Origin of the sequence: Streptomyces coacervatus, from assembly GCF_029223485.1 — a bacterium.
In the GTDB taxonomy this organism is placed as follows: Bacteria; Actinomycetota; Actinomycetes; order Streptomycetales; family Streptomycetaceae; genus Streptomyces; species Streptomyces coacervatus.
This window is the reverse complement of the sequence record NZ_JARHTP010000029.1, coordinates 57,672-114,584: the sequence shown is the minus strand read 5'-3', so window position 1 is coordinate 114,584 and position 56,913 is coordinate 57,672. Positions and strand designations below refer to the sequence as shown.

Genomic DNA, 56,913 nt, shown 5'->3' with positions numbered 1-56,913 from the left:
GACCCACCGGTCCGGGCGCCCCGCCAGGCGATGGACAGGAGGGTGAGGCTACGCCCCCTCCCCGGGCCGCAGCCGGCTGCGCACCTGGACACCCCAGACCAGCAGGGCCGCCAGGGCGATGGAGACGACGGCCGTCGACATCCCGGCCCGCACGCCGACCCGCACCGTGAGGGTGCCGGCCACCAGGGCGCCGAGCGGCACACCCAGGCCCGAAGAGAGCATCCGGCGCGTGGTGTTGACCCGACCCTGGAGCTCGGACGGCGTCACCTCCTGGGAGTAGGTCATCGTGTTCACCAGGACGACGAGGTACGCCGACCCCCACAGGGTCAGGGCGACCAGCGTGACCCGCCAGTCCGAGGTGAGGACGACGACCGGGCCGAGCAGGGCCCCGACGGGAAGCACCCCCAGGAGAAGGGGGAACGCCTCGAAACGGCGCCGCAACCGGGGCAGCAGGAAGGACCCGCCGATGCCTCCGGCGCTCCACGCCATGTACAGCAGGCCGATCCGCCCGTCGGACCCGTGGATGCCCAGCACGCGGTCGGCGAAGACGACGAGTTGGCCGATGATCGCCCCGCCGGAGAATGACTGCAAGGTGCCGACCACGGTCATCAGGCGCAGCGTCCGGTGGTGGCGGAGGAAACGGAGTCCTTCCCGGACCGACTCCTTGAACCCCGGCCGCTTCGCCGCAGGCGCGGCGGGCCGGGCACTGGTGTGCGTGACCGCCCTGAGGAGCAGCGCGGAGACGGCGAAGGACAGGGCGTCCAGCGCCAGCGTGCCGGCCGGGCGGAACAGCACGATCAGACCTCCCGCCACCGCGTTCCCGGCGATGCGTACGACGGTCTGCGCTCCGTAGACGGCGCTGTTGGCTTCGGCCAGTTTGTCCTTGCCGACGATGTCGGGGACGAAGCCGTACACCCCCGCGTCGAAGAACAGGCTGAGGGCGGCAGAGGCGAGGGCCACGAAGAGAACCTGGCCGCCGGTCAGGATGCCCAGGGCGGAGGCAGCCGGGACGGAGGCGATGCAGGCGGCGTTGAGCCAGTCGGTGCGGATCATGAGGCGGCGCCGGTCCGTCCGGTCCGCGACGGTGCCCGCGATCAGCCCCAGAACCACGTAGGGCAGGGTCGCCGCGGCCGCCACCAGGGAGACCATCACAGGCGAGCCGGTCTCCTGGAAGGCCAGGACGGGCAGGGCCACCGTGGTGACGGCGGATCCCAGCCCGGAGACCGCGCGCGACAGCCAGAACCGGCGGAAACCGGGAACACGGCGCAGCGGGATGTCCGGTGCTTGGGGCGTTCGGCCGTCGACGTCTTTGCGGGGCGGGGAGGTCATCGGGGTCGGTGCGTCCTTTCGGTGAGGTGGTCCAGCGAGTTCGCCAGGGACTGGCGGAAAACGCGTGACACCCCATCAGCAGACGCTGATGGGGTGTCACATGGAGTGCCGTGCGGAGGTTGTGAAACTGGTTTCTGGAGACGGAACCGGCCGATCCGATGGCGGCCCGCCCCGTCCGCAGAAGCGGACCGTGAGCGATGGGGTTCCGGAAACCGGTGGGATTATAGCAGGTGGCGGTGGGTCAGACTTCGTGCTCGGACTGTCTCACTGCCCGTTCGACGTCCGCCTCGACCTCGTTGCGGGGCTTCCCAGACTCCTTCGCATACTCGGTCACCGAGGTCCGCGCCTCCCGGGCCAGGTCGCGCCAGGCTCGGCGGGCGGTCTCGTAGGTGTCGGACTGCTGTCCGCTCCAGCCGCCCGGCTGTGTCAGCGGGCCGTACGAGCGCTGCAGCTCTTCGACCCGGATGTGCGCGTCGTCGGCTGCGCGCTGCTTCTCGACCAGCTCCTCGAAGGTATGTGTCACGCAAATGGAGCATATGCGCACATTCACCGTTTCGCGCGCCGGGCCGATGCAGCCGGGCCGATGCAGCCGGGCCGATGCGGCCGAGCCGATGCGGCCGAGCCGACGCCGCCGAGCCGACGCCGCCGGGGCGACTGCGCCGGTGAGCAGACCACGGGCGCTCAGCCCTTCCCGGCCAGGGCCTCGCCGAGAATCTCCCGCGCGGCATCCAGCGCCGCGGCACGGTCCGCCGGCACCACACCGATCCGGGTGCGGCGGTCGAGCACATCGGCCTCGTCGAGGGCGCCCTCGTGGCGCACCGCCCACAGCAGCTCGGCGGCGGTGACGGGATGGCCCGGCAGCACCCGCTCGCCCAGCCGGGGGTCTTCGGCGCCGAGGGCGAGGACGGCCGGTGCCTCGGTGCCGTAGCGCCGTACCAGGTGGTGAGGTGCCCGCAGGGCGTCGAGCGCCTGAGGGGACGCGGCGCCGATGAGCGGGCGGGAGGCCGTGGGTGAGGGGCCGGCGGGGAGGCGGCGGGCGGTGACGGCGGCGTCCACGGCGTCCTCGGCCATGCGCCGGTACGTGGTGAGCTTGCCGCCGACCACGGTGATCACGCCCTCGGACGAGGTGAGCACCGCATGCCGGCGGGAGATGTCGGCGGTCCTGGCCGCGGTGCCGGACCCGGCCTCCGGCGTGGTGTCCAGCAGGGGGCGCAGTCCCGCGAAGGCCCCGACGACGTCCTCGCGCCGGACCGGGATGTCGAGGACCGAACCCAGGACGTCGAGCAGGAAGCCGATGTCCGTCTCGGGTGCCTCGGGTACGTCGGGGATGTCGCCCTCGACGGGTTCGTCGGTGAGTCCGACGTAGACACGGCCGTCGCCCTGGGGCAGGACGAGGACGAAGCGGTTGGTCTCCCCGGGGATGGGGATGTGCAGGCCGGCCGGGAGGGGGCCGAGGTGGTCCGAGCGCACGATCAGGTGGGTGCCGCGGGAGGGGCGGATACGGATGCCGTCCACCAGGCCGCCCGCCCAGACGCCGGAGGCGTTGATCACCGCGCGGGCCCTGATCTCGCCCTCCTCGCCGGTGAGTTCGTCGCGGACGCGGGCGCCGGAGGCGGTGAGTTCCAGCGCCCTGACCCGGGTCAGGATCCGTGCTCCGTGCGCGGCAGCGGTGCGGGCGACGGCGGTCACCAGGCGGGCGTCGTCGACGAGCCGGCCGTCCCAGGACAGCAGGCCGCCGCGGAGGCCGTCCGGGCGCAGGGCAGGGGCGAGATGGCGGGTCTCCACCGCGGAGAGCCGGCGCGGTGCGGGCAGCGTGGCCCGGGCGGTGCGGGCCGTCACACGCAGAGCGTCGCCGGCCCGGAAGCCGGCCCAGGCCAACGCCGCCTGACCGCGGGAGACAAGCGAGGTGAGAGGCAGGACGAACGGCTGCGCGCGGACCAGGTGAGGCGCCGTGCGCTCCATCAGCACGCCCCGCTCGACAGCGCTCTCGTGGGCGACGTCGAGTTGACCCGAGGCGAGATAGCGCAGCCCGCCGTGGATCAGCTTGCTGCTCCAGCGGGAGGTGCCGAAGGCCAGGTCGTGGGCGTCGACGGCGGCGACGCTCAGACCGCGCGCCGCGGCGTCCAGGGCGGCTCCGGCACCGGTGGCGCCGAGCCCGACGACGAGGACGTCCACGGCGGGTCCGCCGACGGTCCGGGCCAGTTCGCGCGAGCGCCGGGCGGCGGACAGGGACGATCCGAAGGCAGGGCTGTGACTCATGGCGTGAGGGTCCTCTCCAGGATGGAACGCAGCTCCGTGAGAAAGGCCGCGGAGGACAGGTCGGCGTCGTCCTCGTCGGTCATGGTCCGCAAGGACAGGGTGAAGGACTGCACGATCAGCAGCAGCGAGCGGGCCTGACGCTCGGGATGGCCGACGCGCACCGATCCGTCGGCGTGCCCTTCCTTCAGACCGTCGGCCAGCAGCTCCAGAAGTGCGATCTGGCTGGCGCCGCGACGGTCCAGCACATACGGGAGGAGCAGCTCGGGATCGACGTCGACGATCTTGCGGAAGAGGGGATGGGCGCGGAAGGACTCCACCCCCGCCACCAGCCCGTCCACCAGCAGGCTGCGCCCGTCCGCATCCGGTCTGCGCTCGGGTATCGCCCGGGTGGCCACGTCGACCCACTCACGGGTCATCAGATCGCCGACCAGTGTGCGCACATCGGGCCAGCGCCGGTACAGCGTCATCCGGGAGACGCCCGCGCGGCGGGCCACGTCGGTGAGGGTCGTACGGCGGACCCCGACGGCCAGGACACAGTCCCGCACCGCGTCGAGGACCGCATCGCCGTCCGAGCTGTTGTGACGAATAGGCGTCATGTGTCACAGTGTAACGCCTCGGCGCCCCGCAGGCGTCGTAGGAAGACGGATCCGAAGACGGAACCGCTCGAATCGACCGGTGAGGACGACACTCATGGACATGCTGTGGAGCGGCTGGGGCGACCCGGCCAAGGCGACGCCGCTGCCCGACACGGTGATCGGGCTGTTGCGCGATCTGCTCGGTGTCAAGCCGCGCAGCGCCGAGCCGGTCGGCCTGGCGGACATCGCCGTTGCGGACGGGCAGTTGGAGGCCGCCGCGCACCGGGCCCTCGTGGCGGCCGTGGGCGGCGAGCAGTACGTGCGCACCGACGCGGAGACCCGCATCCGGCACACCCGCGGCAAGTCCACCCCCGATCTCCTGCGCATCCGGGAGGGCGACGTCGACGACACTCCGGCGGCCGTGCTGCTCCCGGCCGGCCATGACGAGGTCGTTGCCGTGCTGGGCGCGTGTGCCGAACACGGCCTGGCCCTCGTCCCGTTCGGCGGCGGCACTTCCGTCGTCGGGGGACTCGCCCCCGGGCCGCGGGGCACGTTCGTCGCCCTGGACCTGCGGCGCATGGACGGCCTGCTCGTCCTCGACCCGGTCTCCCGCACCGCTACCCTGCAACCCGGCCTGCGCGCCCCGCAGGCCGAGGCGCTGCTCGCCGAACACGGCTTCACCCTGGGCCACTTCCCGCAGTCCTACGAGTGGGCCACCATCGGCGGTTTCGCCGCCACCCGCTCCAGCGGCCAGGCGTCCGCCGGCTACGGCCGCTTCGACGAGATGGTCCTCGGCCTCACCCTCGCCACCCCCGAGGGCACCATCGACACGGGCCGCGCCCCGCGCTCCGCGGCCGGACCCGACCTGCGCCAGCTCGTCCTCGGCTCGGAGGGGGCGTTCGGCGTCATCACGTCCGTGACGGTCCGCATCCGCCCGGTCCCGAAGATCTGTGTCTACGAAGGCTGGCGCTTCCCCTCCTTCGAGGAAGGCGCCGCCGCGCTGCGCCGCCTCGCCCAGGACGGGCCGCGCCCGACCGTGCTGCGCCTGTCCGACGAGACCGAGACCCTGATCGGCCTCGCCCAGCCCGACGCGATCGGGTCCTCCGGCACCCAGGCGGCCGCCGGATGCACGGCGATTGCGGGATACGAGGGCACGCAGGAGGACGTCTCATACCGTCGGCAAGGTGCCGCGGCCGTCCTGCGCGAGTGCGGTGGCACACCGCTCGGCGAGGAGCCGGGGGAGCGCTGGGCCCACGGCCGCTACTCGGCCCCCTATCTGCGCGACGCCCTGCTCGACGCGGGCGCCTTCGCCGAAACGCTGGAGACGGCGGCCTTCTGGTCCGGCATCCCCGGGCTCTACGCGGCCGTGCGCGACGCGCTCACCACGACACTCACCGAGGCCGGCACCCCGCCCCTGGTCATGTGCCACATCTCCCACATCTACGAGAACGGCGCCTCGCTGTACTTCACCGTGGTCTCGGCACAGGGCGACGACCCCCTCGCGCACTGGACCCGGGCCAAGCACGCCGCCAACGAGGCGATCCTCGCGGCCGGCGGCACCATCACCCACCACCACGGGGTGGGCACCGACCACCGGGACTGGTACGTCCGCGAGGCCGGCCCGCTGGCCGTCGACGCCCTGCGCGCCGTCAAGCGGCGACTGGACCCGGCCGGACTCCTCAACCCCGGGGTCCTCCTGCCTCTCGACGACTGACCGTCCCCCTGTCCGGCAGTACCGACCCGTCCGCCCTCGGAGGCACACCGATGCGACAGTTCACCGCCGTCGTCAACCCCACCGCGGGCGGATCCACCGGCGCCGCAGCCCTCCTCGCCGTGGCCCGGCTGCTGCGGGAGGCGGGCGCCGAGCTGGAGACCGAGTACAGCCACAGCCTGGCCCACGCCCAGGAACTCGCCCGGCACGCGGGCAGCCAGGGCCGGGTGGTGCTCGCCGTAGGCGGCGACGGCATGGCCGGCGGGATCGGCGGCGCCCTCAGCGGCACCGGAGCCGTACTCGGCCTCGTCCCGGCCGGCCGCGGCAACGATTTCGCCCGAGCACTGGAACTTCCCACGGAACCAACCGAGTTGGCCGAGGTACTGCTCTGCCACGAACCGCGCGCCGTCGACACCATCGAGGTCGAGTCCGCCGTCCACGACCGCACCGTCGTCCTCGGCAGCGTCTACGCAGGCGTCGACGCCCTCGCCAACCGCCACGCCAACCACGCGAAACTCCTGCGGGGCGCGGCCTCCTACTACGCCGGCGGCCTGCGGGCCGTCACCACCTGGCGGCCGGCCCACTACCGGGTCACCGTCGACGGCGAGGAACACCGCCACACCGGCTACACGGTGGTGGCCGCCAACTCCGGCTACTACGGCTCCGGCCGCCTCATCGCCCCCGACGCCCGTGTGGACGACGGCCTGCTCGACGTCGTGATGATCAGTGAGGCACCCCGGCGGCTCTTCTTCGCCATGATGAACGAACTCAGGACGGGCACCCACGTCAACCGGCCGCAGGTGCGCATCCTGCGCGGCCGGGAGATCACCATCTCCGCCGACCGCGAGGTGCCCTACGGTGCCGACGGCGAGGTCGAGGCCGTCCTGCCCGTCACGGCCAGAGTCCTGCCGGGCGCCCTGCGCGTGCTGTGCTGAGCGCGCGGGGCGATCTCGTGCCGCCTCGTGAAGAGGGCCGTACCGGGCCTGAATTAGGGTGCGGAGCGTGCCCACCTTGCTGATCGTGCATCACACGCCCTCGCCCAACTGCCAGACGATGCTGGAAGCCGTCCTCTCCGGTGCGACCGCGCCCGAGATCGAGGGCGTCGAGGTCGTACGGCGGGCGGCGCTGGCGGCCACGGCGTCCGACGTGCTGGCCGCCGACGCCTATCTGCTCGGCACCCCGGCCAATATCGGCTATATGTCCGGAGCCCTCAAGCATTTCTTCGACCAGATCTACTACCCGTGCCTCGATGCCACGCAGGGCAGGCCGTTCGGCTACTACGTGCACGGCGGGAGCGACGTCACGGGCGCGGTGCGCGGGATCGAGGCGATCACGACCGGTCTCGGCTGGCGGCGTACGGCGAAGCCCGTCACGGTGACCGGGGAGCCGGCCAAGCCGGACATCGAGGCCTGCTGGGAGCTGGGCGCAACGCTCGCCGCGGGGCTGCTGGACTGAGCCCGGACCGCCTTGCCCGGTGAGCCGGGAGACGCACGTCACATTCGCGTGTGTCACAACCTGCCGGGCCGTGCCGTCAAAGAGGTGTAACCACCGACAACGGCACAGGAGCGCACCATGGAAGCTCGTATGAACCTCTTCGAGAACGCGGTCGCGGCCAAGCTCTTCCGGCACATCAACTCGGCGGGCAAGGCCGTATCGGACTCGACGCTGCCGCACGCGACGCAGGAGCTGGTGAAGCTCCGCGCCAGCCAGATCAACGGCTGCGGTTTCTGCACCGACATGCACACCAAGGACGCATTGGCCGCGGGGGAGGACGCGCAGCGGCTCCATCTCGTCGCGGCCTGGCGGGAGGCCACGGTGTTCACCGACGCCGAGCGCGCCGCCCTGGAGCTCGCGGAGCAGGGCACCCGCATCGCCGACGCGGCCGGTGGTGTCACGGACGAGGCCTGGGCGAACGCGGCCAAGCACTTCGACGAGGACCAGCTCGCCGCCCTCGTCGCCACCATCGCCCTGATCAACATGTACAACCGCTTCAACGTCATCGTTCAGCAGCCCGCCGGCGACTACCAGCCCGGCATGTTCGGATGACGCCGAGCAGCTGACCACCACCGGCAACGGCACACGGCCCGGGCATCCTCGCCCGGGCCGTTCGGCTGTGACGAGCCGACCTCCTTGTGCGCTGCATTTGAGACAGCCTTCCCGCGGAAAAGGTATGGACTATTCTCGTGCAGCGTGCTTTTCGTGGGCTGTGCGGTGCCCATGAACGCAGGATCAGGTGCGGGAATGAGTCAGCGTCGGAAATTCACCCTTCCGTGCGGTTGATAGTTCAATGGGCACGCTGCAATACTCCGGCTCCCGGTTCCGCCCCACCCAATGGCGGGACCGAAGGAATCCGGAAAGCGGCGATTCCAGATTCACGAACCCCCCACAAAGTCCGCACGGTGGTCTACTCCGGCATTCTTTTCCGGCATGCGTGCGGCGCCAAGAAGTGGAGAAGGTGTGCCCGCGTGAATGTCGAGCAGGCGAAACGACACGAGATATCCCACCGCCCCGAATTCCAGGAGCTGCGCCGTGCGCAGCGGCGGTCCGGGGTGCGGATGACAGTAGTCGCCACCGGCGGGTTCCTGCTTTATGTCCTGTTGTCGAGTTTCGCACCCGAGCTCATGAACACTTCACTGCATGGTCACCTCACCCTCGGACTGGCCCTGGGACTGGGGCAGTTCGTGGTGATGGCCCTCATCGCGCGGCGCCACATCGTGCACATGCGTACACACGTCGACCCGATCGCCCGCGGCTTCCGCACCCAGGCCCACCGGCAGCACCCCGACCGGCAAAGCCGCCCCGGCCAGGCACCCGCCTCCCACCACACCCAGGGGTACCGCACATGGTGACGACCGCCGCCGTCGTCGTCGTGGACGGGTTCAGCCTGCAGCTGACGTTCCTGCTCTTCCTCTCCGTGGTCGTCGTCACCCTGTTCACCGCGCTGCTGACCGCTCCGCAGCGCGACGAGATCAGCGAGTTCTACCTCGGCAACCGCACCATGACCCCGCTGCGCAACGGACTGGCCATGTGCGGGGACTACCTCTCCGCCGCCACCCTCCTGGGCAGCACCGGCCTGGTCGCCCTCACCGGATACGACGGACTCCTCTACCTCGGCGGCACCGCCGTGGCCTGGATGATGGTCCTGCTGCTGATCGCCGAACCCCTGCGCAACGCGGGCAGGTTCACCCTCGGCGACACCATCGCCCTGCGCATGCCGGTCCGGCAGCGGCCGGTCCGGCTCGCCCTGTCCCTCTGCACGCTGGCCGTCACCACCCTCTACCTGGTGGCCCAACTGGTCGGCAGCGTAGCCCTGTTGACCCAGTTCACCGGCGAACCCAGCGCGGCCACCCGCACCTTGTGCGTGGTCGTCATCGGCACCGTGGTCATCGTGTACGCGGCCATCGGCGGCATGCCCGGGGCCACGTTCATCCAGATCGTCAAGGCCGTGATGCTCATCTCCGGCGTCACCGTGACCGCCGTGATGGTGCTGCACCACTACCACTGGAACATCGACGCCCTGCTCACGGCGGCCGCCGACCACAGCGGCATGGGAACACGCTTCCTGCAGCCCGGCCTTCGCTACGGCGCCAGCACCACCAGCAAACTCGACTTCTTCAGCCTGCAACTGGCCATCGTGCTGGGCCTGGCCGCGCTCCCGCACGTCATGATGCGGCTGCTCGCCCCGCGCTCGACCGGTGTCCTGCGCGTCTCGGTCGTCTGGGCGATGGGCCTGGTGAGCCTCGTCTGCCTGGCGGCCGGAGTCCTGGGCCTGGGGGCCACCGCCGTCGTGGGCCGGGAGACCATCGCACGCATGGACCACAAGGGCGACGCGGCCGTGCTGCTGCTCGCGCACGCACTGGGCGGCGGCGTGCTCACGGCCCTGCTGTCCTGTCTGGCCTTCGTCACGCTCCTCGCCGTGGCCGCCGGACTCACCCTCGCCGCGGCCTCCTCCGTCGCCCACGACCTCTACGGCGAGGTCATCCGCAAGGGAAGGGCCAAACAGACCGAGGAACTCCTCGTCGCCCGGCTCGCCGCGGCCGTCATCGGCGTCCTCGCCATGCTCCTCGCCCTGGTGTCCTGGGGCGCCAACACCGCCACCCTGGCCTTCCTCGCCTTCGCCATCGCCGCCTCCGCCCTGCTGCCCACCCTCGTCTACACCCTGTTCTGGCGGCGCTTCACCGCGACGGGCGCCCTGCTCAGCCTCTGCGGCGGCCTGCTGTGCTCGGTACTCCTCGTCGTGTTCTCACCCGTCGTCTCCTCCACCCCCGCCTCGCTCTACCCGGACGCCGATTTCGCCTGGTTCCCGCTGCAGAACCCCGGCATCGTCTCGATCCCGGCCGGGTTCCTCCTCGGCTGGCTCGGCACGGTCCTGGGCCGTCCCGAAGTCCCGGATGCATACGACGAGTTCGAGGTCCGCGCTCTGGTCGGAGCCGCCGACTGACGACAGCCCGCCGGGGTGCGGTGGAGGATTTCGCGTCCCTTATGCTCCTCGCCATGAACGACGGGGACACCGACAGACGGGTTGTCGACGGCCGCTTCGAGCTCCGGGCCCGGCTCGGTGGTGGCGGCATGGGCACCGTGTGGCGCGCCGGCGATCTGCTGCTGCACCGCAGCGTGGCCGTCAAGGAGGTCCGGCCCGTCGACCCGGACCCCAGGGCCTGCTCTGAGTTCCCCGCCTGCGCCCCGACGCCCGGCACGCACGCTCGCCGCACGGAACGCCGCTGCGCCCGCGCTCCGTGGGGACGACGGGGAACTCAGAGCAGGCCCTGGCCGAGTACGACCCGGACTCGGCACGGATGCTGCGCGAGCGAGTCCTGCGCGAGGCCCGAGCCCTGGCCCGGGTCCAGCACCCCAACGTCGTGACGATCCATCACATCGTCGACGGCGGCGAGGGCACCCACCCGTGGATCGTCATGGAGCTGGTCGAGGGCGGTTCCCTCGCCGACCGGCTGGCCCGCGGCCCGATGACACCCGCCGAAGCCGTCGGTGTCGGCCGCGGTGTGCTCGACGCGCTGCGCGCCGCCCACGCCGCGGGCGTCCAGCACCGCGATGTGAAGCCCGCCAACGTCCTGCTGCGCACCGACGGCCGGCCCGTCCTCACCGACTTCGGGATCGCCGCGATCCGTGACTCCACCGCGCTGACCGCCACCGGATCGATCATCGGCACCGCCGACTACATGGCTCCGGAACGCGTCACGGACGGCGGCGGACCCGCCGCGGACCTGTGGTCGCTCGCGATGATGCTGTACGTCGCCGTCGAGGGCCACCATCCGCTGCGGCGCGGAACGACCCTGGCCACGCTGGCCGCCGTACTGCACGAGGACGTCCCGCCGCCCGAACAGGCTGGACCGCTGGCTCCCGTACTCGCCGCAGTGCCGGTCCGCGATCCCGGGGCGCGGCCGGACGCGGAGCGGGTCGACCGCATGCCGGCCGCCGCGGAGGAGGCCGGTCACGAACCCACAGCCACCTCGTACCCCCTGGCGCCCCCGCAGAACGCCGCCCCGGCGCCGACGCCGGCCGCCTCCGACACTGTTGTGCCCCGCCCCGACAGCCGGGGTCGGCTGCGCCGGGCCGCGCTCGCGTCCGTCGCGGCCGGTGCCGTGCTGGTGGGCGGGATCACGTGGGTGGCCTGGCCGGACGGCGACGGCAACAAGGCGTCGGCGTCCACGACGACCGGCGGGCAGCACAGCACTCCCGCCTCCACGCAGCCGGCAGACACACCGCTGCCGAGTCCGACGACCAGACTCGCCACCGGCATGCTCACCCCCGCCGGCATCCGGAAGGCGCTCAAGGCCATCGAGGACAAGACCGGCAGGGACACCTTCGGTGATCTCGCCGTCTACCCCCAGTACGTGTCGGTCAAGGCCATGGTCCCCGGCAGCCGGACCCGCTACGACAGCTGCACCTACCGGCCCGGCAAGGGAGTGAAGAAGGGCGCCGACACCGGCACCCTGATGGGCCGGACGAATTCAACAAGGACCCCGCCGCCTTCGAGGCCTGCCTCGGCGACGACTGCGCCACCGGCTATGTACTGGCCAGTCCCCAGGGCAAGGTGCTGAAGGCGGTGCCGGCCGACGGATGAGCCGTTGGGCCGTATGCAGCAGCCGGAAGAGCCTCACCTCGGACACAGGGAAAGGCTTGGCCTGCAACGACGGCCCGCCATGGGAGACCTGATGCCCCTTCGCTCCGCCCCGGCCCGCCTCTTCCCGCTCCGGCCCCGCCTGCGGGCGACCTGTGTCGCCGCGGTCTGCGTGGCAGCGCTCTTCCAGGTGCCCGCGAGCACCGCCGCCGCTGCCGCAGCGCGCGGCAGCGACCTGCAGGACCAGATCGAGCAGCTCGTACACGCCCCCGGCGGACCGCCCGGCGTCATCGCCGTGCTGCGAAGGGACGGAAACACCCGCGTCGTACGGGCGGGTGTCGCGGACCTCGCCACGGGCCGCCGCCCGAGCCAGTACGACCACATGCGCATCGCCAGCACGGCGAAGGCCTTCAGCGGCGCCGTGGCCCTGAGCCTCGTGGACCGCCGCGCCCTGCGGCTTGAGGAGACACTGGGCGAACGTCTGCCGGGACTGCCCGCGGCCTGGCACCGCGTCACGCTCCGGCAACTGCTCAACCACACCAGCGGACTGCCGGACTTCAGCGCCGCCGCCGAGTTCCGGAGCATCCTCGCGGCCGACCCGCACCACCACTTCGACTCCCGCCGCCTCCTCGACTTCGTCGCCGACCAGCCCCTCAACTTCCGCCCGGGCACCCAGTACCGCTACTCCAACTCCGACAACATCGCCGTCGCCCTGATGGCGGAGGCGGCGACCCGCACCCCGTACGAGCAACTGCTGCGCGCCCTGGTCTACCGGCCGCTGGCCCTGCGCAACACGAGCCTTCCCCAGGGTTATGTGATCCCCGAGCCCTATCTGCACGGCTACGACACGACCGTGTCGCCCCCGGAGGACGTCAGCGAGGTCCTCGGCGTCTCCGGCTCATGGGCGTCGGGAGGCATCATCTCCACACCGGCCGACATGACCCGCTTCATCCGCGGCTACGCAGGCGGCGCGCTCTACGGCAGACGCGTCGTGCGCGAGCAACGGCGCTGGATCGCCGGCGCGTCCGAACCGGCGGGCCCCGGTGCCAACATGGCGGGCCTCGCCGTCTTCCGCTACACGACCCGGTGCGGCGTGGTCCTGGGGCACACCGGCAACTTCCCCGGCTACACCCAACTGATCGCCGCCACCCCGGACGGCCGCCGGTCGCTGACCTTCTCCGTCACCGCGCAGATCAACGCGGCGACGAACCCGGACCTGTTGAGCCGGTTGCGCACCGTTCAGGAGAACTTCGTCTGCGCACTGCTGACAGGTTCCGGGCACTGACCCGCTCTCGCTGGCCGTTGCCACGACGGGGGAAGATGGGGCGGCAAGCGTTTTGGCCAACCGATGTGGAGGAGCGGGCACATGCAGCACGAGCGAGCGGGCCGGCAGGCCGGCCCCGAGGACCTCGTCGACGTCGCCCGGCTGGTCACCGCGTACTACGCGCTGCACCCGGACCCGGCCGACCCGGGGCAGCGGGTGGCGTTCGGCACGTCGGGACACCGTGGGTCGTCCCTGGCGACGGCGTTCAACGACGACCACATCGCCGCGACCAGCCAGGCGATCTGCGAGTACCGCGCCGAGCAGGGCACCGACGGCCCGCTCTTCCTCGGCGCCGACACCCACGCCCTGTCCGAGCCCGCCAGGGTCACCGCCCTGGAGGTGTTCGCGGCCAACGACGTGACCGTCCTCATCGACAGCGCGGACGGCTACACGCCGACCCCCGCGGTCTCGCACGCCATCCTCACCCACAACCGCGGCCGCACCTCCGGCCTCGCCGACGGCGTGGTGGTCACCCCCTCGCACAACCCGCCCGCCGACGGAGGCTTCAAGTACAACCCGCCCAGCGGCGGACCCGCGGGCTCCGAGGCGACCTCCTGGATCCAGGACCGGGCCAACGACATCATCACGGCCGGCCTCAAGGACGTCCGGCGCATCCCCTACGCCCGCGCGCTCGCCGCCCCCACCACCGGCCGCCACGACTTCCTCGGGGCCTACGTCGCCGACTTGCCGAACGTCCTGGACCTGGACGCGGTCCGCGCCGCCGGCGTCCGCATCGGCGCCGACCCGCTCGGCGGAGCCTCGGTCGCCTACTGGGGCCGTATCGCCGAACAGCACCGCCTCGACCTGACCGTGGTCAACCCCCTTGCCGACCCCACCTGGCGCTTCATGACGCTCGACTGGGACGGCAAGATCCGTATGGACTGCTCGTCGCCGTATGCGATGGCCTCGCTCATCGAACAGCGCGACCGCTTCCAGGTCGCCACCGGCAACGACGCCGACGCCGACCGGCACGGCATCGTCACACCGGACGCGGGTCTCATGAACCCCAACCACTACCTGGCCGCTGCCATCTCCTATCTGTACGCCCACCGAAAGGAGTGGCCGGCCGGCACGGGGATCGGCAAGACCCTCGTGTCGTCCAGCATGATCGACAGGGTCGCCGCCGACCTGGGGCGCCAACTGGTCGAAGTACCGGTCGGGTTCAAGTGGTTCGTGGACGGGCTGGTCGGCGGCTCGATCGGCTTCGGCGGGGAGGAGTCGGCCGGGGCGTCCTTCCTGCGCCGGGACGGCTCGGTGTGGACCACGGACAAGGACGGCATCATCCTGGCGCTGCTCGCCTCCGAGATCATCGCCGTCACCGGGAAGACACCGTCGGAGCACTACGCCGCCCTCACCGCCCGCTTCGGCGAGCCCGCCTACGCACGCATCGACGCCCCGGCGACCCGCGAGGAGAAGGCACTGCTCGCCAAGCTCTCACCCGCCCAGGTCACCGCGGACACCCTGGCCGGAGAAGCGGTCACCGGGGTGCTCACCGAGGCCCCTGGCAACGGCGCCGCCATCGGTGGCATCAAGGTGAGCACCGAGAACGCCTGGTTCGCGGCCCGCCCCTCGGGCACCGAGGACGTGTACAAGATCTACGCCGAGTCGTTCCGCGGCCCCGACCACCTGCGCCAGGTGCAGGACGAGGCCAAGGACGTGGTCATGGCGGCCCTCGGCGGCTGACACGGCCGCCACGGCGACGGGGGTGCCGGGCCGTGACAGGACGGGCCGGCAAAGCCGCAGTGCGGACTTCGTCGGCCGCCGTGTCGCCAACATCCCGTTAAACGCATAATCTGGGGATTTGCCCCGAAGGGGCCATGGCCCACGGTCCCGCCGGAGTGATCAATGTCCCTCGAGCGCCCGACAGAGGACGGCGACGAACTGCTCGCCAGACTCGGGTCGCTGACCGCCCAGGCACGCGAACTCGCGGAGCTGCAGCGCTCCCGCGTGGAGCTGGCGCTTGCGCTGCAGCGCGGTATGCTGCCCCGGGACCTGCCCGCCGCCTGCCGCTACCACCTGGCCGTCCGCTACGCACCGGCCTGCCACGGCCTCAACGTGGGCGGCGACTGGTACGACGCCTTCACGATGCCCGACGGCCGCATCGGACTGTCCATCGGCGACGTCCAGGGCCACAACATCGAGGCGGCCGCCTTCATGGGGCAGGTCCGGGTCGGCCTGCGCGCGCTCGCCTCCGTCACCAGCGAGCCCGGCGAACTCCTCTCCCGGACCAATGACCTGCTGCTGTCCCTCGGCACCGACCTCTTCGCCACCTGCACCTTCATGCGACTCGACCCGTCCACCGGCGTTCTGGAGAGCGCCCGGGCCGGACACATCCCGCACATCTGGGCCACGGCGGAGGGAAAGTCCGGCATCGCCGAGGACGAGGGCGGACCGCCCCTCGGCATAGAGGCAGGCATGCAGTACCCGGTGACCCGCTACCGGCTCACCACGGGCGGTGTGTTCGTCCTGCTCACGGACGGTGTGGTGGAAGGACCGTCGCTGAGCGTCGACGAGGGCCTCGACCAGGTCGTACGGCTTGCGGGCATCGCCGCGGTCGCCGGCATGGAGGCCGACGCACTCGCCGCCGGAGTGATGAAGATCGCCGAGCGGGTCGGCCACGAGGACGACGCGGCCGTCCTGGTCGTCGGCCATGACGCCCCCGGCATTCAGCCATAAGGCCGGGCGCCACGCCTCCCACCTCGCCGACCGAGCCGCAGCGGTGTCTGATGACAGCTGTGGTGGGTATCCAGGATCTGCGCCGGCCGGCGGTCTTCGCCCTCCAGGTGCTCGCTGTCGCCGCCTGCTACTTCGCCGCCGGGCGGCTGGGACTCCTGCGGCAGCTCGTCGTCGAGAACGCCGTCGTCACCCCGATCTGGCCGCCCACGGGCGTCGCGGTGGCCTGCCTGCTGCTCTTCGGTCTGCGCATCTGGCCCGGCATCGCACTCGGCGCTCTCCTCGTCATCATGTCCATCAGCTCGGTCCAGCCCGACGTGATCGGCACCCTCGTGGGGAACACCGCCGCCCCCGTCTGCGCGTACTACCTGCTGTGCAAGGTCGGCTTCCATACCGATCTCGCCCGGTTGCGGGACGGCTTCGCGCTGGTGTTCCTGGCGGCGCTGACCGCCACGCTGATCAGCGCGACCGCCGGCGCCGGGCTGCTCGTCCTCACGGGCAAACTCGCCGCGGACGGCTTCTGGCTCGTCTGGTCGGCCTGGTGGGCCGGCGATGCGATGGGTGTCCTGATCGTCACTCCGGTCCTGCTGGTGCTGTACGGTGCGCGCCGCCGTCGGTATGCGCCACGATGGAAGGAGGGCGTGGGCCTGATCCTCGTCGCCTGCGCCCTCGTCCCCTTCGCCACCCACAGCGCCGTGAGCCTGCTGTTCCTCGTCTACCCGCTGCTGATCTGGGCGGCCCTGCGCTTCCGGCTCGGGGGCAGCATGCTGTGCGCCCTCTTCGCCTCCGTGATGGCCACCACCGCGGCGACGGACCGGGTCGGCCCCTTCGCCCGGCTGACCGGCGTCGAAGTGATGATCAAGCTCCTGGCCTTCAACGGCGGGATGGCCCTGACCGCCCTGCTCCTGTCAGCCGTGATCACCGAGCAGCTGAACACCAGGCGGTCGGTGGAACAGGCCTGCCAGGAACTGGTCGAGGTCCTGGAACACCTCACCGCGGGGGAGAACCCGCAGGGCCGTCCGCCCATGGAGGCGGACGACCGGCGGTGACATCAGTTCCACAGCGGATACGTCACCGTGGGCGAGAACGTGTCCGGCCTGCCGGCGGTGTATTCGAGCGTCATCCGGGTGTAGTGCTGCAGCTGTGGATGCTTCTTCCACGGCTGCGCCCGGTCCAGCCGGACGACGACCGGGTACGAGTGGAACCTGCCCGCCGCGCAGTAGGGCTTGCAGTCGTTGACGACGTTGACACCCTCGGCCTTTGCCGAGTTCGGGCCCCACTGCATCCAATGGAGCGAGGCCAGGCGGCTGTTGCCGTCACCGCAGGCGAGCATGAAGTCGGTGGGGCGTACTTCCGGGTGCCAGAAACAGTCGACGAGCACGGGCACACGGGCCTGCTGCCGTGCCGTGTGCGAGGCCGGCGGGGATGTCGGCCCTGCTTCGGAGGGCGCGCTTGCGGCTGCCGCGAGCGAGGCAGCGAAACAGAGCGTGACCGCCGTACTCAATGTGTGCCTGCGCATGATCCGCTCCCCGCTGCCGTCTCCTGCCGACGCTACGACTCAATCCGACGCTACGACCGCGGAAAGGGATATACCACTCGGACGGAGCAACGCCTCGGGCCGGACCTCCGACGTCGAGTCACTCCCGATGGGTCAGGGCGAACGTGGTGAGCACCGCGGCGTGGTCCGACGGCCAGTCGTTGCCGGCGACGTCCGGCCACGGGCGCGGCACGCCGGTGACCACGGTGCAGGAGTCGACGACTTCGAGGCCGTGGCCGTTGTGGAGGACGTAGTCGATACGGTCCTGGGGTTCCGGGAGGGTGTTGTCGTCCTCGTTGTGGGTGTGGACCGGGGACCAGGTGTGGCCCGGTGCGCGGAGCGGGTCGGGGTGGGCCTCACGGTAGGAGTCGCGCAGTCCGGCGGCCTCGGCGGCTAGGGTCACCGGCCAGGCCACGTCGGGCCAGTCCAGGTGGGAGGGGCTGTTGAAGTCGCCGGTCAGGATCACGGGCGTCGTCCCGTCCGCCGACTCCGTGATGCGGCGCAGGGTCTCCCGCATCTGGTCCAGCCGTACGTCTTCGTGGGCGATCAGCCCGTCCGGTCCGAGCCCGTCGAAGGCCGCTTCGTAGGGGCCGTACGGCGTGTAGTGGAGATGGGCCGTCCATACGTCCACCTCGTGTACGCGGCCGATGCGGATACGGGCGCCGGCCGCTCCGTAGAAGCCGACGTCGGGGTCGCCGAGGCGGGCCGTGATGGGGTGGCGGCTGATGATGCCGAGGTTCTCGCCGGCCTGGTGGTGGTGCCAGCCCAGCGCGTCGGCGAGTTCCCGGGCCGCCGTGCCGGCCGTCTCCTGGAGGCCCACGACATCGGCCTCGGTGTCCAGGATGACCTTGAGCTGCTTGGCGCGGTGGTCGTCGACCTTCGCGCCGCCGTACCAGAGATTCCAGCTCAGCACACGCAGCCGAGGGACCACCAGGGCCCGCAGCCGGTCCGGGGTCACCTCCTCCAGACTGGCCACGACCGTCCGCCCGGGGACCGCCTCGATCGGAGCCAGCGACGGCACCGCCAGCACGGCGCACCCGGCGGCCTCCGCGGAGCTGACGCCCGTCGGGGTGTCCTCGACGGCCACGCAGCGGGCGGGGTCGACGCCGAGGGCGCGGCAGGCGGCGAGGTAGGGGTCGGGGGCGGGCTTGGTGTGCTCGGTGTCGTCGGCGGTGACGGAGACCCGGAAACGGTCGGCCCCGAGCACGGCCAGGACGCTGTCCGTCACCGTGCGGGGCGAGGCCGTGACCAGGGCGGTCGGGACGCCTTCGCGGGCGAGGGCATCGAGCAGGCCGAGCGCGCCTGGACGCGGCACGATACCGGTGCGCACGCGGTCACTGAACTCGGAGTGCAGCCGGTCGGCGAGATCCGGAGTCCCGGTGAGCCCGCCCAGCCAGCCGGCGGTGTGCTCGACCGGCCTGCCGAGCACCTCCGGCTGGTCGGCGTCGGTCAGCGGTCGGCCGAGGCCCGTGGCGACGTGCTGCACCGCCTCCCACCACAGCCGCTCGGTGTCGACGAGCGTGCCGTCCATGTCGAACAGGACGGCCTGGAGCGGGGGTTGGGTCACGGTCTCTACTTTCGTGTGTGGGGGGGGATTTCCTGCATGTCCTGCGGGCGAGTGCCCGGCGTCTCACACCACCCGTTCGGCGACCAGCACCGGCCGCTCGGGCAGCGACACCCGAACGGTGGCTCCGGCTCCCAGCGCGGTGGCCTCGTGGGTGGGCAGGTCGGCCTTCACCTCGGTGCCGTCGGCCAGGCGCACGGTGATGCGGGTGGCCGCGCCGAGGAACGCGGTGGCGATCACCCGCGCGTCACCGGTGGCGTCCGCGGTGACGTGCACGGCCTCGGGCCGCACCAGCACGTCCACCTCCGTCACCGCGGGGAGGGTCCCCTCGGCGGGCAGCCGCAGGCCGAGGACGTCCACGGTCGTGCCGGACAGCCGCCCGGGAATCCGGCTCATCGTGCCGACGAACTCGGCGACGAAGGCGGTGGCGGGACGCCCGTACAACTCCGCCGGTTCCGCGCACTGTTCGAGCCGGCCGGCCCGCATCACGGCGACCCGGTCGGCCACGGACAGCGCCTCTTCCTGATCGTGCGTCACAAACAGGGTGGTGATGCCGAGTTCCTGCTGCAGCCGGCGGATCTCCTCGCGCAGCGTGAGCCGCACCTTGGCGTCGAGCGCGGACAGCGGCTCGTCCAGCAGCAGCACGCGGGGCCGCAGCGCGAGGGCGCGGGCGAGCGCGATGCGCTGCTGCTGCCCGCCGGAGAGCTGGTGCGGAAACCGGTCGCCCTTGTCGGCGAGACCGACGAGCTCCAGCAACTCGGCCGCCCGGGAACGGCGTTCGGCCGTACCCACCTTCCGCATCCGCAGCCCGAAGGCGACGTTGTCGAGGGCGTTGAGATGCGGGAAGAGGCTGTACGACTGGAACACCATCCCTGCGTCCCGGCGATGGGCCGGCACCCGGGTGACGTCCGCGCCGTCGACCAGCACCTCGCCGGAGTCGGGGTGTTCGAACCCGGCGAGCATGCGCAGCGCGGTGGTCTTGCCGCAGCCGGACGGGCCGAGCAGCGCCAGGAACTCGCCGGGCTGCACGGTCAGGTCGAGCCCGTCGAGGGCGACGGTCGCCCCGAACTCCCGGCGCAGACCCCGGAATTCGACCGTGGCGGCCTTGTCGACGGCTGTCTTCTCAAGCGTGGTGGCGGTCATGGATCATCCCCGGGACGAAGCGGTACGGGTCCGCCCGCCGACACCGGCGAGCGCGAGAAGCAGGGCCCATGTGACGAGCAGGCTGAGCACGGACACGGCGACGGACAGCTGGGCCTGGGAGCCGCCGACGCTGTAGATCCACACCGCGAACGGCTGGAAACCGAGCAGCTGGGCCACCGTGAACTCGCCGAGCACCAGCGCGAGCGTGAGGAACGAGGCGTTCAGCAGTGCACCGCGCAGATTGGGCAGCACGCTCCGCAGAAGGGCCTGCGGCCAGCTCGCGCCGCAGCTGCGGGCCGCCTCCACCAGCGTCCGCACGTCGATCGCGCGCAGCCCGGCGTCCAGCGACCGGTGCACGAACGGCAGCGCCATCACGACGTACGCCATGACCAGCACGAATGGGAAGCTCGGGTTCTGGACCGCCACGAACGTCTCGAACAGCGGGGTCCGCGACAGGTACTCAGGGCCCCACTTCAGCACGGTCGAGATCCCGGCGACGAACGCGATCGGCGGGACGACCAGCGGCAGCTGGCAGATCACCTCGACCACCGGCCGCAGCCGGGGCGCCCCGAGCCGCAGCGCCACCATGGCGGGCACCATCAGCAGCAGCACGATCGCGATGGTCGCGAGCGCCAGCTCCAGCGAGAGCACCAGGCTGGAGACGAAGCCGTCGGTGGAGACGATTTGCGAGTAGGCGTCGAAGGTGATGCCCTGCCCCGGAACGTCCACGGTGAAGACCACGGACGCGGCCAGCGGCACCAGGAAGTACAGCGCGGCGAGGCCGAGGACGACCCACCGCCACGGGTTCAGGCGAGCCATCGCGCACTCCGTCGTTGCAGGGGCAGATACACGGCCATCACGAGGCCGGCGACCAGGACCATGTCGAGGCTGAGCGCGAGCGCCACGTTCTCCTGGCCGACGAGCACGTTGCCGGAGATGGCGTCGGCGATCTGCAGGGTGACCAGCGGGACCGAACTGCCCACCATCGCCGCGGCGGTGGCGTAGGCGGCGAACGCGCTGCCGAAGAGCAGCACGAACCCGCCGAGCAGCGACGGCAGCAGCACGGGCAGGGCGACGTGCAGCCAGTACTGCACGGCCGTGGCCCCGTTGTTCTGCGCCGCCTCCCGCCACTGGGAGCGCAGGCCCTCCAGCGCCGGCATGATCGTGAGCACCATCAACGGGATCAGGAAGTACAGATAGACGATCACCAGGCCCCAGAAGCTGTAGAGGTCCCAGCCCGCGTCCGCGAGGCCCAGATGCCGCGTCAGTACACCGGCATTGCCGAGCGTGGCGACGAACGCGAAGGCCAGCGGGATGCCGCCGAAGTTGGCGAGCACGCCCGACGCGGTGAGCGCGGCGTTGCGCAGCGCCTGGAACCGCGAGGTGACCACGACCTGCGCGAGCGGCAGCCCGAGCACGGTGCCGATGCCCGCGGAGATCGCGGACAGCTTCACGCTGCCGATGAGGGAGGTCAGGTAGGCGCCCTGCAGCGAGGTCGTCAGGTTCTCGGTGCTGTACGAAGTGGCGCCGGTGGCCTGGTCCTTGACGGTGAACGCGCCGTTCAGCATGGCAATGGCGGGCACCCCGAAGGCGACCGCGACAAACACGAGCAGCGGGACGACGGCAAGCCAGCCGGGGACCCGGCGCCGCCGCTTCACCGAAGCGACCGGCGGCGCCACGTCCACGCCCGTGAGGGTGGCCGTCATCCGGAGACGGCCTTCGCCCAGCCCTGCGCAATGACCGTCTTGGCCTTGCCCTGCTGGGCCTCGGTCGGGAACGACGGCGTACCGGAGACCTTCGGCAGCTTGGCCGCGGCCGTCTTGTCGAGGGTGCCGGCCTTCTCCATGGCGGTCATCAGCGCCGGGCGGGCGTACCCCTTGAGCCACAGGTTCTGGCCCTCGGCGCTGTACAGGTACTCCTGCCACAGGCGGGCGGCCGCCGGGTGCGGGGCGTCCTTGTTGATGGCCTGGGAGTAGTACTGCGAGAACTGGCCGTCGGACGGCACCGACACCTTCCAGTCGACGCCCTTGGACTTGAACTCGTCCGCGTAACCGGCGTTCAGGTAGTCCCAGTCGATGCTGATCGGCGTCTCGCCCTTCTCGACGGTCGCCGGAGTCGACTCGACGGGCGTGTAGTTGCCGTTCTTCTTGAGCTTGCCGAAGAAGTCGAGGCCGGGCTGGATGTTGTCGAAGGAGCCGCCGCTCGCGAGCGAGGCCGCGTACACGCCGCCGAAGGCCGAACCGGACTTCGTGGGGTTGCCGTTGAGCGCGACCTGCCCCTTGTACTGCGGCTTGAGCAGATCCGCGAACGTCGTCGGACAGGTCTTGACGCGCTTGGCGTCGCAGCCGATGGAGATGTAGCCGCCGTAGTCGTTGTACCAGCGCGCCTGCGGGTCCTTCTGCCCGCTGGGGATGTCGCCGTACGAGGCCACCTTGTACGGCGCGAGCAGACCCTGCTGGGCGGCGCTCAGCGCGAAGGAGGAGCCGAGGTCGAGGACGTCCGGGGCGCGGTCCTGGCCCTTGCGGGAGGTCACGGCGTTGATCTCGTCCTGGCTGGTGCCGTCCGGGTTCTCCACCGTGATCTTGATGCCGTACTTCTTCGTGAAGCCGTCGAGCAGGGCGCCGTAGTTGGCCCAGTCGCGGGGCAGCGCGATGGCGTGCAGCGTGCCCTCCTTCTTGGCCGCCTTCACCAGGGCGTCGAGACCGCCGAAGTCGGCGGCGGACGTGGCGGTGGCGGCGTTCTTGCCGTCGGCGGTGGTCGACGCGTTGTCGGGAGCGGCGCCGCAGGCACTGAGGGCGAGTGCGGCTACGACGGCGAGGGAGCCGGCCAGGGCGGCTGTTCTCGGCTGGGACACGGTGACTCCAGAAGGGGGCGCAGGGGAGGACGCACAAGGCTGAGAACTTGTCTGAACAAGTTGGCCTCAGTAATGCCGCCTGTGGTGACCTCTTCGTAAACAGTGGCGAAATTGTGACCTCCCATTCCCTGCACAGTTCGAGGTAAGCGCGATCACCTGCCGGTCTCGATTACGCTGGTCACGCTGTGCACAGCAGCAGACTCGGAGGGAAACGGTGGCGACACGACACGAGGAGATCGCCGACGAGCTGCGGCGGGCGATCGACCGTGAGGAGTACACAGTCGGCAGCAGGCTGCCCGCCGAGACGGAACTCGCCGCCCACTACGGCGTCTCGCGCGGCACCGTCCGCCAGGCTGTCGCCGCGCTGACCGCCGAGGGCCTGATCGGCTCCCGGCAGGGGGCCCGCCGGGTCGTCCTGGCCAGCCGCCGCAGCCAGAGCTTCGCCGAACTGCGCAGCTTCGCCCAGTGGGCCCGCGCCATGGGCCGCGAGGCCACCGGCCGGGTCGTGGCCCAGGAGTACCTGCCCGCCACCGCGCAGGACGCCGCCCGTCTCCAACTCCGGGAGGGCGCACGGGTGTTGCACGTCCTGCGGGTCCGCGGCCTGGACGGCGAACCGGTCCTGGTCGAGCGCACCGTGTACGCCGACTGGATCTCACGCGCAGTCGAGCCGCTCGACGCGGACGCCCCGTCCGTCACCCAACTGCTCTTCGAGAGCACGGGCCTGGTCTTCGCATACGGCGAACACGTCATCGACGCGGTCGCGGCGAGCGCACAGGACGCCGAACTCCTCGGCATCCGCCGCACCAGCCCCCTGCTGCGCGTCCGCCGCGTAACGACCACCCGCGAGGGACGCCCGGTGGAGTGGTCGGACGACCGCTACCGCTCGGACGCCGTGAGCTTCAGCGTGCACAATTCGATAGACAACAACGCGCTGGCCCGCAAGACGGCGGAGTGAGGCATCAGGGGAGCGACGAGGCGGCCTGTCCGCCTTCCCCGACCCGGACACGACGACCGCCGGCAGCACCGCCTACTCGACGAGCAAACTGGCCGCCATCCATCTCGTCCACGAGTACGCCCGCCGCCTGCCGGCCGGTATCGACGTCCTCGCCTACAACCCCGGCTTCGTCCCCGGCACCGACCTCGCCCGCAATGTCGGCACCGTCTCCCGGTTCGCCGTGCGCCGCATCCTGCCGGCGCTGACCCTCACCCCCCTCGCCACCGGCCGCACGACCGCGGGCCGTCACCTCGCGGCCCTCGCCCTGGGCACGACCCCGGCACCCACCGGCTCCTACCTCGACCGCAGCCGGGTGACCCGGTCGTCGCAGGAGTCCTACGACCCGCAGCGCGAACGCGAACTCTCGGACGCCGCCGAGCGGTTCACCCATGTCACCGGCTGTCGGGGCGAGCCAGCAGATGGGTGACGTGCTCGCACACGGCTTCCCACGCCGCCGAGTGGAGTGTGCCGACCGGTGTGTCCCCCAGAGCGCCGATCGCCGCTTCGGTCCCGGCGTGGCAGGGGACATCGTCCGTGAGTACGTCGTAGCCGTCCCGGACGGCGACGTGCAGGCGGTCCGGCCCGCCGCCCTGGGCGTGCACAGCGGCCGCGACGACGAACGGCGGTGGGCCGCCCGCGTCGCCGGGCAGCTTGCGGTAGCTGCTGGCCAGCGGTTCGCGCCAGTGCAGGCTGAGCAGGAGGTGGTGCTTGGCCAGGACCTCGGCGAGGTCGGTCTCGTAGACCCGGTCCTGGTCCAGAACCGTCGCCCGGGCTTTGAGGACCAGCGCGGCGGGCAGCAGACAGCGCAGCGTGCTGCCGACGAGGTTGCCGCCGACGGTGGCCGTCCGGCGCACCGCTCCCGTCCCCACCGCGGCAGCCGCATGGCGCAGCACCTCGGGCACGCGTTCGTCGACCCGGTTCAGCACCACGGCGGCGCCCAGCGCTCCGTGCCCGATGACATTGGCCTCCGGCAGGCTGCGCAGCGACATGGCCTGTTCGGGGAACCCGTCGCGTTGCCAGCCGGCCCAGATCAGCGTCGCTCCGCCGACGGGTACGGCTCCCTCGGCGAGGCACTCCTGCGCTTCGGACACGGACTCGGGCAGACGTAGCAGCACGGGAGCCGACCTGCTTTCTCGACGACTTGGAGGCGGGCATGGCGCATTTTCCCCACCTGCGTGGAGGCGCGTACAGGGCTCACTGATCTACCGCGTGCGCCCCCTCCGCGGCGCCGCACCGGATCTTCGGGGGAGGATGAGACGTCCGGAGCGGAGAGGTGCCGTACAGGTGAGGAACGCAGGAGCAGTGCAGCGCAGCGAGTCCGCGCTGATCGTGCGGCACGCGCCGCCCGAGGCCGTGGCCGGGGCGATCGTGACGCTGCACGGCGGCAGCGAGCTGAGCCGTCGGACGGCGCGCCCCTGGCAGCTGGCCGCGCTCCGTATGCACCCTGTCCTGCGGGCCGCCGCGGCGTCCGCGCCCCCGGACGTCCTGCTCGGGCAGGTCCGCTACCGGCACCGGGGCTGGAACGACGCCGACCCCGCCCAAGACGCGCTGCGGGCGCTCGACGAACTCCAGCGGCTGGCGGGAGCCGTGCCCACTGTCCTCGTGGGCCATTCGATGGGAGCCAGGGCGGCCTTGCGGGCCGCGTCGCACCCGCTGGTGTCCGGCGTGCTGGCGCTGGCACCGTGGTGCCCGCCCGAGGATTCCGCCCGCCACCTCGACGGCGTGCGCCTGCTGGTCCTGCACGGCGACCACGACCACGTGACACCGCCCGCCGAGTCGGCGGACTACGTACGCAGGGCCCGGGAGGCCGGGGCCCGCGCCGGCCTGGTGCTGGTCCGGGGCGGAGACCACGGGATGCTGCGTCGCAGCGGTGACTGGCACCGGGCCACCACAGAGATCGTCGCCCGGATGCTCAAGCCGGACAGAGACACCGAGGGGCTGGCCGCGAGGGCCTGCGCGGCGGACGGCGCCGTCCACCTGTAGCGGGGACGGCGCCGTGAACCGGCGGGCCGGTTCAGCCGGGGACGACGGTCAGCAGGCGCCCTCGTCCTGCCAGGGGCCCCAGTCGGTGGCGGCCGGCGTCTCGTTCTGGGTCCACCACTTGGCCTTCCAGTTGTGCTTGTTGTACGAGGCCTCGTCACCGGCGGTGTAGACGGCGCTCGAACTCCAGGCGGCCTTGCACGCGGTGGGTGTCGGCGTGGGCGTCGGTGTGGGGGTGGGAGTCGTGGACGGCGGCGTGGCGCCGGCGAACTTCACCGAGTACTTCGCGAAGTCCCAGGAGTTCTGCGCCACGCTGGAGCAAGTGCCGGAGGTGCGCCCGCCGTTGTCGGGCGGGGTGCACTGGCGGTCGCGGTTGAGGGACCAGAAGGTGAAGCGGTCCATGTTGTGGCCGGTGGCGTAGTCCAGCACGGTCTGGAAGTCGGCTTGCGTGAACATCTCGCCGCTGTCACTGCGGCCGTTCATGCCGGAGAAGCCCTCGTGCGCGTACGCCGTCGCCTGGTCCCAGCCGAAGGTCGACTGGAGGATGGAGTTGAAGTTGGTGAGCGCGCTCGTCTGCGAGGCCGCGCCGTTGAAGCCGCCGTCGAACGGCATGATGGAGAAGTTGTTCGGCGTGAAGCCCTGCGACTTCGCCTCCAGCAGCATCTGCTTGCCGAACCAGCCGGTGCCGTCGGCCGTACCGGCCGTGGTGACGGAGACGTACAGGCCGGGGTTGTTCTGCTGCAGGATCTTCGCGGCGCCGATCTCGTTCTTGATCGCCGCGGTGTTCTCGTACTCCGGCTCCTCCAGGTCGAAATCGATCGCGTGCAGGCCGTACTTGGTGATGACCTGCTGGTACGCGGCCGCCGTCGCCGCCGCGTCCGAGCAGGTCTGGCCGAGCTTGGTGCCGCCGTATCCGCCGATGGAGACGGACACGTCGCCGCCCTTGCCGCGGATCGTGTCGATGAGGGACTGGACGGCGGTGTCCGAGGAGACCGGGGCGGTACCGCCCCAAGTGGGGGAGCAGCCACCGCCGTTGGGGGCGAGGACGAAGGCGAGCTGGAAGGCCTTGAGGCCGGTGGCGTCCATGATGGCGCCCGGGTCCGGCGGGTCGTTGTCGAGGGGCATCAGATAGGGGGCCGCCGCGTACCAGCGGTTGCTGAGCGCGGTGGTCGCGCCCGAGGCGTTGCCCGCCACCAGGGCTGTGGTTCCTGCGGCGGTGAGTCCTACGGCGGCGGCTGCGCCCAGACATGCACGAAGACGTCTCACGGTGTGCCTCCGATGGGGGTGGGGGAGTGCCCCAGCTTCCTGCTGGACCGTGACCGCGTCCATGCTTTGGACTAGACCAGACGGCTTCTTGGTCTAGACCATGCAATTCCTTTGCGTTGTACCTGTCAGGTGCGGAGTGGGACTTGTGTGTTATGGCCGGTGTGGGGTAATTCGTGAGTGGTGGACTACTACGACCTCGGCAGCCACGGCCGGCGCGTGACGACCTCGTCGTCCGAGGCGCAGATGTGGTTCGACCGCGGACTGAACTGGACCTTCGCCTTCAACCACGAAGAGGCCGTGCGCTGCTTCGAGGCCGCCGCCGCGGCGGATCCCGGCTGCGCCATGGCCGACTGGGGTGTGGCCTACGCGCTCGGCCCCAACTACAACAAACCCTGGGAGTTCTTCGACGAACAGGACCTGGCCCGGACGGTGGAGCGCACCCACGCCGCCGTGGAGCGCGCGCACGCCAAGGCTGCCGGCGCCACGCCTGTCGAGCAGGCGCTCATCGACGCCCTGCGCGCCCGCTACCCGCAGCAGCGCGCCCGGGCCGTCGAGGAGTGCTCCGTGTGGAACAGCGCCTACGCCGACAGCATGCGGGCCGTCCGCCGACTGGCCCCCGACGACCTCGACGTGGCCACCCTGTACGCCGACGCCCTGATGAACCTCACGCCCTGGCAGCTGTGGGACATCCGCACCGGCAAACCTGCTCCGGGCTCGCGCACCACCGAGGCCAGGGCGGTGCTCGAACGGGCGCTCGCCACGGAGGCGGGCGCGGGGCATCCGGGCCTGCTGCACATGTACATCCACCTGATGGAGATGTCCCCGACCCCCGAGATCGCCCTGCCGGCCGGTGACCGGCTGCGCGGTCTGATGCCGGACGCCGGACATCTGCAGCACATGCCGTCACATCTGGAAGTCCTCTGCGGCGACTATCGCCGGGTCGTCTCCGACAACACCACGGCGATCGAGGCCGACGAGAAGTTCCACGCCAGGGCCGGGGCGATGAACTTCTACACCCTGTACCGGTGCCACAACATCCACTTCAAGATCTACGGTGCGATGTTCCTCGGCCGCTTCCGGGACGCGATCGACACGGTGCACCGGCTCGAAGCGGCCGTGCCCGAGGAACTGCTGCAGGTGCAGAGCCCGCCGATGGCGGACTGGCTGGAGGGCTTCCTCGCCATGCGGGTGCACGTGCTCATCCGCTTCGGCCGCTGGGACGACATCCTCGGCCTTCCGATGCCGGCCGATGCCCGCCTGTACTGCGTGACCACGGCGATGCTGCACTACGCGCGCGGTGTCGCGTTCTCCGCCACGGGCCGGACCGACGAGGCCGAGGCCGAACGCCGGCTCTTCCATGATGCGGTCGCCCGGGTCCCGGAGACTCGCATGCTGTTCAACAACACCTGCGCGGACATCCTGGCGATCGCCTCGGCGATGCTGGACGGAGAGCTGGAGTACCGCAAGGGAAACCACGACGCGGCGTTCGCGGCACTGCGCCGGTCCATCGAGCTGGACGACGGTCTTCCGTATGACGAGCCGTGGGGCTGGATGCAGCCCACCCGGCACGCCTACGGGGCACTGCTCCTCGAACAGGGCCTGGTAGCGCAGGCCGAGGCCGTCTACCGGGCCGACCTGGGCCTCGACGACACCCTGCCGCGTGCCCAGCAGCACCCCGCCAACGTCTGGGCCCTGCACGGCTTCCACGAATGCCTCGTGCGGCTCGGCAAGCACGGCGAGGCGCAGATCATCGCCCAGCAGCTGAAGATTGCCACGGCGACGGCGGACGTGCCCGTCGAGGCGTCCTGCTGCTGCCGTCTGGAGACCCACCCGGGCTAGGGCCGTACCGCTACGGCCGGGCGCCGGGGCGCGAGCCGGCCACGTCGTCGTAATACGACTCGGCCGAGGGGCCGAGGAGTTCGTGGGCCTCGAGGAACATCTCGTGCGCCTCATGGCCCACCCAGCCCGCCGGGAGGAGTTCGGTCGGCAGATCCGGGTCGCGGAAGGGGAACTTGCGGTAGTCGTACGTCAGCCGCATGCGCTCCACCAGCGCCTCCTCGGGGCCAAGCGCCCCGGCCCGGTAGGACGGCATCCGGACGCGATACGTCCGCAGCAGCTCCCGGTAGTCCTCGTTGAGCGCGGCGAGATCCCAGCTGCGCGCCGCCATCTCACGGTCGACGGGCAGCCCGCCGGACTGGCAGCGCAGGGTGTCCAGGCGTACGGCCGGCTCGTCCGCGAACCTCTCCCGGACCTGCTGCAGCCGGTCGTGCGGGGAGACGTAGGTGGACGGCGCCAGCGGGCCGAAGCCCAGCCAGGCCAGCTCCTTGCGGATGTGGTCGCGTACGGCACGCTCGGACTCGGGGACCGAGTAGATCACCATGTACCAGTGCCGGTCCCAGTCGGACGGCGCCCGGTCGAAGATCCGTGAGCGGCCCTCGTCGAGGAGCTGGAGGCTGCGCTTGTTGAGGGCGTAGAGCGTCTCCCGGCCCTCGCGCCGGACGTCGAACCAGCCCTCCTTGCGCAGGCGCGCCAGCACCACCCGCACCGTGCTCTCCCCGACACCGAAGCAGCCCATCAGTGTGCTGAGGGTGCGCAGCCGGGCGGCGCCGCCGCGGTAGCGGACGTAGTCGCCGAACAGGTCGAAGACGATCGATCGAGGCTTCACGGAACCGACTATGTCACACGGACGGCCGTCGCGAGGATGACCGATCGAGCCGAGGAAACCCCTGAGGTGCAGGGATTCCGGGGATCCGACGACGAGAGAAAGCGCAACAAATTATTGACGCCCGTACATCCATTGACACAGGATGCTTTCGGGCCTGAGTCTGGGCCTGTACTCGAGGTGGAGGCAGGAGCCATGGTTTCTCGGATCGCTTGTGTGGGAGGCGGCCCCGGCGGGCTGTTCTTCGCGGCGTTGATCAAGCAGGCCGATCCGTCGGTCGAGGTGACCGTCTTCGAGCGCAACCGCGCGGAGGACACCTTCGGCTTCGGCGTGGTGTTCTCGGATGCGACGCTGGCCGCGATCCATGCGGCGGACCCCGTCCTGCGCACGGCTCTCGCCGAGTACGGCCGGCACTGGGACGACATCGAGGTACGGCTGAAGGGGCAGCGGATCCGTTGCGGCGGCAACGGCATGGCGGCCATCACCCGCAAGACCCTGCTCCAGCTGCTGCACCGGCGGGCCGAGGAGGTCGGGGTCGAGCTCCGCTTCAGCCACGAGGTCCCCGCCGACCCGGCCGAGCTGGCCGGCTACGACCTGATCGTGGCCGCCGACGGCGCGAACTCCCGCTTCCGCGACCGGCTCGCCGACGTGCTCGTGCCGGAGGTGGAGGTCGCGACCGCGAAGTTCATCTGGTTCGGCACGGACTACCTCTTCGACGGCCTGACCTTTGTGCACGAACACGGCCCGCACGGCACCTTCGCCGTCCACGGCTACCCGATCAGCGACAGCGTCAGCACCTTCATCGTCGAGACCGACGAGGCGTCCTGGCGCAGGGCGGGTCTCGACGAGTTCGACACGGCGCAGCCGCCCGGCCCGAGCGACGAGAAGAGCAAGGCGTACCTGGAGAAGCTCTTCGCCGAACAGATCGACGGCCGTGAACTGCTGGTCAACAACTCCCGCTGGGGCAACTTCCGCACCCGGCGCACCCACCGCTGGCACAGCGGCAACGTCGTCCTGCTCGGCGACGCCGCACACACCGCGCACTTCTCCGTCGGGTCCGGAACCAAGATGGCCATGGAGGACGCCGTCGCCCTCGCCGACAGCCTCCTCGCCCACCGCGACGACCTGCCCGGCGCCCTGGAGGCGTACGAGTCGGCTCGGCAGCCCTCCGTGGAGAAGATCCAGAACTCCGCCCGGCCGAGCCTGTCCTGGTGGGAGCACTTCGGCCGCTACCACGACGCGTTCGAACCGACCCGGTTCGCCTTCCACTTCATCTCCCGCAGCATCGGCAAGGAGCGGATCGCGCGCCGCGATCCCGGCTTCGTCGACCAGGTCGTACGGGACTGGCGGGCCGCACACGACGGCCACGCGCCCTTGGACACGCCGCTGCGGCTGGGGGAGCGGGAGTTCACCGGGCGCCGGCTGACCGGGGCCGACCTTGCGGCATTGCGCACCGAGGCGGGCTTGCTGTGGCTCACCGCACCGGACAGCGAGGCCCAACTCCCGCAGATCTACGACCAGTTGGGCGACACCTTGACCGGTGACACACCCCCGGAACTGGTCGCCGTACAGGGCGGAACCCCGCTCACCCGGTCCCTGCTCGCCGAACAGATCCGGCTGGTGCACGGCGTGCCCGCGCTGATCGTGGAGGACGGGCTGGACGACGACCGGGCCGAGACGCTGCTGCTGTCCGGGCGCGCCGACCTGGTGGGGCGGGAGCAGGCATGAGCACGCACCTGACCCCGTTGTTCGCGCCCGAGGGCGTGGTGGTGATCGGCGCCTCGCGGCAGAGCGGAAAGCTGGGCGCCGCCATGGCCCGCTCGCTGGCTACCTTCCCCGGCGCCCGCGCCCTGGTCAACGCCCGGCGTCCGCAGCCCGGCGAGGGCGTGTACGCCTCCGTCGCCGACGCCGCCGCACACACCGGCGGACGGCTCGACCTGGCCGTCCTGTGCGTGCCCGCGGCCGGCTGCGCGGATGCGCTGGCCGAGGCGGCCGCCGCCGGCTGCCGAGCCGCGCTGGTCTGCGCCGGCGGCTTCGGCGAGGCCGGTGCGGAGGGCGAGGCGTACGCGGAGGCACTGCGCCGCGTCGCCCAGGACACCGGGGTGCGGCTGCTCGGACCGAACACCTCCGGCTTCTTCGCCCCGCACTTGGGCCTGACGGCCAGCTTCGTGCCCGCGGCCGGGCAGCTTCCGGCCGGGGACATCGCGGTGGTCGCGGCCAGCGGCGGCGTCAACCACGCCCTGGCGTTCGACCTGGTCGCCGCCGGCAACGGGATCAGTCTCGGCGTCGGCCTCGGGGCCGGCCTCGACGTCACCGCCGCGGACGTCCTGGAGCACCTCGCGGGCGACGGTCGTACGACGGCCGTGGCGCTGCATCTGGAGACGGTTCCGGACGGGCCGCGGCTGGTGGCGGCCGTACGGCTGCTCGCCGCCGTCAAGCCGGTCGTGGCCCTGGTCGTCGGCCGCACGGACGTCGGGGACTTCGCCCGCTCGCACACCGGAGCGCTCGCCACCTCCTGGCGCACGACACGGGCCGCGCTGCGGCAGGCCGGGGCCGTGGTCGTCGACGACGAGCGGGAGATGGTGGACGCACTCACCGCCCTCTCTCGCATCCAGCTGCGCCCCCACCCGGACCCGGGACTCGGCCTCGTGACCGCCCAGGCCGGCCCCGGGCTGCTGATCGCCGACCGTGCGGGTACCGACGGCATCCGCATGCCGGAGCTGGCCGCGGCCACCCAGGACGCCGTGCGCGAACTGCTGCCCCCGCTCACCTACCAGCGCAACCCGGTCGACACCGGCCGGCCCGCCGAGACCTTCGCCCGCGTCCTCGCCGCCACGGCCACGGATCCGCAGGTGGACCTGCTCGCCGTCTACGCCCTCACCGAGCCGGACAGCGTCGACCTGGCCTCGGCCGCGCAGGACGCCGGTCTCGGTGCGGACTCCCCGGCCGTGGTGATCGTCGGAGGCCTGCCCGAGGACGTCGCCGAACAGCGGGCGCGGCTGCACAAGGCCGGGATTCCGGCACTGACCGGACCGGCGTCCGCCGCAAACGCCGTACGGGCATTGGTGGCGCATGCCCGGCAGCGGGCCCTGCCCACCGAGGGGGCCGGGCAGGAGGCGACCGCCTCCGTGCCGACCGGGCCGCTGGACGAGGACGCCGCCAAAACGTTTCTCGCGGAACTGGGCATCCGTACCCCCGAACGCGTCGCCTGCGACACCCGCGCCGAGGCCCACTACGCCCTGCACCTGCTCGGCGGGCCCGTCGCCGTCAAGGTGCTCGACGCCGCGATCCTGCACAAGACGGAGATCGGCGGAGTCCACCTGGGCGTACGCACCCCCGACGAACTCGACGCGGCGCTGGACGCCATCGGACCCGACCGCCGCTACCTGGTCGAGGCCATGGCCCCGCCCGGCGTCGACCTCGTGCTCGGTGTGCGCCGCGATCCCGTGTTCGGGCCGGTAGTCCTCGCCGGGCTGGGCGGCACGGCCGCCGAGGCCCTCGCCGACGTGGCGATCCGGCTCGCCCCGCTCTCCGCCGCCGAAGCCGCCGGAATGCCCGGCGACCTGGCCGCCCGCGCCCTGCTCGACGGCTGGCGGGGCGGGCCGAAGCTCGACCGCGCCGAGTTCGGGCGGGTCGTGTCCGCGCTGGCCGCCGCCCTCGCCGCGAGCCCCGGCACCGCAGAGATCGAGATCAACCCGCTGCGGCTCACCGCCCACGGACTGATCGCCCTGGACGCCGTGATCGTCCCCACCGCTTCCCCCGCACAGGACCGCTAAGGAGAACGACCATGTCCAGGCCGAGCAGCAAAGGCGCTGTGCCCTGGCCCGAGGAGTACGCCAGGCGCTACGCCGACAAGGGCTACTGGGAGGGCCACACGATCGGCGACCGGCTGCACACCGTCGCCGACGCCACTCCCGACGCCCTCGCACTCGTCGACGGCGACCGGCGGCTGACGTACCGTCAACTCGCCGAGCGGGCGGACGCAGTGGCGCTGCGGCTGGCCGCGCTCGGGCTCCACCCGGACGACCGGCTGGTGGTGCAACTCCCCAACACCGCCGAGTTCGTGATCCTCACCTACGCCTGTCTGCGCCTCGGCGTCATCCCGGTGATGGCGCTGCCCGGACACCGCAGACACGAGGTCGGCCACCTGGTCGAGCACAGCGAGGCGGTCGCCGTCGCCGTCCCCGACCTCCTCAAAGGCCACGACCACCGGGCGATGGCGTTCGAGATCGCCGAGGACTCGCCGACGCTCCGGCACGTCCTCGTCCTCGGCGACAAGGTCGGCGACGACGCCGTGGACCTGCGGGAGCTGTGCGCCGCACCAGCCACGGCCGGGGACCGGGCCGCCGTCGACGCCCATCGGCCCGACAGCCGCTCGATCGCCGTCTTCCTGCTCTCCGGCGGCACCACCGGGCTGCCCAAGCTCATCGCCCGGACACACGACGACTACGTCTACAACGCCCGCCGCAGCGCCGAGGTCTGCGCATTCGGCCCCGACACCGTGTACTTCGCCGCCCTCCCGCTCGGCCACAACTTCCCCCTCGCCTGCCCGGGCCTGCTCGGCACACTGCTGAACGGCGGCCGCGTGGTCCTCGGCTCGCCCAATCCGGAGAAGGCGTTCCCGCTCGTCGAGCGCGAGCGCGTGACCGCGACAGCGCTGGTCCCGGCCATCGCCCAGCGCTGGCTGGACCACCACCAGGAACATCCCGGGAGCGACCTGAGCTCCCTGCGTGTTCTGCAGGTCGGCGGCTCCCGGCTCGCCGACCACGTCGCCCGCCGCATCCGCCCCGAACTCGGCTGCACCCTCCAGCAGGTGTTCGGCATGGCCGAAGGCCTGCTCAACTACACACGCCTGGACGACCCGGAAGACGTCATCTGCACGACCCAGGGGCGCCCCATGTGCGCGGACGACGAGCTCCTCGTCGTCGACGAACTGGGCAACCCGGTCCCCGACGGGACCCCGGGAGTGCTGCTCACCCGCGGCCCGTACACCCCGCGCGGCTACTACCGCGCCCCGGAACAGAACTCCCGCGCCTTCACCGCCGACGGCTGGTACCGCACCGGCGACATCGTGCGGCTGCTGCCCGACGGCAACCTCGTCGTCGAGGGCCGCGACAAGGACATGATCATCCGGGGCGGGGAGAACATCTCCGCGGAGGAGATCGAAAACTTCGCCTACCAGGCTCCCGGCGTGGCCCGTGCCGCCGCCGTGGCGATGCCCGACGACCGACTGGGCGAGCGCGTCTGCCTCTACGTCGTCCTGGAACCGGGGCACACGGTGACCCTCGACGACATCCACCACGTCATGGAGGGCGCGGGCGTCGCCCGGTTCAAGTTCCCGGACCGGCTGGTGACGGTCCCCGAACTCGCCGCCACCAAGGTCGGAAAGATCGACAAGAAGGCCCTGCGCGCCGACATCGCGCACCGCCTCGACGCCGAAGGAACCCCAGATGACCACTGACTCCGTGATCGCCCCGGAGGAGACGGACCCCGAACTGCGCAAGCTGTACGACGGCTTCGCATCCGCAGGTCTCATCCCGCTGTGGACCGAGATCGGCAACCTCATGCCGCTCACCCCGCAGCCCGAGGCCGTCCCGCACATCTGGCCGTGGGAAACCCTCCTCCCGCTCGCCCGCCGGGCCGGCGACCTGGTGCCGGTCGGGCGCGGCGGCGAGCGCCGCGCGATCGCGCTCGCCAACCCGGGCCTGCCGGGCCGGCCGTATGCAACTCCCAATCTGTGGGCGGCGATCCAGTACCTCGGACCGCGCGAGGTCGCCCCCGCGCACCGCCACTCGCAGGGCGCCTTCCGGTTCATCCTGGAGGGCCAGGGCGTATGGACGGTCGTCAACGGCGACGCGGTCGAGATGCGCCCCGGCGATCTGCTGCTCACCCCGTCGATGCACTGGCACGGCCACCACCACGTCGGCGACGCGCCGATGGTCTGGCTGGACGGCCTCGACATCCCGCTCGTGCACCGACTCGATGCAGGGTTCTTCGAGTTCGGCGAGGACGGCGTCTCGGACCGCTCGACCCCGTCCCGGTCGCGCAACGAACGTCTCTGGGGTCATCCGGGCCTGCGCCCCATCTCGGCGCCCGAGAGCCCCAACTCCCCGCTCATGGCCTACCGTTGGGCCGACACCGACGACGCCCTCACCGCCCAGCTGGAGCTGGAGGACGAAGGACACCCCGGCGTCCTCGAACCCGGCCACGCCGGTATTCGCTTCACCAACCCCGCCACCGGTCGCGACGCCCTCGCCAGCCTGCGCACCGAGATGCATCGCCTGCGCCCGGGCACGGCCACCGCGACCCGCCGCACGGTCGGTTCCTCCGTCTGGCAGGTCTTCCGCGGCAGCGGCACCGTGACCCTCGACGGCCAGGTGACCGAGGTGTCCGAGGGCGACCTGATCGCCGTCCCCTCCTGGTGCGCGCTGACCATCGCCGCCGACACCCGGCTCGACCTGTTCACCTTCAACGACGCGCCGCTCTACGAGGCGCTGAACCTCCACCGCACCGAAACCACCGGGAGCACGACCGCATGAAGCTCGCCACCATCCGCACCGCCGACGGCACGGCGGCCGTCCGCCTCGACGGCGACCGTGCCGTGGAGACCGGCGCCCCCGACGTCGCCGCCCTGCTGCGTCGCCCCGACTGGCGTACGGCCGCGGCCGCAGCCTACGGCCCGGCGCATGACGTGGCCGCCCTCGACCTCGCCCCGGTCGTCACCACCCCGGCCAAGATCTTCTGCGTCGGTCACAACTACCGCACCCACATCGCGGAGATGGGCCGCGAGATGCCGTCATATCCCGCCCTGTTCGGCAAGTTCGCCAACGTCCTCCTCGGCGCCCGCGACGACATCGTCCATCCGGGCGAGACGGAGCAACTGGACTGGGAGGCCGAACTCGGCTTCGTCATCGGCTCGCGACTGCGCCGCCGGGCCGGCAAGGAAGAGGCGGCGGCCGCGATCGCCGGATACACCGTCGTCAACGACATCTCCATGCGGGACTGGCAGTGGCGTACCCCGCAGTGGCTGCAGGGCAAGGCGTGGGAGGCCAGCACCCCGGCCGGGCCCTGGCTGGTGACCGGCGACGAGATCGACGACGCGGCCGACCTGGAGATCCGCTGCGAGGCGGACGGCGAGGTCATGCAGCGCTCGCGCACCTCCGACCTGCTGTTCACGCCGGCCGACATCGCCGCGTACATCAGCACGTTCACCACGCTGGAGCCAGGCGATCTCATCCTCACCGGGACGCCGGGCGGGGTCGGTGCGGCGCGCGATCCGAAGGTGTTCCTGAAGCCCGGCCAGGTCGTGCGGACTGTCATTGAAGGCCTCGGGGAGTGCGTGAACACCGTGGTCGAGGACAAGCCGTGAGAGTCCTCGAATGGGTCGGGGAGGGACAGCGGCGACTTGAACAGACCGTCGACGCGCTGCCGTTGACCGCTGTGGCCGAACCGTCTGCCCTGCCCGGCTGGACCCGCGGCCATCTCCTCACCCATCTCGCCCGCAACGCCGACGCTCTCGTCAACCTGTTGACCTGGGCACGGACCGGAATCCGTACGCCGATGTACGCCTCGCCCGAGCAGCGTGGCGCCGACATCGAGGCCGGCGCGGGCCGCCCCCTCGCCGAACAGCGGACGGACGTACGGGAGTCCGCCGCCCGCTTCCGCAAGGCCGCAGAGGCGCTGACCGACGACGCCTGGTCGGCCACGGTCGTCAGCGGGCAGGGCCGCGAGATCCCGGCGTCGCAGGTGCCCTGGCTGCGGGCCCGCGAGGTCTGGATCCACCTGGTCGACCTGGACGTGGGCGTCGGCATGGAGACACTCCCGCCCGACCTGGCCTGGGCCCTCGTGCAGGACGTGGCGGGCTGGATGTCGGCCCGCATCGGCGAAGGCGTCGGCGCTCAACTCACGGCCGACGGCTTCGGGACGGTCGCACTCGGCACCCCGTCCTCCGGCGTCACGGTCTCGGGACCGCCGTACGCCCTCGCCACCTGGCTCACCGGCCGGGACGGCAGCGAAGAACTTCATGTCACAGGTGAACTCCCTGTGATTCCACGGTGGTTGTGACTCGATCAAAGGAGATCGACATGAGCGAGACCTTCGTCCTGGTGACCGGCGCCTGGCACGGCGGCTGGGCCTGGCGCCCCGTCGCGGGCGAACTGAGAGCGGCCGGACACCAGGTGCACACCCCGACCCTGGCCGGGCTGGGAGCCGACGACGACCCGCGCGGCGTGACCCTGACCGACTGTGTGAACAGCCTCGTGGAGTACGTCGAACGGGCCGGGCTGAACGACATCACCCTGGTCGGACACAGCTGGGGCGGCTACGTCCTGACCGGGGCGGCGCCGAAGCTCGCCAGCCGGATACGGCGCCTGGTGTTCTGGAGTGCGTTCGTGCCGAACGACGGCGAGTCGCTGATCGACGCGTGCCCGCCGCACTACGGCGAGATGTTCCACGCCCTGGCGGCCGCCTCCGGCAATGACACCGTGACACTGCCCCTGGAGGTCTGGCAGCAGGCGTTCATGCAGGACGCCGGTGAGGAGACCCAGCGGACGGTGCACTCCTTGCTCGTCCCACAGCCCCTGGGCACCTTTACCGAGAAGCCGGACACGACGGCATTCACCGCCCTCGACATCCCCACCGCCTACATCCTCTCCACCGAGGACCACTCCCTTCCCGGCGAATGGGCCTGGGCCGGCCGCTTCCCGCAGCGGCTCAAGAACCCGCTGGTCATCGAGGTGCCGGGCAGCCACGAGGGATGCTTCACCCGCCCCGCCGAACTCGCCGACGCGTTCGGCCGGGCCTGCGCCGCATAAAACGACCCGCGCGGTGCATCTCGCACCCGCATTTGTCACGATTTATAGGTGTTCGGTGTCGCGCGATTGATCCGCTCGCTCCGCGGTCCCGCAGCGGAGGACTCGACCACGCGCGCGGCTTCGTCCGGCCCGGAGGCCGACGCGCCGATCGCGGCGGGGACGCTGCGGGCGGCGCTGGCCGGGATCGGCACGACCCTCGACGAGGAGACGACCTGCGCAGAGCTGACCCGGGTCGCCTCCGCACGGTTCAGCTGCTCGGCCGGAGTCATGCGGGTCCACGGAGCGACCGTCACGGGCTACGAGACGGTCGCCGGGGACGCGGACACCCTGCCCGATGCCCGATGGGCCACGGCCGTGGCCCGGGACACGGTGTCCGAATCGGTCGACGTATGGGGGGAACAGCGCATCGCCTACCCGGCGGCCGGCCCGGTGCAGGCCGCACTCTGTGTGCCCCTGGCCACCGGCGATGACCACTACGGCATCCTGGTCTGCGCCCGGGAGGGCGGCCCCTTCACGCGCACCGACGCGGAGCTCTTCGCTCTCCTGGCGGAACGCGCCGCCTCGCACATACGGCACGCCCGGGAGTACGCCGCGGTGAGCCGGACCGCCGGAGACCTGCAGCGGGCCCTGCGCGCCGAACCCGGACGGCCGCACCCGAACCTCGACGTGGCCACCCGCTACCTGCCCGCGGGCAGACGCGCCCTCGTCGGCGGCGACTGGTGCGAAACCGTACGGCTGCACTTCGGACGCACCCTGCTGGTCGTCGGCGACGTCATGGGACATGGCGTGGAAGCCGCCGTCGACATGACCGCCTACCGCTCCGACCTGCGCGCACTCGCCATCGCCGACCTCCCGCCGCACCGCATCCTGCGCCAGCTCGACGAGATCGCCGCGCGCGAACCGGGCCGCAGACCGGCCACCTGCCTGATCGCCCGGGTCGACCCCGTGCGCGGTCAGATGACCCTGGCCGGCGCCGGTCATCTGCCGCCCGTCGTGATCAGCGGCCGGGGCGAGACGTCGTCGCTGCCGGTGCCGGTCGGGCCGCCCCTGGGCACCGGACTCGGCGGCTACGAGGCCGCCACGTACGACCTGGACGAGGCGCAGACCCTGCTGATGTTCACCGACGGACTCGTCGAGCGCCGCGGCGAGGACATCGACGTGTCCCTGGACCGGCTCGCCCGGATCCGCTTCGCGCCCTCGGCCGGAGTCGAAGGCGTCCTGGACACCGTCCTCGCCCGGCTGGCCGCGGGGCACAACGAGGACGACGTGGCGGTCCTGGCCGCCCGCTCCCGCCACGTCGGACGCCGCTGAGCGCTCCGCTCGGAGCGCGGTGATACACCTGCGGGCCGGTGGGGGCTGGTCGCGCAGTTCCCCGCGCCCCTTACGGGGCGCGGTACCGCAACGGACTTCGCCAGGGCCCCTAGGCCTGTCCGGTGGATCAGCTCGGCGTCGCGGGCCTCGAACGTCCCACTGCACAAGGGCAGTTCAGGCCGCCTGTCGCGGCGTCACGGGGCTCGGCTCCGGTCTCTTCGCCGCAAATCCGTCTCCCGGCGCATGGCCGCGCAGCCGTCGCCACAGCCAGGGCCCGACGTGGTCCACGGCCCAGCGCACATCGGCCCCCACGGCGCGCAGGACCGGGACGGGGGACAGCGGAGGCAGCGGCTCGGCCCAGTCGTCGTGGCCCGGCAGCCCGAAGGTGTGGGCCATGCCGGCGGCGATCCGGGCGTGCCCGAGCGGACTCGCGTGCAACCGGTCGTCGCTCCACAGCCGCGGGTCGGCCGTGAACGGGTGCGGGAAGACGTCCAGGACGGCAACGCCGTGCCGTGCCGCGAGGACCCGCAGACGGACGTTGAGGTCGAGGATCCGGGGCCGTACCCGGCGTGCGACCGGTGACACCTTGCCCAGGTCCGGGAAGGTCATGGTGGCGACGCGGGCGCCCGACGCGGTCAGACGGGCGAACGTCTCCTCGATGTTCGCCGCGACCGCCTCGGGGTCGTAGCGCGGCCGTACGACATCGTTCATGCCCGCCGTCACCGTCACCAGGTCCGGGTGCAACGCGAGCGCGGGACCGAGCTGATCGGCCCTGATCTGCGCACTGGTCTTGCCGCGCACCGCGAGGTTGCCGTAGGTGAGACCCGGCTGCGCCTCCGCCAGGATCTCGGCGAACCGGTCGGCCCAGCCGCGGTGCCCGCCCGCCGGGCCCGGATCACCGATGCCCTCCGTCAGACTGTCGCCGATCGCGACGTAGCGCAGAAACGGATGTGAAACGGTCATGCCGCGTGAGTCTATCTGCGGTTCACCCGGAGTTCAGACCCGCACGGTCGAACCCCGCTCCCGCATCCGCGGGGCACACAGCACCCGCTTCCTGCGCACCCGCTTCCCCTCGATCGCCGCCACCGTCAGCCGTGCCGCCTGAGCCGCGATCTCGCTCAGCCCCCAGTCCACCGTGGTCAGCGGCGGCGTGAGCACCCGCGACACCGGATGGTCGTCGAAGCCGACCACGGAGACGTCCCGGCCCACTTCCAGGGAGTCCTCCGCCGCGGCTGCATACACCCCGTACGCCAGCGAGTCCGAGAAGCAGAACACGGCCGTCGGTGAGTGGCTGCCCTGCAGCACGCGGCGCGCCACCGCCGTCGCCTCGCCCAACTCCTGCGGACAGGGCACCAGTTCGGCCCGCAGCCCGAGCCGCCGGGCCGCCTCGCCCACATACACGTCGGCCGGCCGGTCCGGTGTGCTCGGGTGGGTCGGGGTCAGGACGGTCACCCGGCGGTGGCCGAGCGAGTGCAGATACTCCAGTACGGCGTCGATGCCGGCCCGGTTGTCGAAGATGACCTGCCCGGCCGTGCGGGCCCGGCTCAGCGAGTCGCCGACGGCCACCACCGGCAGCGCGTCCGCGATCGCGGCCCAGCCCTCCGCCGAGGGGTCCACGGGAGACACCAGCAGCGCGTCGACCCGCTGATCGCGCAGCTGCTTGGCCAGGACCAGCTCGCGGTCGGGGTCGCCGCCCGCGTCCAGGATCAGGGCGTAGCGGTCGCCGGCCAGCAGTTCCCGGCCGATGGCCGCCATCAGCTGCTGCTGCCACAGGTCCTGGAGGTCGCCCGCGAGGACCCCGACCATGCTGGTGCGGCCGCTGGCCAGGGCGCGGGCGATGGGATCGGCCTCGTAACCGAGCTCGGCCGCGGCCCTGCGCACCCGTTCCTCGGTCTCCTTGGAGACATGTTTGCCGCGCAGGGCGTAGGAGACGGCTGCGGTGGAGAGGCCCGTGGCCTCGGCCACCTCCCGGAGGGTGGTGCGCTTATTGGGCCTGGCCATGCCGGGAAGCCTACCGGGGCGCGTGCGCCCTGCGCTCGCACCGCCCCGTCCGCAGTACGGACACCGTTGACATCACTCCTTGTTAAGCGGTTAAGTTAACCGCATCAGTGAATCGCTTAACACCGTCTTCTCCGCACTCCTCCGCGAGGACCGCCGCGTGCCCACCGACGTCCACCAGCACATCTGGCCGCCCGCCCTCATCGAGCTGCTGCGCTCCCGCACGACACCCCCATACCTCGACGGCCGCACCCTGCACCTGAGAGGCGAACCGCCCTACGACGTCGACCCGGCCGACCACGACATCGCGGCCCGCACCCGCCTCGCCGCGACCGACGGCCTCGACCTGGCCCTGGTGTCGCTCTCCAGCCCCCTCGGCATCGAGTACCTGCCGCCGGCCGAGGCCGCCCCCCTGCTGGCCGCCTTCCACGACGGCGCCCTCGCCCTCCCGGCCCCCTTCGGCGTCTGGGCCTCACCCTGCCTGTCGGCACCGGACCCCGAGGCCGTGGAACGGGAACTCCACCGCGGCTGCGTGGGCCTCCAACTCCCCGCCACAGCCCTCCTCGACGCGGCGGGCTGGGCACACTGCGCACCCCTCCTCGACATCCTCACCCGCCACGACAAGCCCCTCTTCGTCCACCCCGGCGCGGCCCCGCCCGCCGATGGCACTCCGCCGTGGTGGCCGGCCCTGGTCCCGTACGTGCAGCAGCTGCACGCGTCCTGGTTCGCCTTCCGCGCCTTCGGCCGCTCCCGCCACCCCCGTCTGCGGGTCTGCTTCGCCGCCCTCGCGGGCCTCGCCCCCCTGCACGGCGAACGGCTCGCCGCCCGCGGCGGCGGGCGCGGCGAGATCGACTTCGACGTGTTCTACGAGACCTCCTCCTACGGCACCCGGGCCGTAGACGCACTCGTCCGGGCCGTCGGCATCGACGTGATCGTCAGCGGCAGCGACCGCCCCTACGCACCGCCCGTCGTCCCCGACCTCGGCGCGGACGCCGCCGTCCACGCCCTGCGCACCGCCAACCCCGCCCGACTGCTGCACGGCCGCACCTGAACCACCGTGCCCCGTGCCCGACGCAGCCCTGAAAGGAGCCACCCATGACGTACGAGTCCCTGCCCGAGCGGACCCTCGACAAGCGCGAACTCCAGGCACTCGTGTCAGATCTCGCCGCCCGCCCGGACCTCTGGCGCGCACATGTGGCCTTTTCCGACCACGAGCGGCACTACGCATCCCTGTACCGCGACGAATACGTCGACGTCTGGCTGCTGTGCTGGACCCGGCAGAACGACACCGGCTGGCACGACCACGACCTCTCCGCCGGCGCCGTCGGCGTCGTACAGGGCACGCTCAACGAGTCCACCCCGCGCATCGGCGGCAGCCATCTGTGCGTCACCGTCGACGCCGGCGAGACCTTCTGCTTCGGCCCCGAGCACATCCACCGGCTCACCGGCGCCACCGACGACGCCGTCTCGATCCACGCCTACTCTCCGCCGCTGTGGCGCCTGGGCCAGTACGACATCTCCGAGGACGGCCTGATGCGCCGGATCTCCGTCTCGTACGCGGACGAACTGCGCCCCCTGGACACGCCGGCCGCCTGAGCGGGCCGGGCAAGCCCCGGAGGCGGACGGCGAGTTGAGAGTTCCAGGAGGAGTTCCGGGGGAGCGCCGCGCGAACGCGAAGTGCCCCATTCGGCGCCGCTCACCCAATCGGCCGCGCTCGGAGCGAAATTGGGCGCAGGGGTGTGCAAGGTGGGCGCATGAACACAACACAGGGGAACAACCCCACTCGTCCCGGCCGCGCCAACAAGATCGCTTTCCGACTTCCGCGAATATTCGCGGTGAGTGCCGTGCTGGGCATCGCCTGCGCGGCCGGGGCGGCGACCGCCGCTTCCGCCGCTGCCGCGACGCCCGCCGTGCAGCTCACCGCAAAGACGACCGCAGCCGAGCGGATCTCGGCCCAAGGCCACGCTGACGAAGGAAGTCAGCGTGGCCATATTGGTGGCGGCCACGACGATGACGGCGGCGACTGCAACGGTGGCCTGATCGTTCTCCTCTGCAACTGACCACCGGCGGCAGCGGCCGCCACCACCCACAGGGCGGTCGGGAAGAAGGACAGACCCTCTTCCCGGCCGCCCTGCCGATGTTGATCCGTGGCAAGCGGAGGGCCGGTGTCGTTCCTCGGCGCCGCGGAGCCGCACATCGCGGCACAGCCCGCGGAGCGCTTAGTGTCATCGCCATGACCGAAGACTCCCTGCGCTCCGTCACCGTCGAGCGAACCAGCACCGGACACTTCGTCGCGACGAACGCCCGCGGCGGCACGATCAGCTTCGGGACCGGTTCCGAACCCGACGCGAAGGCCGCATTCACCCCGGTCGAGTTGATGCTCGCCGCCATCGGAGGCTGCACAGCGGTCGACGTCGACAGCGCCACCAGCCGCCACGCGGAACCGACCAGGTTCTCCGTCGCGGTGACCGGCAACAAGATCAACGACGAGCTCGGCAACCGCATGACCGATCTCCAGGTGACCTTCTCCGTGGCCTTCCCGGACGGCGAGGGCGCGGACCGGGCCCGCGCGATTCTTCCCCGGGCCGTCAAGACCTCCCACGACCGGCTCTGCACGGTCAGCCGCACCGTCGAGACCGGCACGCCCGTCACCGCCACGGTCGAGGACGCCTGACCACACCCCAGGCAGCTGCAACGACGTGATCGGGAAGGTGAGCTGTGACCGGGCATGAGCTGGAGCGGGCCCTTCAGGTGGCCGTGGAACTGGCCGGGTGGGCGTGCGAGACGATCCGCGGCACAACCGGCACGGGCGCGGTCCCGACCGGACCGGTCCGGGAGAAGGCGAGCCCCGCGGACATCGTCACGGACACCGACGAGAAGATCGAGGCACACGTACGGGCCGTGCTGCGGCGGGAGTTCCCGGACTGGGGGATCGACGGTGAGGAATACGGTGCGCAGGAGGGGACAGCGGGCGCGCCGCACTGGGTGGTCGACCCGGTGGACGGCACCACCAACTACGCGCACGGACTGGGCTGGTGCTCCTTCTCTCTTGGACTGGCGGAGCCGGACGGCAGCCCGCTGCTGGGAGTCGTGGCCGACCCGTGGCGTGGCGAGGTGTTCACCGCGGCCCGCGGTGGGGGAGCGCACCTCAACGGCGCTCCGATCCGGGCAGCGGGCCACCACACGCTCACGGGCCACGTGTTCATGACCGAATGGGCGGCGCACGCCCACTGGCCCGGCATGGACGCCCTGCTGGCGGAGCTGGCGGACCGCCACTGCACGGTACGGGTGATGGGCTCGACGGCCCTGTCCCTGGCCCAGGTCGCCGCGGGCCGGGCCGCCGCGGCGGCGATCGGCGCGTTCCACCCGGTGGACGGCCTGCCCGCACTGCTCATCGCCACGGAGGCGGGCGCAGTGGCGATGCCTCAACTCCCGGCGTACGACGAGCCGTTGCTGCTCACCGCACCGGGAGTCGCAGCCGAGGCGCAGGACCTGTGGCGTACGACGGTGAGGCCGGAACCGGAGCCACCGCAGAAGGCGGAAGGGGAGGGGCTCAGACCCCGGTGACCTTCTTGATCCAGGCGCGGTGCGCGGCGACACTGCTGTACTCGTCGGGCCCGAACAGCACGCCGACCTGCTTGCCCTTGTAGAAGGCGGGACCGCCGGAGTCGCCGGGCTCGGTGTCACCGCTGAGCTTCTTGGTCCAGATGGCCCGGCCGATGATGTCGTCGTGCTTGACGCCGGCCACGCGGACCGTGGCCTTCCGCAGGTTCTTGGGGTGCTTGCCGAACGAGCCGTAACCGTAGATGTTCACGACGGCACCCTTGCGCGGGTCGATGTCCGCGAGCTTGATGTGCGGCGCCTTGACCGGCTTCGCCAGCCGGAACAGCGCCACGTCGTCGACGCCGTCCGAGTCCATGTGCCGGATCTTCGTCACGTCGACCTTGGTGCCGTGCCCGATGCGGACGGAGCCGACCCGGACCGACATCCTGCCCGGCTCGTCGTCGTAGCAGTGATAGGCGGTGAGCACCCACCGGTCGGTGAGCATCGTGCCCGTGCAGGCGAAACGCCCGTTGTTGTAGACCTGCACGGCCCAGGGCGCCGACGATGCGGCCTTTCCGCCGCTGATCGCATGGGCGGAGCCGACGGGCACGGCAAGCGTGGCGGCGAGCCCGATACCGGCGGCGATGGCGATTCGTTGGTTGTGACGCATGGGGGGGCTCCTCGCGGGTCGACCGTGACAGAAGATGACGGCCGGCGCGGCGCACCGCTGTGACCAGCGAGGCGTCGCCTCCGACCGGGATCAACCATCGCGGAGGGACGGGAGCGGGGGCTTCGGCCACATGGCCGGTGATGGGACAGGGGAAAGAGCCGTATCCCGGCGAACGGTCAGCCTTTCGGCCGAGGAGAGCGGGCCGGCCAGGGGCCCCGGGAAGGAAACCGTGAGGCCGGGCGTCCTCCGGCCGACACTCGGCCGCTGCCGGAGGACGCCCGGCCCCGATTTCCCGTGCGCGGGTCAGGCCGGCCCGGTGGGGCGGCCGGTCACGCCGCGAGCTCCTTGGTGATGCGGTCGAGCATGAAGGCCGAGGAGTCCTTGGCGCGTTCCTCCCAGGCGAAGACGCAGGCCGTGGCGACGCCGTCGAAGTTCAGTTCGCGCAGCGTGCCGAAGAACGCGTCCCAGTCGACCTCGCCCTGGCCGATGTCGAGGTGCTGGTGGATACGGGCCGCGGTGCCGGGCGGGTTGAGGATGTAGCGCAGACCGCTGGACCCCTTGTGGTTGAAGGAGTCCGCGATGTGCACATGCTGCAGCTTGTCCCCGGCGTACCGCATCATCGCCGCGATGTCGGCCGTCGGGTCCGCCCCCGAGAGGTGGAAGGAGTGCGGCGCGCAGTAGAGGTAGTTCACCCACGGCTTGTTGATCGCGCGGACGAGGTCGACCGCCGGGATGTTCTCCTCGCAGAAGTCGTCCGGGTGGGCCTCCAGGTTGAGGGCGATACCCTCCCGCTCGAACAGCGGCAGCAGCTCCTCCAGCGAGCGCCAGAAGGCGGCCTCGCTCTCGGCGGCGCGCTCGGGGCGCCCGTTGAACTCCGAGTTCATCAGGGGACATTCGAGGTCGGCCGTGATCTCGATCATCCGCTTCCAGTAGCGGACCGCGGCCTGCCGCTCGGTCTCGTCCGGGGACGACCACTTGTACAGCGGCAGCACGGAACAAAGCTTTACGCCGTGTGTGCGCAGGGCGTTCTTCAGCTCGGCGATGCGCCCGTCGTCCGCACGCGGGTGCAGGAAGAACGGCATGAAGTCGTCACGCGGCGACAACTCGATGTACTCGTAGCCGAGTTCGGCGACCGTGCGCACCATGTCGTCGATCGACAGGGCACGGAACATGTACGGGTCGAGGGCGATCTTCACGCGGCACCTCCGTAGAGGACAGGGCGGGGCTTGAGGTCCGTGGCGACCACGCGGCCCGACTCCAGGGCCTCGACGGTCGCACTGGTGATGACGGTCGCGGCATAGCCGTCCCAGGCCGAGGGGCCGGTGGGCTCATCGCCCGCGGCGACGCCGGCGATCCACTCGCGGAACTCGATGTCGAAGGCTTCCGCGAAACGGCCCACCCAGTCCGTCAGCACCTCCGTGCTGTGCTGTCCGGCCGTGCGCACGCCGACCGCGGCGGGGTCGGGCAGCCGTACGAGACCCTCCTCGCCGACCGCCTCGCACTGGATGTCGTAGCCGTACCGGCAGTTGACGAAGACCTCGAGATCGATACGGACGCCCTTCGCGGTCTCGAACAGCATGATCTGCGGGTCCTTGAGATGCTCGAACCGCTTGCTCGTGGCGCGCGGAGTGACCACCTGGGTGGAGACGATCTCGTCGTCGAGCAGCCAGCGCAGCACGTCCACCTCGTGCACCGCCGTGTCCAGTGCAGCCATCTGGGAGGTGTAGGACTCCGGGACGGTGGGGTTGCGGTGGGCACAGTGCACGATCAGCGGCTCACCGATCCGGCCGGAGTCGATGACCTTCTTCATCTGCCGGTAGCCCAAGTCGTAGCGGCGCATGAAGCCCACCTGCACCAGGCGGCGGCCGTGCGCCGTCTCGGCCTCCACGATCCTCAGGCAGTCCTCGGCGGTGGTCGCCAGGGGCTTCTCGCAGAACACCGGCTTTCCGGCGGCGAGCGCGTTCAGCACATGCTCGGCGTGGGTCGGGCCCCAGGACGTCACGAGGACGGCGTCCACGTCGTCCGCCGCGACCACGGCCGCACCGTCGGGCAGCACCCGGGCACCGACCGGCTCCGCCGCCTCCGCTGCGCGGGCGGCGTCGATGTCGGTGACCGCGGTGACCCGCGCGCCGGTGACGGTGTGAGTGAGGCGCCGGATGTGCTCCTTGCCGATCCAGCCGGCGCCGATGACGCCTACGCGCACAGTCATGGGAGGTGGTCCTTTCTGCGGTCCCCGGACCGCCGTCGGCCCGGGGACGGAGGGGTTTTCAGGAGAAGCGCGCCCGGAGTTCGGCTTCGAGCGTTTCGAGAGTGCGGCCCTTGGTCTCGGGGACGTAGAGCTTCACGAAGGTGAAGGAGAAGATCCCCGCCACCACGAACAGGAAGAAGGTGTTGGAGATACCGATCCCCGACACCAGCGACGGGAAGACCAGACCGATCACGAAGTTGGTCAGCCACAGCACCACGGCCGCGACGCCCATCCCGAAGCCGCGCATCCGCATCGGGAAGATCTCCGACAGCATCAGCCAGGTCACCGGCGAGATCGCGCCCTGCTGGAAGGCGAGGAAAGTGACCGTCATGGCGAGCACCGCGAACGCCCGCCCGTCGCCCGAGGGCAGCACGAGGGCGTACGGCGCCTGCCACGCGCGTCCGAGAGCCGCCCGCCGGCCACCGCCCCGAGCGCGGCACCGAGCAGAAGCGAACTGGTCACCATGCCCTCGGTGACCGCGGTCAGACCGAGGTCGTCGCTCATATAGGGCAGCGCGCCGTTGATGACACCGGTGTCGTACCCGAAGAGCAGCCCGCCGAAGGTGGCAATGATGGTGATGAGCCGCAGCCGCCGCGAAACCGCCGCGGACGGGGTGTCCGTAAGGGTCGCGGGCCTGGCGGAGGCCTGAATCGCGTCGTCCCTGACGTCCATGGCCGCCTCCTAGCCGTCGATGTTCGGGCGCCGCGTACCGGACAGTCCGCAGCCGGCCAGGTGTTCACGGGTGCTGACCGCGATGGGCAGCGGCACCTCGGGCGCGCACGGGTACAGGTCCTGCTCGACGATCACGAACAACTCGGCGTCGAGCCGCGCGAGTTCACTGATGACATCGGCGGGCTTGGGCACCCCGGCTGGCGGCGACACGCACACCCCGCGCTTGACGGCCTCCCCGAACGACAGCTTCTCCGCGGCGACTTGGGCAAGTATCTCGGGGTCCATCTGCTTGATGTGGACGTAGCCGACGCGCTCCCCGAACCGCCGGATCAGGTCCAGGTTGTCGCCACCGCCGTAGGCCACGTGTCCGGTGTCCAGGCAGAGGTTGGTGTACCGGCTGTCGGACTCGTTCAGCAGCCGCTCGATCTCCGGCTGCGTCTGGATGTGGCTGTCGGCATGCGGGTGGATGACGAGGCGTACGTCGTACTCGTCGAGGAGCAGCTTGCCCAGCCGGTCCGCGGCCTTGCCGAAGCCAGCCCACTGCTCGGCGGTCAGCTCGGGCGACTCGGTGAAGTCGCCGGTCTTCTCGTCCCGGTACATGGGAGGGATGAGGACCAGGTGACGGGCGCCCGCGGCGGCGGTCAACGTGGCGACCTGCCGGACGTGGGCGAGCATGTCGTCCCAGGCCTCGGGACGGTGCAGGGCGCCGAAGGCGGTACCGCCGGAGACCTGGAGCCCTCGGGCGTCGAGCTCTTCCTTGAGGCGCTGCGGGTCGGTGGGGAGGTAGCCATAGGGGCCCAACTCCAGCCACTGGTAACCGGCTTGGGCAAGTTCGTCGAGGAAGCGGGCGTACGACACCTGGTGCTCGTCCTCGGGAAACCAGACACCCCAGGAGTCGGGGGCCGAGCCCAGGCAGAGGTTGCCCGCGACGGTGCGGAGGGGGGATGGCGCCGTTGCCATGGTGTCTCCTTAGGAGAGAAAAGAGAAAGGGGAGTGTGGGAGTGGGGACGGGGATCTCAGCTGGAGGTGGGGAAGTTGAAGCCGGCGGTGAGCTGCTGGGTGGGCTGGGGCCAGCGGGTGGTGACGACTTTGGGGCGGGTGTAGAAGCGGATGCCTTCGGGGCCGTGGATGGGGTTGTCGCCGATGAGGGAGTCCTTCCAGCCGCCGAAGGAGTAGTACGACATCGGCACGGGGACGGGGACGTTGATGCCGATCATGCCGACGTGGATGTTGCGCTGGAAGCGGCGGGCGGCTTCGCCGGAGGCGGTGAAGAGGGCGGTGCCGTTTCCGTAGGGGTTGGCGTTGATGAGGTCGATGGCCTGGTCGAGGGTGTCGGTGCGGATGATGGCGAGGACGGGGCCGAACAGTTCCTCCTTGTAGGCGTCCATGGCGGTGGTGACGTGGTCGAGGAGGGAGGGGCCGGTGAAGAAGCCTTCTTCGTGGCCGTCGATCTTCAGTCCGCGGCCGTCGACGACGATGGTGGCGCCCTGGGTGGCGGCGACACCGACGGCGTTCTCGATGCGTTCCTGGGCGGTCTTGGTGACGAGGGGGCCCATGTCGGTGCCGGGCTGGTTGCCGGGGCCGACCTTGACCTCGCGGGCCTTGCGCTCCAGGACCTTGACGAGGGCGTCGGCCGCCGAACCGACGGCCACTGCCACGGAGACGGCCATGCAGCGTTCGCCGGCGGAGCCGTAGGCGCCGGCGGTGATGTGGTTGGCGGCGAATTCGAGGTCGGCGTCGGGGAGGACGACGGCGTGGTTCTTGGCGCCGCCGAGGGCCTGGACGCGCTTGCCGTGTGAAGTGGCCTGCTCGTGGACGTATTTGGCGATGGGGGTGGAGCCGACGAAGGAGACGGCCTGGATGCCGGGGTGGGTGAGGATGGCGTCGACGGCGGGCTTGCCGCCGTGGACGACGTTGAAGACGCCGTCGGGGAGGCCGGCCTGGCGGTAGAGGTCGGCGACGAAGTTGGCGGCGGAGGGGTCGCGTTCGGACGGTTTGAGGATGAAGGTGTTGCCGGTGGCGATGGCGATGGGGTGCATCCACAGGGGCACCATGGCGGGGAAGTTGAAGGGGGTGATGCCGGCGACGACGCCGAGGGGCTGGCGGAAGTTGTGCACGTCGACGCCGCGGGAGACCTGGTCGGAGAAGGAGCCCTTGAGGACGTCGCCGAGGCCGCAGGCGTATTCGACGACCTCGCGGCCGCGGGTGATTTCGCCGCGGGCGTCGTCGACGGTCTTGCCGTGTTCGGCGGAGATGATCCGGCCCAGTTCCTCCTCGTGCTCCACGAGCAGCTGGCGGAAGTTGAACATGACCTGGGTGCGCTGGGTGAGGGAGGACTCGGACCAGGTCTCGAAGGCCTTCGCGGCCGCGGTGACGGCGGTGTCGACGTCGGCGGCCCCGCCGAGCACGACGCGGGCCTGCTCCTGGCCGGTGGCCGGGTTGAACACCGGGGCGGTGTCGGTACCGGCGACCGGAGAGCCGTTGATCCAGTGCGGGATGGTGTTCACGGTGAGGGTTTTCCTTTGCGGGGACGGGACTTACAGGTAGTGCCGCTGGTTGCGCTTGTTCGCGGCATACGTCTCGTACGCGGTTCGGGTGGAGTCCAGGGCGGAGACTTCGCTGACGGGGACGTCCCACCAGCCGTGGCCGGGCGGGTTGGGGCCGTAGAGGTCGGTCTCCACGTGCACGACGGTGGTGCGGGTGGTGGCCCTGGCCTTCTCCATCGCCGAGCGAAACTCCTCGACACTGGTGGCGTGCAGGACGTCCGCGCCCAGGCTTGACGCGTTCGCTGCGAGGTCGACGGGCAGGACGTCGCCGTCGAGCTGGCCGGAATTTCCTTCCCGGTAGCGGTACTTGGTGCCGAAGCGCTGCGAGCCGAGGGATTCCGACAGAGCGCCGATGGAGGCGAAGCCGTGGTTCTGGACCAGGACGATGATGACCTTCAGTCCCTCGGAGACCATGGTCACGATCTCCTGCGCCATCATCAGGTACGAGCCGTCGCCGACCAGGACGACGACCTCCCGAGATGGGTCGGCCATCTTCGCGCCGACGCCGGCGGCCACCTCGTAGCCCATACAGGAGTACGCGTATTCCACGTGGTAGGCCTTGGGATCCCGGGCTCGCCATAGTTGCTGCAGGTCGCCGGGCATGGAGCCGGCCGCGTTGATGACCACGTCCCGGTCGTCGAGGACGTCGTTGAGCGCGCCGAGGATCTGGGTCTGCGCGGGCAGGGTGCCGGTGCTGCGGCCGTCGGCAAAGCACTCCTCCTCGATCTCCCGTGTGCGGGCGATGAGTTGGCGGGCGTGCTTGCGGTAGGCGTCTTCGACCTCCCAGCCATCCAGCGCTCCGGCGAGGGCCTGGATGCCGAGCCGGGCGTCGGCGACGAGAGGTTCGGCGGAGTGTTTGACGGCGTCGAGGCGGGCGACGTTGAGGTTGACGAAGGTGACGTCCGGGTTGGCGAAGACGGTGTGGCTGGCGGTGGTGAAGTCGCTGTATCGGGTGCCGATACCCAGCACCACATCGGCATCCTTGGCCAGTTCGTTCGCGGCGTAGGAGCCGGTTGAGCCGATGCCGCCGACGGCGTAGGGGTGGTCCCAGGGCACGGCGCCCTTGCCCGCATGGGTGTCGGCGACCGGGATGCCGGTGGCCTCCGCGAACGCCCGCAGCTGCGTTTCCGCGCCCGAGTACACCGTGCCCCCGCCGGCGACGATCAGGGGCTTCTTCGCCTTCCTCAAGAGGGCGGCGGCGCGTTCGACGGCGCTGGGTTCGGGCACCGGGCGGCCCACGTGCCACACCCGGCGCCGGAAGAAGTCCACCGGCCAGTCGTAGGCTTCCGCCTGCACGTCCTGCGGCAGTGCCAGCGTGACGGCGCCGGTCTCCACCGGGTCGGTGAGCACCCGCATCGCGGCCAGTGCGGCGGGGATCAGCTGCTCGGGCCGGGAGATCCGGTCGAAGTACTTCGATACGGCGCGGAAGGCGTCGTTGACGGTGACGTCGCCGCCGTGGGTGTCCTCCAGTTGCTGGAGTACCGGGTCGGCGGCGCGGGTGGCGAACATGTCGGAGGGCAGCAGCAGGACCGGCAGCCGGTTCGTGGTCGCCAGCGCCGCACCCGTGATCATGTTCGTCGAGCCCGGACCGGTCGACGCCGTACAGGCGAAGGTGGCCAGCCGGTCCCGCATCTTCGCGTACGCGACCGACGCATGGACCATGCCCTGCTCGTTGCGGGCCAGGTAATAGGGGAGATCGGCCTCTTGAGTGACGGAGGCCTGCAGCAGCGCCTGGCCGATGCCGGCGACGTTGCCGTGCCCGAAGATCCCCCACACGCCGGGGATCAGTCGCTGTTCCTGGCCGTCGCGCTCGCTGTACTGGTTGGCCAGAAAGCGCACGAGGGCCTGAGCGGTGGTGAGGCGGACGGTGGTCTCGGTCATCGGTCGTTCTCCTTGGCGCCGAAGGGGAGGCGCGGGTCCGTCTCCTGGGAGTGCCACGTCGTACGCACCCAGCCGTGGGCGGGGTCGTCGCAGATCAGCCAGGCGCGGTCCTGGCCGGGACCGGACATGACGTTGAGGTAGTACAGGTCGTAGCCGGGGGCGGCGATAGACGGGCCGTGCCAGCCGTGCGGGATCAGAACGGTGTCGCCGGAGCGGACCTCGGCCAGCACGTCGATCGGCCGATCCGGAGTGCCGTAGACCCGCTGGTAGCCGAAGCCGTCCTGGCCGCCCGCGACCTGGAAGTAGTAGATCTCCTCCAGCTCCGACTCCTCGCCCGGCCGCGCCTCGTCGTGCTTGTGCGGCGGATACGACGACCAGTTGCCGCCCGGGGTGAGCACCTCGCACACCAGCAGTTGCTCGGCCTCGAACGTGCCCGGCAGGCAGTAATTGTTGACCTGCCGCGAGCAGTTGCCCGCACCGCGCAGCTCGACGGGGACGTCCTCGGCCCGCCCGTACCGAGCGGGGAAGCCGTTCCGCTCGGTACGGGCGGAGGGCAGCGCGTACGTCCCGCCGGACGCGCTGCTGATCATGGCCTCCGACTCGCGGGGGAGGTACGCGAAGTCGGTGACCGAGGCGAACACCCCTGCGCGGCCGTCGAGTTGGAAGCTCTGTCCGTCAACGGCGACGGTGCAGCTGCCGATCAGGGGGAGGACCAGGAACTCGGAGTCCCCCGTGGCCAGGGTGTGTGCCTCGCCTGGCTTCAGGGTCAGGATCCTGAGGCCGGAGTATCCCCAGCCCGCCGACTCGGGCGTGACCAGGAGGTCGTAGTCGCCGTCGGTCGAACTCCCGTTGGGGAGGTGGTACTTGCTGCTCACAGCAGGCTTACCGCCTTGTCGACGGCGCCAGCGACGTCGCCGCCTGCGGGGTAGAGGAGGGAGCGGCCGACGACCAGGCCCTGTGCGGTGGGCTGCTTCAGCGCCTTGCCCCAGGAGGCGAAGGCGGCGTCGGCGTCTCTGACCTCGCCGCCGAGCAGCAGCGCGGGCAGGGTCGAGGCGGCCAGGACCCGCTCCATGTCCTCGACCACGGGGAGCTTGAGCCAGGTGTAGGCGGTACGGCGGCCCAGCCCCGAGGCGATGGTGACCGACTTGATGACGGCATCGGTGGAGAGGTCGTTGCGGATCTTGCCGTTCTCCCACACCGAGAGGAACGGTTCGATCATCGCGATGAGGCGGCGGTCGTTGAGCTCGTTCACGGCCCGCGCGGTGTCGACCAGAACAGACGGCGTCGCCGGGTCCTCCAGAGCGATGCGGGTCAGGGTCTTGCCGCCGTCGAAGCCCATCTGGGCGATGGTTTCGGCGTCGTAGCCGGTGAACCGGTCGTCGATCTCGAAGGACGACCCGGCGAGCCCGCCACGGTTCATGGAGCCGAAGACGCTCTTGCCGTCCAGGACACCGAGCAACAGCAGGTCCTCCAGGATGTCCGCGGTCCCCAGGACACCAGTGACGCCGGGACGCTCCAGGGCGATGCACAGGCGGTCGAGCAGCTCGGAGCGATCGGCCATGGCAGTCGGGTCGCCGCCGACGCTGTTGGCGCCGCGTGCGGCGTGGTCGGCGGCGATGATCATTGCCTTGCCGTGCTCGCAGAGCAACGAGGCGGCCTTGACGCGGCGGGCGGCCGCGGCCGTGATGGCGCCGGGGTCGTTCACGCGGGCGTTCACGATCCGGCTCACGCGGTCGGACAGCACGTCGTCACACCTCTCGCTGGGAGTCGTCGGAGTTGGTGGCCTGGAGTTTCGCGGTCACCTCGGCCTCGGTGGGCATGGCGTCGGAGCAGGACAGTCGGCCGGCGACGATGGCCCCGGCGGCGTTGGCGAAACTCACGGTCCGGCGGGTGTCCCAGCCCGACAGCAGGCCGTGGCACAGCGCACCGCCGAAGGCGTCACCCGCGCCCAGCCCGTTGACCACGTCCACCGGCACCGGCGGGATCTCGGCGACCGTCCCGTCCCGGCCCATCGCCAGCACGCCCTTGGGGCCCTGCTTCACCACCGCCAGCTCGACGCCGGCGGCCAGCAGCGCCTTCGCCGCCGCAGACGGCTCACGCTCGCCGGTGGCCACCTCGCACTCGTCGAGGTTGCCCACCGCCACCGTCGTATGGCGCAGGGCCTCGGCGTAGTACGCGCGGGCCTCGTCCGGGCTGGCACTCCAGAACATCGGCCGCCAGTCCAGGTCGAAGACCGTCGTGCCCGCCTTGGCCCGGTGGGCGAGGGCGGCCAGGGTGGCCGAGCGGCTCGGCTCCTCGCTCAGCCCGGTGCCCGTGAACCAGAAGATCCCGGCCGCCCGCACCGCGTCCAAATCCAGCTCACCCGCGCTGATGTCCAGGTCGGGGGCCTTGGGCAGCCGGTAGAAGTACAGCGGGAAGTCGTCCGGCGGAAAGATCTCGCAGAACGTCACCGGCGTCGGCGCGATCTGCGACGTACCCACGAAACGGGCATCGACGCCATACCCCTCCAGCGCCGACCGCACGAACTCCCCGAACGGATCCCGGCCGGTCTTCGTGATCACAGCCGAAGACCGGCCGTAACGCGCCGCGGCCACCGCCACATTCGTCGGGCTGCCGCCCAGGTACTTGCCGAACGAGGTGACCTCCGCCAGCCCCACACCCCTCTGGAGCGGATACACATCCACTCCCACGCGGCCCATGGTCAGCACTTCGAACGGCATAACGCTGGTTTCCCTTCGCTCCGGAGACTCCGGGGAGCTGTCACGCAAGACTTCCTGGTGCGCGCTACTAGCGCGCTCTAGTCCGAGTACGATGACCCCTGTCCAAATGTCATGTCAATAGCTTGTTGCCGGGAGATTTCTCGACCGCCCATTAAGGTGGGCGATGTCGGAGGGTGGGTTCACAGGTGGATGCATCGGGCAAGCAGCGGCCCACGATGGCGGACGTCGCCGAGAAGGCGGGTGTCTCCCGGGCGCTCGTCTCCATCGTGTTCCGCAACCAGCCGGGGGCGAGCGAGGAGACCCGGCAACGGGTGCTGCGGGTCGCGGACGAGATCGGTTACCGCCCCGACAGTGCGGCCCGGCTGCTGGCGCGCGGCCGCAGTCGCACGATCGGTGTGATGTTCACCGTGCACCAGACCTTCCACACGGACCTCATCGAAGGGATCTACCCGGAGGCGGAACGGCTCGGCTACGACGTGCTGCTCTCCGCGTCCGCCCAGGCGCGCAGCGAGGCCAAGGCCGTCGAGGCGCTGCTCGGCCACCGCTGCGAGGCGCTGATCC

General features: G+C 71.1%; 53 protein-coding genes and 1 pseudogene (1 of these 54 cut by a window edge). 29 read left to right on the top strand and 25 right to left on the bottom strand.

What is annotated here, in order from left to right; translation table 11 throughout:
* Positions 1–48: 48 nt before the first annotated feature.
* The 4 genes from P2Q00_RS46280 to P2Q00_RS46265 form a co-directional block, all read right to left on the bottom strand.
* Complete coding sequence (locus tag P2Q00_RS46280; RefSeq protein ID WP_275780888.1) at positions 49–1,329, bottom strand: MFS transporter; 1,281 nt, start codon at positions 1,327–1,329, stop codon at positions 49–51.
* A gap of 241 nt (positions 1,330–1,570) precedes the next feature.
* Entirely contained in the window at positions 1,571–1,852 is a 282-nt protein-coding gene (locus P2Q00_RS46275) for a hypothetical protein (RefSeq protein ID WP_275780887.1), read from the bottom strand.
* Between the two features lie 158 nt (positions 1,853–2,010).
* The gene (locus tag P2Q00_RS46270; protein WP_275780886.1) at positions 2,011–3,588 is read right to left on the bottom strand and encodes a glycerol-3-phosphate dehydrogenase/oxidase; all 1,578 of its coding nucleotides are present in this window, start codon (positions 3,586–3,588) and stop codon (positions 2,011–2,013) included.
* Positions 3,585–4,184 (bottom strand): TetR/AcrR family transcriptional regulator, encoded by a 600-nt coding sequence (locus tag P2Q00_RS46265; RefSeq protein WP_275780884.1) that lies wholly within the window; start codon positions 4,182–4,184, stop codon positions 3,585–3,587. The genes P2Q00_RS46270 and P2Q00_RS46265 overlap by 4 nt, the downstream gene beginning before the upstream one ends.
* A 94-nt stretch (positions 4,185–4,278) precedes the next feature.
* On the opposite strand from P2Q00_RS46265, the gene P2Q00_RS46260 reads away from it, so the two are divergent.
* From P2Q00_RS46260 to P2Q00_RS46205, 11 genes are all read left to right on the top strand, one after another.
* Entirely contained in the window at positions 4,279–5,877 is a 1,599-nt protein-coding gene (locus P2Q00_RS46260) for an FAD-binding oxidoreductase (protein ID WP_275780893.1), read from the top strand.
* 50 nt (positions 5,878–5,927) lie between these two features.
* The gene (locus P2Q00_RS46255; protein WP_275780883.1) at positions 5,928–6,809 is read left to right on the top strand and encodes a YegS/Rv2252/BmrU family lipid kinase; all 882 of its coding nucleotides are present in this window, start codon (positions 5,928–5,930) and stop codon (positions 6,807–6,809) included.
* Positions 6,810–6,876: 67 nt separating this feature from the next.
* Positions 6,877–7,329: a flavodoxin family protein gene (locus P2Q00_RS46250; RefSeq protein WP_275780882.1), complete on the top strand. Its 453-nt coding sequence runs from the start codon at positions 6,877–6,879 to the stop codon at positions 7,327–7,329.
* 117 nt (positions 7,330–7,446) lie between these two features.
* Positions 7,447–7,920 carry a carboxymuconolactone decarboxylase family protein gene (locus P2Q00_RS46245; RefSeq protein ID WP_275780880.1) on the top strand — a complete coding sequence of 158 codons (474 nt, stop codon included), beginning with the start codon at positions 7,447–7,449 and terminating at the stop codon, positions 7,918–7,920.
* Between the two features lie 419 nt (positions 7,921–8,339).
* On the top strand, positions 8,340–8,723 hold the full coding sequence (locus P2Q00_RS46240) for a DUF485 domain-containing protein (protein ID WP_275780879.1): 384 nt from the start codon (positions 8,340–8,342) through the stop codon (positions 8,721–8,723).
* Positions 8,717–10,315, top strand: a complete 1,599-nt coding sequence (locus P2Q00_RS46235; protein ID WP_275780878.1) for a solute symporter family protein — start codon at positions 8,717–8,719, stop codon at positions 10,313–10,315. The genes P2Q00_RS46240 and P2Q00_RS46235 overlap by 7 nt, the downstream gene beginning before the upstream one ends.
* A 355-nt stretch (positions 10,316–10,670) precedes the next feature.
* Positions 10,671–11,933, top strand: coding sequence for a protein kinase domain-containing protein (locus P2Q00_RS46225; protein ID WP_275780877.1), 1,263 nt, complete (start codon positions 10,671–10,673; stop codon positions 11,931–11,933).
* A 114-nt stretch (positions 11,934–12,047) separates the two neighbouring features.
* Complete coding sequence (locus tag P2Q00_RS46220; protein WP_275780876.1) at positions 12,048–13,238, top strand: serine hydrolase domain-containing protein; 1,191 nt, start codon at positions 12,048–12,050, stop codon at positions 13,236–13,238.
* Positions 13,239–13,319: 81 nt separating this feature from the next.
* Positions 13,320–14,960 carry a phosphoglucomutase (alpha-D-glucose-1,6-bisphosphate-dependent) gene (pgm, locus tag P2Q00_RS46215; protein ID WP_275780875.1) on the top strand — a complete coding sequence of 547 codons (1,641 nt, stop codon included), beginning with the start codon at positions 13,320–13,322 and terminating at the stop codon, positions 14,958–14,960.
* Positions 14,961–15,122: 162 nt separating this feature from the next.
* Entirely contained in the window at positions 15,123–15,953 is an 831-nt protein-coding gene (locus P2Q00_RS46210; RefSeq protein ID WP_275780873.1) for a PP2C family protein-serine/threonine phosphatase, read from the top strand.
* A 50-nt stretch (positions 15,954–16,003) separates the two neighbouring features.
* Complete coding sequence (locus tag P2Q00_RS46205) at positions 16,004–16,999, top strand: MASE1 domain-containing protein (RefSeq protein ID WP_275780872.1); 996 nt, start codon at positions 16,004–16,006, stop codon at positions 16,997–16,999.
* A 2-nt stretch (positions 17,000–17,001) separates the two neighbouring features.
* On the opposite strand, the gene P2Q00_RS46200 is transcribed toward P2Q00_RS46205, so the two are convergent.
* From P2Q00_RS46200 to P2Q00_RS46175, 6 genes are all read right to left on the bottom strand, one after another.
* Positions 17,002–17,469 (bottom strand): hypothetical protein, encoded by a 468-nt coding sequence (locus P2Q00_RS46200; RefSeq protein ID WP_275780871.1) that lies wholly within the window; start codon positions 17,467–17,469, stop codon positions 17,002–17,004.
* A 118-nt stretch (positions 17,470–17,587) separates the two neighbouring features.
* Entirely contained in the window at positions 17,588–19,054 is a 1,467-nt protein-coding gene (locus P2Q00_RS46195; RefSeq protein ID WP_275780870.1) for an HAD-IA family hydrolase, read from the bottom strand.
* A gap of 63 nt (positions 19,055–19,117) precedes the next feature.
* On the bottom strand, positions 19,118–20,194 hold the full coding sequence (locus tag P2Q00_RS46190; protein WP_275780869.1) for an ABC transporter ATP-binding protein: 1,077 nt from the start codon (positions 20,192–20,194) through the stop codon (positions 19,118–19,120).
* Positions 20,195–20,197: 3 nt separating this feature from the next.
* Complete coding sequence (locus P2Q00_RS46185; RefSeq protein ID WP_275780868.1) at positions 20,198–21,013, bottom strand: ABC transporter permease; 816 nt, start codon at positions 21,011–21,013, stop codon at positions 20,198–20,200.
* Positions 21,001–21,900, bottom strand: coding sequence for an ABC transporter permease (locus P2Q00_RS46180; RefSeq protein WP_275780865.1), 900 nt, complete (start codon positions 21,898–21,900; stop codon positions 21,001–21,003). The genes P2Q00_RS46185 and P2Q00_RS46180 overlap by 13 nt, the downstream gene beginning before the upstream one ends.
* Complete coding sequence (locus P2Q00_RS46175) at positions 21,897–23,048, bottom strand: ABC transporter substrate-binding protein (RefSeq protein ID WP_275780864.1); 1,152 nt, start codon at positions 23,046–23,048, stop codon at positions 21,897–21,899. Before P2Q00_RS46175 ends, P2Q00_RS46180 begins: the two co-directional genes overlap by 4 nt.
* A gap of 214 nt (positions 23,049–23,262) precedes the next feature.
* Here P2Q00_RS46175 and P2Q00_RS46170 point away from each other — a divergent pair, with 214 nt between their 5' ends.
* Both P2Q00_RS46170 and P2Q00_RS46165 read left to right on the top strand, forming a co-directional pair.
* Positions 23,263–24,003: a GntR family transcriptional regulator gene (locus tag P2Q00_RS46170; RefSeq protein ID WP_275780863.1), complete on the top strand. Its 741-nt coding sequence runs from the start codon at positions 23,263–23,265 to the stop codon at positions 24,001–24,003.
* Positions 24,004–24,223: 220 nt separating this feature from the next.
* Entirely contained in the window at positions 24,224–24,469 is a 246-nt protein-coding gene (locus P2Q00_RS46165) for a hypothetical protein (protein WP_275780861.1), read from the top strand.
* On the opposite strand, the gene P2Q00_RS46160 is transcribed toward P2Q00_RS46165, so the two are convergent.
* The gene (locus P2Q00_RS46160; RefSeq protein ID WP_275780860.1) at positions 24,435–25,157 is read right to left on the bottom strand and encodes an FAD binding domain-containing protein; all 723 of its coding nucleotides are present in this window, start codon (positions 25,155–25,157) and stop codon (positions 24,435–24,437) included. The genes P2Q00_RS46165 and P2Q00_RS46160 overlap by 35 nt on opposite strands.
* A gap of 169 nt (positions 25,158–25,326) precedes the next feature.
* On the opposite strand from P2Q00_RS46160, the gene P2Q00_RS46155 reads away from it, so the two are divergent.
* Positions 25,327–26,025 carry a dienelactone hydrolase family protein gene (locus P2Q00_RS46155; protein ID WP_275780859.1) on the top strand — a complete coding sequence of 233 codons (699 nt, stop codon included), beginning with the start codon at positions 25,327–25,329 and terminating at the stop codon, positions 26,023–26,025.
* Between the two features lie 48 nt (positions 26,026–26,073).
* Here P2Q00_RS46155 and P2Q00_RS46150 read toward each other — a convergent pair whose 3' ends face one another.
* Entirely contained in the window at positions 26,074–27,288 is a 1,215-nt protein-coding gene (locus P2Q00_RS46150) for a carbohydrate-binding protein (RefSeq protein ID WP_275780857.1), read from the bottom strand.
* A gap of 180 nt (positions 27,289–27,468) precedes the next feature.
* Here P2Q00_RS46150 and P2Q00_RS46145 point away from each other — a divergent pair, with 180 nt between their 5' ends.
* Positions 27,469–29,127 carry a tetratricopeptide repeat protein gene (locus P2Q00_RS46145; RefSeq protein ID WP_275780855.1) on the top strand — a complete coding sequence of 553 codons (1,659 nt, stop codon included), beginning with the start codon at positions 27,469–27,471 and terminating at the stop codon, positions 29,125–29,127.
* 10 nt (positions 29,128–29,137) lie between these two features.
* On the opposite strand, the gene P2Q00_RS46140 is transcribed toward P2Q00_RS46145, so the two are convergent.
* Complete coding sequence (locus P2Q00_RS46140) at positions 29,138–29,953, bottom strand: PaaX family transcriptional regulator (RefSeq protein WP_275780854.1); 816 nt, start codon at positions 29,951–29,953, stop codon at positions 29,138–29,140.
* Between the two features lie 192 nt (positions 29,954–30,145).
* Between P2Q00_RS46140 and P2Q00_RS46135 the strand changes: the two genes are divergently transcribed.
* Genes P2Q00_RS46135 through P2Q00_RS46100 form a run of 8 tightly spaced genes read left to right on the top strand, consistent with a single transcriptional unit; the run spans position 30,146 to position 40,074 of the window.
* Positions 30,146–31,678 (top strand): FAD-dependent monooxygenase, encoded by a 1,533-nt coding sequence (locus tag P2Q00_RS46135; protein ID WP_275780853.1) that lies wholly within the window; start codon positions 30,146–30,148, stop codon positions 31,676–31,678.
* Positions 31,675–33,726, top strand: coding sequence for an acetate--CoA ligase family protein (locus P2Q00_RS46130; RefSeq protein WP_275780852.1), 2,052 nt, complete (start codon positions 31,675–31,677; stop codon positions 33,724–33,726). Before P2Q00_RS46135 ends, P2Q00_RS46130 begins: the two co-directional genes overlap by 4 nt.
* A gap of 11 nt (positions 33,727–33,737) precedes the next feature.
* On the top strand, positions 33,738–35,411 hold the full coding sequence (locus tag P2Q00_RS46125) for a (2,3-dihydroxybenzoyl)adenylate synthase (RefSeq protein ID WP_275780850.1): 1,674 nt from the start codon (positions 33,738–33,740) through the stop codon (positions 35,409–35,411).
* Positions 35,401–36,489, top strand: coding sequence for a cupin domain-containing protein (locus P2Q00_RS46120; RefSeq protein ID WP_275780849.1), 1,089 nt, complete (start codon positions 35,401–35,403; stop codon positions 36,487–36,489). Before P2Q00_RS46125 ends, P2Q00_RS46120 begins: the two co-directional genes overlap by 11 nt.
* The gene (locus tag P2Q00_RS46115) at positions 36,486–37,319 is read left to right on the top strand and encodes a fumarylacetoacetate hydrolase family protein (RefSeq protein ID WP_275780847.1); all 834 of its coding nucleotides are present in this window, start codon (positions 36,486–36,488) and stop codon (positions 37,317–37,319) included. The genes P2Q00_RS46120 and P2Q00_RS46115 overlap by 4 nt, the downstream gene beginning before the upstream one ends.
* Positions 37,316–38,014, top strand: coding sequence for a maleylpyruvate isomerase family mycothiol-dependent enzyme (locus P2Q00_RS46110; RefSeq protein WP_275780845.1), 699 nt, complete (start codon positions 37,316–37,318; stop codon positions 38,012–38,014). The genes P2Q00_RS46115 and P2Q00_RS46110 overlap by 4 nt, the downstream gene beginning before the upstream one ends.
* Positions 38,015–38,034: 20 nt before the next feature.
* Complete coding sequence (locus P2Q00_RS46105; RefSeq protein ID WP_275780844.1) at positions 38,035–38,763, top strand: alpha/beta fold hydrolase; 729 nt, start codon at positions 38,035–38,037, stop codon at positions 38,761–38,763.
* A 48-nt stretch (positions 38,764–38,811) separates the two neighbouring features.
* Positions 38,812–40,074: a PP2C family protein-serine/threonine phosphatase gene (locus P2Q00_RS46100; protein ID WP_275780842.1), complete on the top strand. Its 1,263-nt coding sequence runs from the start codon at positions 38,812–38,814 to the stop codon at positions 40,072–40,074.
* A 174-nt stretch (positions 40,075–40,248) separates the two neighbouring features.
* On the opposite strand, the gene P2Q00_RS46095 is transcribed toward P2Q00_RS46100, so the two are convergent.
* Together P2Q00_RS46095 and P2Q00_RS46090 are read right to left on the bottom strand one after the other, a co-directional pair.
* The gene (locus P2Q00_RS46095) at positions 40,249–41,037 is read right to left on the bottom strand and encodes an SGNH/GDSL hydrolase family protein (protein ID WP_275780841.1); all 789 of its coding nucleotides are present in this window, start codon (positions 41,035–41,037) and stop codon (positions 40,249–40,251) included.
* 33 nt (positions 41,038–41,070) lie between these two features.
* Positions 41,071–42,075 carry a LacI family DNA-binding transcriptional regulator gene (locus P2Q00_RS46090; protein WP_275780840.1) on the bottom strand — a complete coding sequence of 335 codons (1,005 nt, stop codon included), beginning with the start codon at positions 42,073–42,075 and terminating at the stop codon, positions 41,071–41,073.
* Between the two features lie 157 nt (positions 42,076–42,232).
* On the opposite strand from P2Q00_RS46090, the gene P2Q00_RS46085 reads away from it, so the two are divergent.
* The 5 genes from P2Q00_RS46085 to P2Q00_RS46065 all read left to right on the top strand — a co-directional run bounded on the left by P2Q00_RS46085 (position 42,233) and on the right by P2Q00_RS46065 (position 45,639).
* Positions 42,233–43,123 (top strand): amidohydrolase family protein, encoded by an 891-nt coding sequence (locus P2Q00_RS46085; protein ID WP_275780839.1) that lies wholly within the window; start codon positions 42,233–42,235, stop codon positions 43,121–43,123.
* Positions 43,124–43,167: 44 nt separating this feature from the next.
* Entirely contained in the window at positions 43,168–43,668 is a 501-nt protein-coding gene (locus P2Q00_RS46080; RefSeq protein WP_275780838.1) for a cysteine dioxygenase, read from the top strand.
* A 158-nt stretch (positions 43,669–43,826) separates the two neighbouring features.
* On the top strand, positions 43,827–44,132 hold the full coding sequence (locus P2Q00_RS46075; RefSeq protein ID WP_275780836.1) for a hypothetical protein: 306 nt from the start codon (positions 43,827–43,829) through the stop codon (positions 44,130–44,132).
* Positions 44,133–44,305: 173 nt separating this feature from the next.
* The gene (locus tag P2Q00_RS46070) at positions 44,306–44,746 is read left to right on the top strand and encodes an OsmC family protein (RefSeq protein WP_275780835.1); all 441 of its coding nucleotides are present in this window, start codon (positions 44,306–44,308) and stop codon (positions 44,744–44,746) included.
* A 44-nt stretch (positions 44,747–44,790) separates the two neighbouring features.
* Positions 44,791–45,639 carry an inositol monophosphatase family protein gene (locus P2Q00_RS46065; RefSeq protein ID WP_275780833.1) on the top strand — a complete coding sequence of 283 codons (849 nt, stop codon included), beginning with the start codon at positions 44,791–44,793 and terminating at the stop codon, positions 45,637–45,639.
* Here the strand turns inward: P2Q00_RS46065 and P2Q00_RS46060 are convergent.
* The 10 genes and pseudogenes from P2Q00_RS46060 to iolC all read right to left on the bottom strand — a co-directional run bounded on the left by P2Q00_RS46060 (position 45,626) and on the right by iolC (position 56,352).
* Complete coding sequence (locus P2Q00_RS46060; protein ID WP_275780831.1) at positions 45,626–46,285, bottom strand: S1 family peptidase; 660 nt, start codon at positions 46,283–46,285, stop codon at positions 45,626–45,628. The genes P2Q00_RS46065 and P2Q00_RS46060 overlap by 14 nt on opposite strands.
* A gap of 329 nt (positions 46,286–46,614) precedes the next feature.
* Positions 46,615–47,481 carry a sugar phosphate isomerase/epimerase family protein gene (locus tag P2Q00_RS46055; RefSeq protein WP_275780830.1) on the bottom strand — a complete coding sequence of 289 codons (867 nt, stop codon included), beginning with the start codon at positions 47,479–47,481 and terminating at the stop codon, positions 46,615–46,617.
* Complete coding sequence (locus tag P2Q00_RS46050) at positions 47,478–48,494, bottom strand: Gfo/Idh/MocA family oxidoreductase (RefSeq protein WP_275780829.1); 1,017 nt, start codon at positions 48,492–48,494, stop codon at positions 47,478–47,480. The genes P2Q00_RS46055 and P2Q00_RS46050 overlap by 4 nt, the downstream gene beginning before the upstream one ends.
* A gap of 58 nt (positions 48,495–48,552) precedes the next feature.
* Positions 48,553–49,205 (bottom strand): annotated as a pseudogene (locus tag P2Q00_RS46045) (MFS transporter).
* Between the two features lie 9 nt (positions 49,206–49,214).
* Complete coding sequence (locus P2Q00_RS46040) at positions 49,215–50,165, bottom strand: TIM barrel protein (protein ID WP_275780828.1); 951 nt, start codon at positions 50,163–50,165, stop codon at positions 49,215–49,217.
* 56 nt (positions 50,166–50,221) lie between these two features.
* Entirely contained in the window at positions 50,222–51,712 is a 1,491-nt protein-coding gene (locus P2Q00_RS46035; protein WP_275780827.1) for a CoA-acylating methylmalonate-semialdehyde dehydrogenase, read from the bottom strand.
* Positions 51,713–51,742: 30 nt separating this feature from the next.
* Positions 51,743–53,632: a 3D-(3,5/4)-trihydroxycyclohexane-1,2-dione acylhydrolase (decyclizing) gene (iolD, locus tag P2Q00_RS46030; protein ID WP_275780825.1), complete on the bottom strand. Its 1,890-nt coding sequence runs from the start codon at positions 53,630–53,632 to the stop codon at positions 51,743–51,745.
* Positions 53,629–54,507 (bottom strand): 5-deoxy-glucuronate isomerase, encoded by an 879-nt coding sequence (gene iolB, locus P2Q00_RS46025; RefSeq protein WP_275780824.1) that lies wholly within the window; start codon positions 54,505–54,507, stop codon positions 53,629–53,631. Before iolB ends, iolD begins: the two co-directional genes overlap by 4 nt.
* Positions 54,504–55,376, bottom strand: a complete 873-nt coding sequence (locus P2Q00_RS46020; RefSeq protein WP_275780823.1) for a Cgl0159 family (beta/alpha)8-fold protein — start codon at positions 55,374–55,376, stop codon at positions 54,504–54,506. The genes iolB and P2Q00_RS46020 overlap by 4 nt, the downstream gene beginning before the upstream one ends.
* Before the next feature lie 4 nt (positions 55,377–55,380).
* Entirely contained in the window at positions 55,381–56,352 is a 972-nt protein-coding gene (gene iolC / locus P2Q00_RS46015; protein ID WP_275780822.1) for a 5-dehydro-2-deoxygluconokinase, read from the bottom strand.
* 215 nt (positions 56,353–56,567) lie between these two features.
* Between iolC and P2Q00_RS46010 the strand changes: the two genes are divergently transcribed.
* Positions 56,568–56,913, top strand: the beginning of a protein-coding gene (locus P2Q00_RS46010; RefSeq protein ID WP_275780892.1) for a LacI family DNA-binding transcriptional regulator. The gene runs 656 nt beyond the window's last position; the window shows 346 of its 1,002 coding nt (coding positions 1–346); it begins with the start codon at positions 56,568–56,570; its stop codon lies off the right edge, out of view.

What these genes read in the sequence shown, in the direction of transcription:
- P2Q00_RS46210 (WP_275780873.1), top strand. Translation starts at nt 15,123, where the DNA reads ATGTCCCTCGAGCGCCCGACAGAGGACGGCGACGAACTGCTCGCCAGA.
- P2Q00_RS46200 (WP_275780871.1), bottom strand. Translation starts at nt 17,469, where the DNA reads ATGCGCAGGCACACATTGAGTACGGCGGTCACGCTCTGTTTCGCTGCC.
- P2Q00_RS46220 (WP_275780876.1), top strand. Translation starts at nt 12,048, where the DNA reads ATGCCCCTTCGCTCCGCCCCGGCCCGCCTCTTCCCGCTCCGGCCCCGC.
- P2Q00_RS46060 (WP_275780831.1), bottom strand. Translation starts at nt 46,285, where the DNA reads ATGCGTCACAACCAACGAATCGCCATCGCCGCCGGTATCGGGCTCGCC.
- P2Q00_RS46070 (WP_275780835.1), top strand. Translation starts at nt 44,306, where the DNA reads ATGACCGAAGACTCCCTGCGCTCCGTCACCGTCGAGCGAACCAGCACC.
- P2Q00_RS46245 (WP_275780880.1), top strand. Translation starts at nt 7,447, where the DNA reads ATGGAAGCTCGTATGAACCTCTTCGAGAACGCGGTCGCGGCCAAGCTC.
- P2Q00_RS46185 (WP_275780868.1), bottom strand. Translation starts at nt 21,013, where the DNA reads ATGGCTCGCCTGAACCCGTGGCGGTGGGTCGTCCTCGGCCTCGCCGCG.
- P2Q00_RS46270 (WP_275780886.1), bottom strand. Translation starts at nt 3,588, where the DNA reads ATGAGTCACAGCCCTGCCTTCGGATCGTCCCTGTCCGCCGCCCGGCGC.
- P2Q00_RS46040 (WP_275780828.1), bottom strand. Translation starts at nt 50,165, where the DNA reads ATGGCAACGGCGCCATCCCCCCTCCGCACCGTCGCGGGCAACCTCTGC.
- P2Q00_RS46120 (WP_275780849.1), top strand. Translation starts at nt 35,401, where the DNA reads ATGACCACTGACTCCGTGATCGCCCCGGAGGAGACGGACCCCGAACTG.
- P2Q00_RS46075 (WP_275780836.1), top strand. Translation starts at nt 43,827, where the DNA reads ATGAACACAACACAGGGGAACAACCCCACTCGTCCCGGCCGCGCCAAC.
- P2Q00_RS46050 (WP_275780829.1), bottom strand. Translation starts at nt 48,494, where the DNA reads ATGACTGTGCGCGTAGGCGTCATCGGCGCCGGCTGGATCGGCAAGGAG.
- P2Q00_RS46190 (WP_275780869.1), bottom strand. Translation starts at nt 20,194, where the DNA reads ATGACCGCCACCACGCTTGAGAAGACAGCCGTCGACAAGGCCGCCACG.
- P2Q00_RS46135 (WP_275780853.1), top strand. Translation starts at nt 30,146, where the DNA reads ATGGTTTCTCGGATCGCTTGTGTGGGAGGCGGCCCCGGCGGGCTGTTC.
- P2Q00_RS46115 (WP_275780847.1), top strand. Translation starts at nt 36,486, where the DNA reads ATGAAGCTCGCCACCATCCGCACCGCCGACGGCACGGCGGCCGTCCGC.
- P2Q00_RS46130 (WP_275780852.1), top strand. Translation starts at nt 31,675, where the DNA reads ATGAGCACGCACCTGACCCCGTTGTTCGCGCCCGAGGGCGTGGTGGTG.
- P2Q00_RS46090 (WP_275780840.1), bottom strand. Translation starts at nt 42,075, where the DNA reads ATGGCCAGGCCCAATAAGCGCACCACCCTCCGGGAGGTGGCCGAGGCC.
- P2Q00_RS46255 (WP_275780883.1), top strand. Translation starts at nt 5,928, where the DNA reads ATGCGACAGTTCACCGCCGTCGTCAACCCCACCGCGGGCGGATCCACC.
- P2Q00_RS46265 (WP_275780884.1), bottom strand. Translation starts at nt 4,184, where the DNA reads ATGACGCCTATTCGTCACAACAGCTCGGACGGCGATGCGGTCCTCGAC.
- P2Q00_RS46105 (WP_275780844.1), top strand. Translation starts at nt 38,035, where the DNA reads ATGAGCGAGACCTTCGTCCTGGTGACCGGCGCCTGGCACGGCGGCTGG.
- P2Q00_RS46080 (WP_275780838.1), top strand. Translation starts at nt 43,168, where the DNA reads ATGACGTACGAGTCCCTGCCCGAGCGGACCCTCGACAAGCGCGAACTC.
- pgm (WP_275780875.1), top strand. Translation starts at nt 13,320, where the DNA reads ATGCAGCACGAGCGAGCGGGCCGGCAGGCCGGCCCCGAGGACCTCGTC.
- P2Q00_RS46095 (WP_275780841.1), bottom strand. Translation starts at nt 41,037, where the DNA reads ATGACCGTTTCACATCCGTTTCTGCGCTACGTCGCGATCGGCGACAGT.
- P2Q00_RS46205 (WP_275780872.1), top strand. Translation starts at nt 16,004, where the DNA reads ATGACAGCTGTGGTGGGTATCCAGGATCTGCGCCGGCCGGCGGTCTTC.
- P2Q00_RS46260 (WP_275780893.1), top strand. Translation starts at nt 4,279, where the DNA reads ATGGACATGCTGTGGAGCGGCTGGGGCGACCCGGCCAAGGCGACGCCG.
- iolD (WP_275780825.1), bottom strand. Translation starts at nt 53,632, where the DNA reads ATGACCGAGACCACCGTCCGCCTCACCACCGCTCAGGCCCTCGTGCGC.
- P2Q00_RS46225 (WP_275780877.1), top strand. Translation starts at nt 10,671, where the DNA reads ATGCTGCGCGAGCGAGTCCTGCGCGAGGCCCGAGCCCTGGCCCGGGTC.
- P2Q00_RS46125 (WP_275780850.1), top strand. Translation starts at nt 33,738, where the DNA reads ATGTCCAGGCCGAGCAGCAAAGGCGCTGTGCCCTGGCCCGAGGAGTAC.
- P2Q00_RS46180 (WP_275780865.1), bottom strand. Translation starts at nt 21,900, where the DNA reads ATGACGGCCACCCTCACGGGCGTGGACGTGGCGCCGCCGGTCGCTTCG.
- P2Q00_RS46280 (WP_275780888.1), bottom strand. Translation starts at nt 1,329, where the DNA reads ATGACCTCCCCGCCCCGCAAAGACGTCGACGGCCGAACGCCCCAAGCA.
- P2Q00_RS46235 (WP_275780878.1), top strand. Translation starts at nt 8,717, where the DNA reads ATGGTGACGACCGCCGCCGTCGTCGTCGTGGACGGGTTCAGCCTGCAG.
- iolC (WP_275780822.1), bottom strand. Translation starts at nt 56,352, where the DNA reads ATGCCGTTCGAAGTGCTGACCATGGGCCGCGTGGGAGTGGATGTGTAT.